Here is a 51,004-nt window from a genome sequence, read left to right on the forward strand (position 1 = left end):
TGACTACTGACTAATGACTACTGACTGATGACTAATAACTGATGACCATTGAAAACAGACTATTGACAGCTAACAAATGACAACAGACTCTAGACAACAAAGAATCGGTATATTTGACAGTGGCGTGGGCGGTTTGACTGTTTTGACGCAGTTATACAAACAATTGCCCAACGAATCAATACTTTATTTTGGAGATACGGCGAGACTGCCTTACGGCACTCGGGCGGCGTCGGAAATTGTGCATTTTGTCCGCGAAATTATGGCCTGGCTGGTGGAACAGGATGTGAAAATGGTCATTATGGCCTGCAACACCAGTTCTGCTTTGGCGATGGAGATGGTGCAGGCTGAGTTTGATATTCCGGTGCTGGGAGTAATTCTGCCGGGGGCCCAGGCTGCGGTGCAGCAAGGCAAGCGGATCGGGGTGATCGCAACTCCTGCTACGGCTGCTAGCAATGCCTATCGAAATGCGATTTTGGAAATGGATGATTCTTGTCGGGTATGGCAGGTTAGCTGTCCGGCTTTTGTGCCTCTGGTGGAGCAAAACCGGATTCACGATCCTTATACTTCTGAGGTGGCTCGGGAATATTTGGCTCCTTTGATTCAGCAGCGAATTGATACGCTGATTTACGGTTGCACTCATTATCCCCTGTTGGCTCCCGTGTTGCGATCGCTCTTGCCTGCTGGGGTGAATTTAATCGATCCTGCGGTGCGCGTGGTGGCTGCTGCTGCCCGAGAATTGGAGGTTTTAGGGCTGCGAAATTCGGGTGCTGCGCTGCCGACTCGTTTTTGCGTGAGTGGCGCCCCGCAGCAGTTTGCGGACTTGTCGGTGCAGTGGCTGGGCTGTACTCCTGCGGTGGAGAAAATATCTCTGCCGACGGTTGTCCGTAGCGAAGCGGGGCGTAAGCCATCGCCCGTATCCGTGGAATCTGTCGAGTAAGCGGAAAAATTTATCGATCGCGCGCTAGCAAAGCTTGCAGAAGACGATCGCACAAATCCCACACCAATTTCCCACAGGAATGCAACTGCAAGCAAACTCCAAACCCTTATGTGACAAGTCATTCCCGATTCTTTAATCAAAAATCGAAAATCGAAAATCGAAAATCGTATCACCCCCCACATCCCAAGCTTTTCGGGATTTGGGGGGTTTAATTATTGCGATCGGAGGTAGCAATCAATCATCAATCTGTAATAAGATTTAACAAAAGCTTTGATGAACAATGCAAATAACGTCCTCTATCTGCTGGAGCTCTTCAGCCTTGAACCATGTCACCCTATATATCGCAAGCAGTGTTACTTGTAGACGGCTATAACATGATTGGACTTTGGCCTCGACTCCGAGAGAAGCGCGATCGCGACGAACTCGAAACAGCCCGCCGCGAGTTGATTGAGGTTTTAGTTAACTACAGCGCCGTTCAAGATTTTGAGGCCAGACTGGTGTTTGACGCTCACTATCGAGATACTCCGAGCGTTAAAGAAATTATTACTAAAAATTTATCAGTGCACTACACTGACTTCGGTCAGACGGCAGATACTTATATTGAAAAGTCTTGTGCTAGTTTGCGCTACGAGTTGCGATCGGTCAAAGGCAAAGGGCGGATGATTGTCGCCACCTCAGACCGAGCGCAGCAATTGACCGTAGTCGGCTACGGTGCCGAATGGATGTCCGCCGAACAACTAGCCGCTGACGTAGAATCCACCGCCCGCCGCAGCGAGCGCCAGCACAAATCCCGCAAACACAACTCCAGTCGTTTTCTGTCGAATTCCCTCGATCCTGAATCGCAGCAGCGTCTCGCCAGAATGAGAATGGGGCTGCATTAGCTGCTGGAACCCGCTTTCTGTACGATCGAAAAAAAGTTTGTCAAAGGCCTTGCCAAATCCTCTAAGTTCAGCTACTATTAGTAAATGTGGGTGACAAAAACCACGCAATCCTCGGTAGCTCAGTGGCAGAGCGATCGGCTGTTAACCGATTGGTCGTAGGTTCAAATCCTACCCGGGGAGTTAGTAAAAGTCTGAAGTTGGAAGTTTCCAGCTTCAGATTTTTTTGTTTTTATTTTCCGATATATTTTTCTATAATGTAGATGCAAACACTTTACCTGTATCGTCAGGAACCCAACTCTAAAGAGATTGGGCTTGCAAGAGAAATCAAGTAAGCCATTCTGACCAGCCTAAGACCTCACGCAGGTCTACGTTATTTGGGTCACGACACCCTGTGGATGCGACGCTAGTCCCCTGCCCTGTCGCTAGTAGTTAAACTGTTTCAAGGTCACTGAAACAGTGCTGCTAGCCGGAAAAAGCCCTTATAACATTGACCGACAAGCGAACATTACCCGAAAGGGATTCGGAGACAACCATATCTCCACAGAGGGGCAACCATACCCCTCTAACCCCGAAAGGGGATTCAAGGCGGTTGAAACCTTTTTATGAGCTATCGCGATATCATCACCATAGAGCCAGATAAGCGTGGTGGCAAGCCCTGCATTCGTCGGATGCGAATTACGGTTTACGATGTTCTTGGCTGGCTGGCTTCTGGAATGTCTATTACTGAGATTATTGACGACTTCCCAGAACTGACAGAAACAGATATTAGAGCCTGTTTAGAGTTTGTCGCCGATCGCGATCGTCGTTTAGTTGCTTCGGTGAGTGTCGCTTGAAACTACTATTCGATCAAAATCTGAGCCGAAAATTAGTTACTCGCTTGGCTGATATTTTCCCTAACGCTAGCCATGTTGAATTTCACGGGCTAGCAGAGAAAACAGATACAGAAATCTGGGATTTCGCTAAGTTGAACGATTTCTGTATTGTGACAAGTATGATTGCAACGAAGTAAAAAGACTTTGTGCATCCGCTGCAATGATTTTTTACTGTCACCGCTACTCCTCAAATGAAATTAAAAGCTTCCGCAGCAGTTGAGCTAGAACTTTACGTTCGGCTTCGTCTAAAGCGCTAAGGAGTCGATGCTCATTGGCAACATGAGCCTCAACAGCTTTCTCGATCGCGTTGAAACCTTTATCGGTTAACTGAATTAGCGTCCCTCGGCGATCGCTCGGATCGTCCATGCGCTTCACAAGATCGGCCCGTTCTAAGCGATCTATACGATGCGTCATCGTACCCGATGAAACCATCAATGTATTGAATAGCTCGGTCGGCGTAAGCTGGTACGGTTGGCCAGAACGGCGCAATGTCGCCAACACATCAAATTCTCCAACGTTCAAGCCAAAGTTGGAAAATGTCTGTTGAAGCGATCGTTCTAAGTATTTGGTCAGTCGCCCCATCCTACCAATAATGCCCATTGGCGACACATCTAAGTCAGGGCGCTCTCTTTGCCATTGAGCCAAAATCGCATCGACTGGATCGGCATTCATTGAAATGCTACTCACCTAAAAATTTTGATGCCAACCATCTTAACATCAAGATAAATGCTAGAATCTTGGCATCAAGTATCTTGACGTTAAGATAAAATTGTGAAGACAGCTACTGTTCGCCTCTCTGATATTCTGCTGACTGCTCTGGCGCCGATGATCTGGGGAACAACTTATGTTGTAGCGACTGAACTCCTGCCCCCTAACCATCCGCTATTAGTGGCTGCTTTGCGATCGCTCCCCATCGGTATTCTGCTAGCAGCCTGGTTTAGACAACTGCCCAAAGGTATTTGGTGGTGGCGTATTCTGCTCTTGGGTAGCCTCAATATCGGAATTTTTCAAGCACTATTATTTGTCGCTGCTTATCGCCTTCCGGGTGGCGTTGCTGCAACGGCAGGCGCAATCCAACCTTTATTAGTCGTATTATTTTCTTCGTTAATATTGAATGAAAAACCGTCTAAGCTGTCTATTGTGGTGGCGATCGCAGGCTTTATTGGTGTCGGGTTGCTGGTTCTGGGCCCTAATGCGCGTCTTGATAGCATTGGCATTGTTGCTGCGATCGCTGGAGCTGCAACAATGGGTCTGGGAACGGTGCTAGTCAAACGTTGGAAACGCCCAGTTTCTCTACTTGTTTTTACAGCATGGCAGTTAACAGTTGGTGGAATCGTTCTGCTGCCGATCGCCCTAGCGATCGAAGGGCCAATAACTCATATCTCAACAACTAACCTATTGGGCTTCGTTTACCTGGGCTTAGTCGGCACTGGAGTTGCTTATGCACTTTGGTTTCGGGGGATTGATAAACTCAAAACATCGGCTGTGGCATCGCTAGGGTTGATGAGTCCTGTAGTAGCAACACTACTGGGATTCGTCTTACTACACCAAACACTTACGCCAATTCAACTGATTGGGATGGGAATTGTTTTGATGAGTGTTTTGATAGGGCAACAAACGGATCGGCTACGTCAACGCTTATCTAATACTTTCAAATCTCGGATCAAAAAATAACTTACAGTCGTCATCCTAAGGTGCGTCAGGAACAAGAGTTTCGAGTTGCATCAACTATTTGGCTGACGCACCCTACGGAATATTACCGAATACTAAACATCGCGTTCCGTGCGTACCCATTTGGTTTGCCGCTTCAGGATAAAACCCAGATATAAAGGGATTTTCCACAGGATGTAAAAAGGAACAGATAATAGAGTTGCGCCGGAAATGTCGGCACGCCCGAATTTTGCCCAAGCGCTGACAATTGAAACTAAAATTAGCAATCCTTGTACTCCTAATAATATGGCGGGAATCGCGGATGCTCCGATAATTGTTGCTAGTATGGATGCTGCAAAAGCGGCTAGCCAGATAGCAACTAAAAGCGATAGGGGAGGGACGGATAAGTCGAGGGCGATCGCCATTAAGTCAAAACGCTGTTGCTCGATCGAAGCTGTCGCCAGCCTGGGAGTTTGAGTTAGCAAGGTTTGTAAGTGTCCGTGTTCCCATCTGGTTCTTTGAGTTTTAGCTACTTGTTCCTGCTGCGGCAAACATCCGGTGACTCGGGCTTCGGGGCAGAATACCGTTGGATGTCCGGCGATCGCCAAATCCAAGCTCATTTGCATATCTTCGACGATATTGCTGCTGGCTAAAGGAACATCTCGAATGATTAACCAGGGAAAAGCCATGCCCGTACCTGTTAGCAATGAGGGAAATCCTAGCTGTTTTAATCCGCTCGGCCGGACTAGGTTTTTCACTAGAAATGCTAAGGCTGAAATGGAATCTTTTGGGGTAGGATTGGGTGGTTGTTCCATTAAATATGTTGCTTGGACTGGCCTTTGTTCTGCGATCGCCACCCGGGCTAATTTGTCGATCGCGTCTGGCTGACAAATGCAGTCGGCGTCAACCATGATGATTACTTCTGGGGGGTCTGAGGCGATCGACTGCAAGCCGAAATCTAGGGCGTATCCCTTCCCCTTGCGTTCTGTGTCGTGGCGCTCGATCGCGCTTGCACCGCTGTTACGGGCGATTTCTGCTGTGGCGTCGGTGCAGTTGTCAGCAATCACTAACAGCCGGTCTTGAGGTGTTAGCTGCGGCAATATAGTGGAGATGGTGGCGGCTATTCCTGCTGCTTCGTTGTAGGCGGGAATTAAAACTGCTACTTTGGGGCGGGCTTCTTGAGTTTCCGCTGTGTCGCCAAAGCTGGACAGGAAAGCTGCACAGCATTCTAGGAATAGAACTGCAACCGGAATTAGAACGATCAGGGCGATCGCCGAGAGTACAACATCAACAAATAGGAACCCTAGCTGATTTATTTGCACAATTCTAGTACCTTAATTTAATTTAATTTGCTGCGGTCATTGAGTTGATTTAATCAATTTGCACCCTGGTCTACTCAGCGAGCAAACCTATTATCTAAGCTATCATAATATCATGTCCTGAAAAATCACCATTATTAGGTGCGATCGTTCGAGAAGACGGGATATTATGCAGCGATTCATCTGCGTTCATCTGCGTTCATCTGCGGTTAAAATTCTAGAATTAATTCAAATGTCGATCGATCGTCACAATCGAAATTGGATTCAACGCATCAAAACGAGTCAAACTGCCCGCAGACACAGAACGCGATAACTGCACCTGCACGATGCGGTAACTCCAGTGGGGTTCCCGGCGCACCCGATCGCCAATCCAGCTTAAAACAGTAGCAATATCCTCAAAAACATCCAAAGCTAGGACGATCGACCCTCCAGCGAGCAGCCGCAGCGCGCAAACGCCCAAAATTTTAGTCAACCCTCCACCGCTACCACCGATAAAAATCCGGTGCGGCGGACGCAAGCGGTGCAAGATTTCCGGGGCGGTTCCGTGAATCGAAAACACATTTTGCAACTCAAAACGGCGACAATTGAGTTCGATCGCAGAAGTGCCAGAAACCGTTTGTTCGATCGCGTATACTTCGGACTGCGGGAATAAACGAGCAATCTCGATCGACACAGAACCGTTACCAGCACCCACATCCCAGACAACTTGTTCCGGTTGCAAAGCCAATTGAGCCAACACCAACACCCGCACTTCCCGTTCAACCGTCAAACCAGGCCTGTCGCCACAACCGATAAAAGCTGCATCGGGAATACCCAACAAAGGCAAATTTCCCAAATCCAAAGCTTCTGTCGGCGGGGACTGCCGCAGCATCACCACCACGCTCAGAAGTGCAAAATCCTCTCCCAGCAAAGCTTCCAGAGACTTGTAGCCCACGCGTTCTTCGGCGGAACCCAAATTTTCGCCAACCCAAAACTGGTAGCGTGTGGGCAAATCCAGAGCTTTCACCAAACTTGCGATCGCCGCCGGAGTGCGAGTTTCGTCTGCGAGTACCGCAATTTTCTCAACACCCAGCTTGAGTTTTGCCGTCAGTTCCTCAAAAAAACGTCCCTGGGAACCCACAAAATGAGCATCCTGCCAAGGGATGTGCAAGCGGTTAAAGGCCAACTGCACGCAGCTTGCATGGGGGTGAAAAGTCAATTTATCCGGTGGCAGTTGGGAAATGAGCAACTTTCCCCAGCCGTGGAACAGCGGGTCTCCGGCAACTAAAATTACAATCAGTTGATGCGAGGGGGTGGAGGGGGGCGAAAAAGTCCCTGCATCTGGCTCTAAATTCGCATCTGCGGCCAACCAACGCCTAATTTCCAGAATTGCTTCGGTTAAATCTTCCAACGCCCAGCGCTCGCAGGATTGCTGGGGAAAATAGCTCAAATGCCGATCGCTCCCGATGAGCAGAGCGGCCATTTCTACAACCTGCCGCGCCGATTCGCTCAGCCCAGCAGCTCCATCTAAACCAATACCAACAACGTGTACAGTCACTTTTGCATTAAAAATTAAAAAACCAGAATTACTGATTTTTCCTGGTTTCTCATGAATTTTTTGCTTGATTTTGTTGTCAAGTCAGAATAATTAAAGCATTTTATAAGCAGTATTTTGAAGGTTGGGACAGAGGAGAGGGGGAGAGGGGGAGAGGGGGGAGAGGAGGAGAGGGGGAGAGGGGGAAGAATTGGGAGAGGGGGAGAGGGGAAGAGGGGGAAGAATTGGGAAAATCTTCCTTGATTCCTCATAATTCTGGCTTGTATCGGTTAAATTCCGTACTTTGCTCGTTGCCGAACTTCGCTCGAACCTCTTTCTTCCTTCTTCCCTCTTCCTTCCTTCTTCCCTCTTCCTTCCTTCTTCCCTCTTCCCTCTTCCTTCTTCCTTCTTCCTTCGTGGTCAAAACTCAAAAACAGGCCAATCCGGTTGCCGCACGTAGCTAGTCATATCGTCAAACTTCCGCAGTTCGGCTTTGTGCACCCACAGATCCTGGGGCGTGTCGAGCCATTGGTCGTTTAACTCAGCCATCAGGGCAGAAAAATGAGCGCGGTCTAGGTTCGGCCCGGTATCCCCAAAATAAGCCAGAGTAATGTGTGCCGTAAAATGATATTGCTGTTCAATTCCCAAGGCAATTAAATCGGGATTTTGATAGATCGATCGACGAAACTCCAGAATTTGCTTGTAAGAGTTTTCGTCCGTCGGTGCCAAACAGACACCTACAGCCCTAGTCATCACCATCAACCCCAGCACCGTCCAGCGTATGGGAGAGCCGCCCGCCAAGGGTTTGCAGGCCGCAAAACCATCTTTCATGCGCCCGCGCAGTTGACCCTCAAATTCTGGATTTTTCTCAGAGGCATCTCGAAAAGCGCTGCTCCAAATCAGATCGGCGACGGTTAAATGGAAGCTATCAGGAGGCAGTGCTACGATCGCACCGTCCGCGATTTCCTGCAATAGCCGTTGTTGGACTGAGTGTAAATTAGTATAAAGTGCAGTATTGTCTGCATCTTCCCCCGCAGGTGGCGTAATCACCGAATAACCCGGAAAAGGTACAGGAGTTCTGTGACCGGCTTCATCAGGCTTAAATTTTGGAGATTCCTGAATGTGTTCCACCTGGGACTTGTAGGAGTCCAGCAGCGTCATTCGCGCCACCCGATTTACGTAAGCTTGATAAGTATCATCCAATCTTGATTTCCTCGCGGTGAAATACTGCCACACCAAATTTTATATTATGGTGCGGGCTTTCAACAGATACATTTAACCCGGCAAATCCAGGACTAAGCCTGATACTACCGTGTATGGCAATACAGAAAAAGCTGCAAGCTCTCCTGTCAAGGAGGTATCTCTCAAAGCTTTCAACAGGATATTGAAAGCGCCATTTGAATTTATGTCCACACTTTGAACAGGTTTTTGATGTGTATTCTTCCGTTATGCCTACTACAAAACTGCCATTTAACAGCAGCTTGATGCTTCAACATTTGCTGGAAATGATAATGACTCAAAGTGACCATGGTCTTAGCTGTTTTAGTCGCTAAAGCATTTTTTTCTCAATCTACACTACCAGCTTTTACCTAATTATTCAAGAAGTTTCTAGAAAATCATTTACTTTGTATCAAGAGTCTGATTCAGGATATGTTGGACTTCGGGATCGTGCAAATCTGATTTTTTGGGCTGCTGAACTTGAAATATGCCAATTTACCTGTTTTGGGGGGAAGACGACTTTGCGATCGCGCAAGCAGTCACAAGTTTGCGCTCCTCAGTCCTCGACCCCAACTGGGCTAGTTTTAACTATGACAAGATTATTGCCGATCGACCCGACGCTGTGGTTGAAGGACTCGATCGAGCTTTAACGCCACCCTTCGGCACCGGCAGCCGTTTTGTCTGGCTGGCAAATACGACTGTAACGCAGCAGTGCTCTGCGGAACTTTTAGCCCAATTGGAACGGACGCTGCCAGTAATTTCCCCTAGTACCGTATTGCTGCTGACATCTGTCAAAAAACCCGACAGCCGGCTCAAATCTACCAAGTTAATCGCCAAGTCCGCCGAATTCCGAGAATTTTCACCGATTCCGCCTTGGAATGAAAAAGAGTTAGCCCAGCGGGTGCGCCAAGTCGCCGGCGAAATGAATGTCAAATTGACCGCCACGGCGATCGAACTTTTAGCCGAATCCATCGGTAGCGATACGCGCGGGCTATACAGCGAACTCGAAAAATTGCTGCTGTTTGCCGGCAATCGCAGTCAACCTCTCAACCCCGAGGAAGTTGCTGCACTGGTGCACTGTAACGCCCAGAATACCTTCCAGCTAGCCGATGCGATTCGCGAGGGCAAGACTTCCGCTGCTTTAGAGTTATTGGCGGGCTTAACTGCTCAGAGCGAACCTGGTTTGAGGATTGTGGCGGGCTTGACTGGTAAGTTTCGGATTTGGCTGTGGGTGAAGGCAATGATCCAAGCGGGCGATCGCGATGATAAAATTGCTCAAGCTCTAGACCTCGGCAATCCGAAACGAATATACTATTTTCGCCAAGAAGTCAAGAACGCCAGCTTAGAAAAACTACAAAAAAGTTTGCCTTTGCTGCTAGAGTTAGAAGCTTCTTTAAAGCGGGGCCGGGAAGAAGTCTCAACCCTGCAAACCAAAGTAATAGAACTTTCTAGCTTGTTTCGGTGAGGAGAGACAGCCCAGCAGGAGCGGGCCGTGACTTTCAGTCAGTTGACAGTTGACAGTTGACAGTTGACAGTTTGAGGGCGACCTCTACCTGGAAGGAAAAGGATTGGAGTAATGAATAGGCTTCTTTTAATTTCTCCCGATCGGGCGGGCGGGCTTTAAACCAATTCTTTCTGGTAAATTTTTACAACAAATTGCGCGATCGGATATATGCTGGATATCCGATCGCGCGCAAAAATCTCAATAGCTACGAGAAATAATCTCAGAATGCCACAGTAGAAGTTAATGTGGTAAATAAATATTGTCCGCCGCCGAACGCCGATCGATTAATATTATTTGCCGGCTCTCCACCCCCCCCAAAAAAAAGAGCGCTACCCATGACACAACAGAACCTGCGGGAACTTCTGAAGCAGGGCGATCCAAAAGCGATCGCATCTAGCATCAACCGTACACTCAAACCCAAAGGCATCAACGCCGATGTGACGCGGGACAACGGCTGCCTCCACATAACTCTGGAGTCAGGCAAAGTACCGAGTCAAATGGCATTGGTGGATTTCATCCGCAGCGGGATGACGAATTTGGGAGTCGAATCAATTCACACTGTCAAAGTTTACGGGCGTCGCACAGGTGACGGCTCCCCTGCGTGGGAAGATGAAATAGATCTGATGCCAGCAGATCCAATGCTTTATGCCTCGGATACTGGAATGCCTGACGACTCTGTAGGTTTAGATGATGTCGAACCCGATGGCGAAGACTATTATCAAGAGGGACAATTCGATCCAGATGACGACGAGGAAGACGACGAGGAAGACGAAGACGAAGATGTAGCCCCCCCTCCGAAAAAACAATTCCCAAAATGGGCAATACCTGTGGGTATCTTAGTGCCTTTGGGGGCGATCGCAGCGCTTTACTTGACTGGAAATTTCCCCTTCGGTGGCGGCTCGAACCCTGAACCGAGCGCCCCCGAAGCAGCTTCGCCCTCCCCCAAAAAAGCCACATCTCCTGCGTCTAAAGCCACATCTCCATCTCCCAGCGCATCTGGCGAGGCCCCACAGGCAGCATCTCCTCCTGCACCAAAAGCCGCTCCCACTAATGCTGCTACGCCCGCGAGCCCTGTTCCCAAACCTCCTGCGCCCAAGGCAGCATCTCCTGCGCCAAAAGCAGCATCTCCTGCACCAAAAGCCGCCGCGCCTAAGCCTGACTCTTGGAGGGAAGGCGTTAACAACGCTCAGAAGGCGGCAGTTTTGGCACAGACGGCTCAATCTCAAGCAGAGTGGATTGCGGTAGCAAGCGAATGGCAGAAAGCGGTTCAGCTTATGAGAGCCGTGCCGTCAACTAGCCCCAACCATTCAAAGGCTCAGCAAAAAGCGGCAGAGTACCAGGCAAATCTGATTGTTGCCAACCGCAGGGCGGCGGCAGCACCTTAATAGTTTTGAGTTTTAAGTTGAATACTTGATGTGCTAAAAAGTCAAAAGTCAAAAGTCAAAAGTAAAAAATCTTGTTTTTACTGAAAGCTTTATTACTTTTGACTTTTTTGAATTTTACTCATATCGAGTCCGGTCGCACCGTCCTGGCTATAATGGCGGTGTGGTGAAGAGCGTGCGATCGTACAATTATGGTCAAGCGTCTGGTTGTTGAACCACATCTTTCAGTAGAAGAAGTTGAAGGCAACTACGGTTAGGAATCCGACCCGATCGATCTCACTTGGTACCATACTATCTGGCTGGAACGCTATAAGATTGGTAGCCAAAAAGGTACTATTTCATCGCTGTCAAGACTTAATTCCTGGTTTAACTTTCTTTAATTGGTGGCATTGTTCTATTGCTAATTGCGATCGAAGCCTACCATACAAGTTTGGTAGCAGCGGACTTGATATTAAACTTTAATCTATACTGGGAGCATTCTCGGTCAAACAAGTGATAAAGTCAGTAAAATTGTCAGAAAAAACTGATTGTATTTGAGACTTTTTCTTGCCAAAGCTGGTTCCAAAATGCTAGAATAAAAATGTCTCCGGTGTTGAAGTTATAGCGGTAAAAAAAAGAATGTAACTGTAGGCAAGCTCGAAAGCCTGATAGTGATAAGTCATTCTAAAATATTTAATTTAAAATATTTAATCTAAAATATTTAATGGTATTAGTGCCGGATTCGGGTCAGTGTCTATTCCGAATTCACAAATATTGGCAGAAGTCAAGCGCTTGTGGGTGAGGGGAAATTAGTATTGGGTAGGGAAAAGTCAACCGGGCGCACGGGAGGGGCTGTGCCGTTGGTTTTGGCTGTGGGAGGGTCTGGTTGGTAAACTTGGATGCGATCGCGCCCGAGATCTTTAGCTTGGTACAGCGCTGCGTCGGCTGCGTCAATCAATATCGAGGCTGGGGATTTAGATGCAGGAACCGTACTCGCTGCTGCGTCGGCTGCGTCGATCGCAATAGAGGCTTCGGATTCAGAGATAGGAACCATAGTCGCTATCCCCAGACTGACAGTGACGTAGTTGCTCACCTGAGAACCAGCGTGAGGAATCTGTAAAGCTGCGATTTTGAGCTGTATGTGTTCGGCTACCAGCTCGGCCCCTTCACTCGCCGTATTCGGCAAAATAACGGCAAATTCTTCGCCTCCGTAGCGAGCTACTAAATCGGCAGGGCGATTAATTGCTTTGCCGATCGCCTGGGCGACTTGCCGCAAACACTCGTCTCCCTTTGGATGTCCGTAGGTATCGTTATAAGTTTTAAAAGAATCAATATCGCACAAAATTAGGGACAGAGGTGTTTGTTCCCGCGCTTGTCGGCGCCACTCCCTGTCTAAATACTGATCGAACCGACGGCGGTTTGCTAGCTGCGTGAGTTCGTCTAAAGTTGCTAAACGCTCTAACTTGAGGTTGGCTGCTTGCAACTGCTGGTAGAGTTCTGCTTGTTTGATCGCGATCGCCAACTGAGTGGCCAGAGAAGACAATAACTCGACTTCCAACTGCATCCACTGTCGGGGACTGCACTGGTGAGCCATCAGCAGTCCCCACAATTCCTCCCCTTGCACTAGCGGTACTACCAAATAAGCTCTGACTTCAAATTGTGCGAGCAAGTCAATTTGAGCGTGCGGCAAATCGGCGGCGGAGACATCCGCGATCGGTCGGATCGCCCGATGTTGGTAGGCTTCAAGATAGAACTCGTCAAAACAGAAATTTTCCAGGGTTTCTCCCAGCATCGGCCGACAGTTGAGTGCTACAGATTCCACTGTCACCGCCCCCGTCGGGGGTGTGGCGCAGTGACTGCCCGTACAGGGGTTAAAGCGGACGATCATCACTCGATCGGCCTGAAGGAACTGGCGCACTTCTGTCACTGTCGTGCTGAGCACTTCGCCCAAATCTAGAGACTGGCGGATGTGCTGAGTAATCGTCGCCATCAGCAGTTCCCGTTCGTTTTGTTGTCGCAGCGCCTCTTCTGCCTGCTTGTACTCGGTAATATCTTGAGCAGTGCCGAAAATTTGTTTGGGCTTCCCCTCTGCTGTGCGGGCGAACACTTGATCGCGGCAGCGAAAGTGGCGCCATTCGCCCGATCGGTGTTGGAGCCGATAGTCCAACTCCAAAATATGCCCGTCTGCGACTGAGGGAAATTTTTGCAGGTGGGCGGATAGCCTCGGCAAATCTTCTGGGTACACCAAACTGGAATACAAAGCTGTTTGCATCTGTAAAATTTCTTGGGGAGTGTAGCCTAGCAGCTTAGAAGCTTGACCGTTGACATAGACGTTGCGCTGTTCGGTCAAGTCGTAAATGTAGAGTAAGTAAGGCGCCACATCGGCAATCTGCTGGATGAAATGCTGGCTCTCGCGCAATTCTGCTTCCACCCGCTGGCGCACTTCCACTTCTTCCAAAGCTTGATCTCGCATCGTGCGGTAAGCTTGGATGCGGTGGGTGAGGTCGGTTACGTCTTGTATTACCAACAGGGCGTAAAACGATTGGCAGTTTGGTGGGATAAAGCCGTAAGGCGAAATTGAATCCCGAAAGTTTGACGGCAATGCGACACCAACAGAATCTCCTTGTCGCACCATACTATCTGGTTCCAACTCCACAGTCGATCGAATCAAGTTGGGAATATTCAGTTCTGCAACGCCCGGTGAAAGTGCAGGGACAGCCGTCACAGTAGTTTGCTGGATGCGCTGCTGGCCCTCTTGCCAAGTTGCCGGAATCAGGTGCTTGTGAATTTGAGAAGAAAAAATTGTTGGCGGGCCTCCTGCAAAGATTTGCTGGAAGCGATTTGCGTACTTGAGCTGGCTCAGGTGAGGAAAATGAGTTGTGATCTTGGTTCCCAACATTTGCTCGCGCCCAATTTTCGTCCAGTCTTCCAGACAGGCATTCCAAAACAGCACCACAAAATCATCTCGCAGCAGGCAGGCGCCGACTGGTACACTGTCGAGAACTCCAAACTTTTCCTCAATAGTTTTGCTCTCCTCGATCATAGACCCCCGGCAAGTTGATTGATCGCAGCCAACAAGGCGTCAAAGGAACTGACATTGAAAATGAGGATGATATCTCCTTCAATGTGAAGCCTTTCAATAATGAAACGGGTTTGGGCTAATAAAACCACTGTATCAGCAGCCAAACCGCCAGATGTGAGCAAAGTCGCGATCGTCCCTTCCGTGTAATTGGGAATTGAGTAGTTCAGGCGCTGCTGAAGTACGTTGCTGATTGCACCCATGACCCCGTTGATTACAATATTTCCTACTTCACTCAGCGTACCAATTTTGACCGAATCCAGGTCGTGAGTTCCAGCTTCTTCCCCAGTCAGCATGGTCACGAGCGTGGCCGCACTGTTGGTGGGAAAGACTAGCTGGGCAATGCCTCCAAAGGAACCAGTAAATTTGAGCTGGACGGCGGAAATTTGTTCGCCGTTGAGGTGCTGCTCTAATTCTGTTTGCACGTCGGCTGGAGACAGGATTTGGAGGTAGGGAATTTGCAAGCGAATGGGAGATTCGATCATGTCGTTCAAAATCCCTGCTGCTTGACCGATCCCGATGTTGACGAGTTCCTGCAAAGCATCGAGCTGTCGAGCGCTTAATTTCATGGGGCGCTCTCCTCGCTGGCACTGAGAGCTTTTTTGATCCACCCGATTAGTTCGTCTGAGTTGGGCATTTTGTGAATTACTGCCAGGGCTCCGAGTTCCATGCATTCGGATTTGGTGGTTGCTTGAATATCTGCGGTAATGACGATGACTGGAATGTTATATCCTCGATCGCGCATGGCTTGCAGGACTTCGCGACCTTCCATTTCTGGCATCAGCAAATCTAAGAGCATACAGTTTGGGGTCTTAGCGGCCAGAAGTTCCAGAGCTTCCGGGCCGCTCGATGCTTCCCAAGTCTCGTATCCTTCTGCTCGCAGGATTTTGCAGATCACCCTGCGAGTCAACCACGAATCTTCGACAACGAGAATTGATGTCACTACGTTCTCCTCCTTCAATTGTTTAGGACTGACCGATGTTGCAGGCACTGCTTCGATCTTGACAGTAGTTTAAACTGTTGGGATCGCCTGCGATCGCTCGCATTAGGTGAATTCCTGTTCTTAAAAACTAACGCATTAAGGTGTTCGATAGTCTAGTCTCTTTGATTATGGGAAGAAAAAACCCGGTTTCTGAATGAAACCAGGTTTGCGGGATCTGTATTGCTCGTAACACCGGCCCTCAATTATAGATTACCAAACGCTTCCTGAGGGACTCTACTCGCTTTTTAGCAGTGGCATTTTCTGGATCGCAGGTGAGAGCTTGTTCGTACATTTCCAAGGCTTGAGCTGTTAATTTCTTGCGCTCATAGGCGTGACCGAGATTGTTGAGAGATGTAACGTAGTCGGGCTGCAACTTCAGGGCTTCTTTGTACTGACGGATCGCGATGTCGTACTGTTCTTGGCCGAAGTGGGCAAAACCTAGGGCGTTGTAAAGAAATGCTAGATCTTCTTCGCCTGCTAATTCTTGGCTTTTCAGAGCTTTTTGAAATAGTACGATCGCCTGGGAGTAAAGTTTCTTATCTACATAGATACTGCCTAACTCGTAGTATTCCTGTGCTGTTCCTTTTTCTATGGTCAGCTTATTTTCTAAGCGTTCCAAGGACATTTCCAGCTTCCGAGTTTTGAAAATCTGGCGCACAACAAACCAGGAAGTGCTACCGAGTATAGCCAGCAAAACTGACAGGTAAACAATCAGCAAATTACTATCCATGTTTTTTTATGTTAGTTGGTTTGTGGAAGGTTTTATTTATTTTAATCCGCTAGCAATCTGTGAGATTTGCCTTGGCAACTATATAAAAACACGAAAATGGCGATCGACTAGCCCGATCGCGATTTCTGAAAAATCAAGAATCCAGAAGTAAGAACAAAGAAGGAAAATGAGTCTCAACCTCCTAGATTTATCAGGAGTTTTCCTTCTCTGGCAGATAGCTAAATCTTTCCTACTTCTGCTTTCTTCTGTCTGAAAACTATTCAAGCTTTCACGATCCGGCTCGATTTGCCATTTCCACGACTTTACCGAATGTTGCGGGGTCAATGATTGCCATTTGTGCCAGCATTTTGCGGTTGATTTCGATATTGGCTTTCTTCATGTTGCCGATCAGTCTGCTGTAGCTCGTGCCGTGTTGGCGCGATGCAGCATTGATCCGAGCAATCCACAGGCGGCGGAAATCGCGTTTGCGTTTTTTGCGATCGCGATAACCATTTCGCAGGGCTTGCATCACCCGTTGGTTAGCTGTGCGGAACTGTTTGGACTGTGCCCCGCGGAAACCCTTGGCTAATTTGAGAATTTTTTTGCGGCGCGCTCTGGCGACATTACCGCGTTTTACCCGTGTCATCTTTGAATTTCCGTTAAACTTTACAAGTATGGAAGCATTAACCGCACGTTACCATCATTGGTCTCATCGATGACGACCAGCTTAGAGAGACGGCTTTTGCGAGCTGAACTTTTGTGTGAAAGCAAGTGGCTTTTGTAAGCTTTGCGGCGCACAATTTTTCCGCTGCCGGTCGCTCTAAAGCGCTTTGCGGCTGCTTTGCGAGTTTTGAGTTTTGGCATGGAGTGGTGTTATTTGGACACAAGCTTCAACTGTATCACGTTTCTGCTACTTTCTGCAAGCTGGATTTGCGACGATCGGGATGGGATGACTGAACTCGGCGCTGATCGCGATACAAGCGGAGGGCGTAAACTCCGGCGGCAGTTGACTGCAATTCTTTAATTACTGCTGCCATTTCGATCGGCAATTCTTCAATTTTCGCTACCGAAACCGGATGTTCCGACGGCAGCAAAACCGGAGCCGCCAGCGCTGCAAAAGTTATGTCGGCTGCGGATATTGTATCGCCTACTAAATAGGTTTTGCCACCTGCTAATCTTCGATCGACAATCTCAAAAATTTCTTTGATTCCTTGCAGCGAACTGGCGGCGGAATCTGCTGTTATGTTGTAGACTTGCCGCACTTTGGCGCTAATCAACGGAAAGGCTATTTCAAACCCTATTCGCTCAAGTACGGGGGTACTGTTGCACCAAGCTCTTCGCATTGTTTTGCGATCGCCCGATCGATAAAAATATCCCCAATTGCGAGTATATTCTCCCAGTCTAGCATCAAATAACTCTTCAAGTGCTTCGACTTCTTGGCGCATTTCTACATTTGTCGGATACAAATACTGACCTGATGAACTGATTGTATCGAGGTAATGCAAAATATCTGTTGAATCTGTAAAATTGCCAGATTTGGTAACTAAAACAGGAACGCTGCTACCTCCGTTTTTGCTGGTGGCCGATCGGTGAAAAGGTGGTACGTGTCTTTCTTCAATGTAGGGAATTTTTAGCAAGTCAAGGGCCCACCGCACTTTTTCGCAGTAGTGACTGATGGGGATGGTGATGAGGCGGATAACTTCGGTATTGGCAATTGTTGAATGATTCATAAAGTAATTGAGATTTGTAAATATTTGCAGTTTGGTATTGGTATTATTTCGGACGATCGGCGTAAAATTTAAGGACTAAACTCCTGACTACAAAAAGTATTTTGTGTGAAAATTTATCGATTTACTGTTGAGCCAAATATGCTTGAGAAAACTCAGATGGAATCGGCACTGGTTTGCGAGTTGATAGTTCAATAAAACAACCAGATTGTTGGGCGATAGCAGCGACTTTCCCAGCTACAATTATTTCAGCATCCATCATCCACTTCAGCGATTTCATTTTACTCATCCAAATTTTCCCAGTTGGTTTATCGAAAATATTAATCGGCTGCTTGTATTCAATTGCTGTTTTCACCAGCATTGGAGCCACACCGTTTTCCAGCATTTTCTGTACTGGAAAATAAGCATCAGCAAGTGCGATCCGCAAGTCTTCCAACCAGCGGATATAAACAATATTGCTAACGATTCCCGCAAAGTCGATATCGTAAGTTTGTACGGGAAAGCTTAATTCTATTTCCAAAGGTCTTTTCTGTTCGCTGGATGCTTGCATTTTGGGTACTCTCAGTCTATTTTTAATAATTGAAAAACTGCCTCGATTGGGGAGGAAAATTGGAGGCAGAGCCTAGTAACGAGGAGAAATTGCTCTCTTGAGACCGAAAGGTCTGTTTGATAACAAAAAAATTATTCGGTTCTAAAGTTGACTGTCGAGATATCCGTGCAAATGCTCAATTGCTCTTTTGACATGAATTGCATCCCCATAAAGTTTACTCATCATCACGGCTCCTTCCAGGGTTGAAATCACAATAGTTGCGACTACATCGGCTTCGACATTTTCTCGAACTTCGCCTTTAGCAATTCCTTTGTTAATAATTTTGCAAATCAAAGCCCGCCAACCATCCATTGCTATTTGCACCCGCTGACGCAAAGCTGGATGAGCATCATCGCTTTCAACTGCTGTATTTAACAGGGGACAGCCGCCTGGAATTGGAGGATTTTCGGCAAACGTCCTAAATAAAGATATAACAGCTTTTAGCCGATCGACCGCATGACGTTTTCCTTTCAAAGCCCCGAGATATTGTCGGCGCATACATTCAGCCGCAAAGTCAAAAGCTTGCAGGGCTAACTCATCTTTGCTCTTGAAATGGTTGTAAATTCCTCCTTTTTGCAAGCCTGTAACGCGCATGATGTCAGACATAGAAGAACCTGAGTAGCCGTACTGATTGAACAGTGCTGCGGCTTCCCTGAGAATTTTTTCTCTGGTTTCTTGAGCTTTTGACATTTTGAGCGGTGCTGACAGACCTATCGGTCTTTTTTAGAGAATAGCAGAGCGAGCTGTGAATGGCAAGGGGCGATCGCAATTAATTTAAAATTCAACTTAAAGCCGATCGCCCTAACCATCCCGCACCATCCAAACCAACATCCCCAGCAAAGGTTCCACAGGCGGCACAGCATAGTCATTGAGGTCAATTGTCAGAGTTTTTGCCTCCAACTTCAAAAATCTCCAAGCAGTGCCACTACTGACACTTCCGTAGATTGTGCCGATCGCAATATTGTTGATTTCATTAAACTTTTGAGCTGCTACCATCTCGGCCGCGCACTGTCCCAATCCCATTTTTAAATCGGCTTTTTTCGCTTCAACAATCACAATTGCTGGTGCTTCGATTAATATTTGTTCGGGAGAACGACTAATTAAAAAATCGCAGATACCACTCAATCCCAACTCCGGCTCTACAGTAAAATCTTCTCCCGAAAATAGACTCACTTGCCGCTGTAAAATCTTGCGGACTTCGACTAAAATAGGACTAATAATCAGTTCTGATCGCGCTTTTTCAGAACCCGTCGCTGTAGCAAGCGGCAATCCTTCAATGAGGGATTCAGTTAAATATACACTAGGCTCGATGGGTTCGGTTGGTGGCAAAAATCTGCCTGCTTCTACGGTAGTTAAGCCGAAATCGCGTTTAGCTTTTCTGAGTGTGAATTCACTGTAGGGCATTGAAAGCACCATTTTTATTGATGTTAATATAGCATCTGATTAAATTTGAAATCAAAATCATGGCATACAGCGATTTTACACTGCGAAAGGTTAAGCAAAGCTTCGGATTGACCGCAGTTGAAGGCGGGCGTTTTTTGCCGGAAGTTGAGCCGATCGCACCCAGTGCTATTTTAGCAGGTTTGTTGGCAGATACAGTGCCTTGGGCGATCGCAGTAGGAACCGAAAAAGCTAAATCAGAACTAATTATCGCCCCCGCACTTTTGGAAGTCAAACGGTTGCTGAACCGCCAAATCAGCGTATTTTCCGGCACCGATTTCACCGTGGATACCGCAGCGGGATTAAACGGAGTTTGCGATTTTTTAATCAGTCGCTCTCCTGAGCAATTTGAGATAGAAGCACCTGCTGTTATGCTAGTAGAAGCGAAGCGAGATAACATTAACAGCGGTTTAGGACAGTGCATTGCTGAAATGGTGGCGGCTCAAAGATTTAATGAAATTAACAATAACCCAATTCCGATTATTTACGGTTCAGTAACTAGCGGCACTGCTTGGAGATTTATGAAACTCGAAGGGCAAGTTGTGACTATTGATGTCAGTGATTATCCGTTTCCTCCTGTCGAGACAATTTTGTCGATGCTTGTCTGGATGGTACGGGAAGGTTGAGAAGAAGTCAGTAGTCAGTAGTCAGTAGTCAGTAGTCGGTAGTCAGTATTTATGTGTTATTTGCGATCGAAACTAATAATCATAGGACTTATGCAATTCCCAATTCCCAATTCCCAATTCCCAATTCCCAATTCCCAATTCCCAATTCCCAATTCCCAATTCCCAATTCCCAATTCCCAATAAAAAAAATAGGCCAGCCATATTAGCGCCTATCTCAATCAATATTTTAAGGGTTCACCGCAACGCCGTCTTACCTCAGCTTTTGACCTGGTATTTTACCAGGTGGGCACCGTTGGCTCGGACTTAAAGTTTCTGGGTACAAGCCCAGTTTACTGCTGTCCAAACATCTTGATTCCCGAGAGTTAAGAGTTATAGATCAAAAAAACATTATTGGCAGTCACCAACGTCGCAGTAGAACCTTTATGTGAACAAACCTGACTGTCAACTGAGTACAGTTAGACCGCAGGCTTCTTTTTCCTTTTTTTCAAAGGCTTTTTATAGTGAGGTAGTTCCACCCCCACTTGTTAATATAGTATCAGAGTATTTCCAGATCATCAAGGGGTATAAAAGAATAATTGTCGGTTTCGGTATCTACACCCGACGAGCCTTTCATCCCAAGGAGTAATTCCCAACGGGGTACTTCGCGCAGCAATTGAGATTAATCCCCTCTAAATATACCCTTAGACTTCCCGGCTGGTAGTTAACATACAGCAACTAACTCGATTTTGGCAACTCTTCGAGCAATTTAACTTCCATACCAGATAGATTCAATGGTTTGAGCGATCGCACTAGCCGACTTTCCTTCATTCTCCCCCAAGTCCCCGTCGAAGAGGACAGTAACGTGACCCAGTTTCCTGCCAGGGCGGGATACTTTCTTACCATACCAATGTACAAAAGCGCCGCTAATTTGTGCCAGTTGTTTTCGTTTCTCTAAATAATCTGACTCCGCAGACTCGTAGCCCAGCAAATTTACCATCACAGCACCTGCACATTTTAGATCGCAATTACCTAAAGGCAGTTGACAAACTGCGCGCAAATGCTGTTCAAATTGTGAAGTTTTGCAAGCATCGATTGTAAAGTGTCCCGAGTTGTGGGTGCGGGGAGCAATTTCATTGACTAACAGCTTATTGTCGGCGGTTAAAAATAATTCAATGCCGAATACGCCGACGGCTTCTAAGCTATTGAGGAGAGTACGGGCGATCGCACAAGCTTCGGTTTGCACCTCTAAACTAATATCGGCGGGGGCAATCACTACACGACAAACCTGATTTTGCTGTTGAGTTTCCACGATCGGGTAAATCGCTATTTCACCAGTTGCCGATCGAGCTGCGATCGCAGCCAACTCGCGATCGAACGGCACAAACTCTTCTACCAGCAAAGACTGACCTTTAAGTGTAGCGCTAATTGACTCAAAACTCTCGCGATCCTTAACAATAAAAGTACCTTGGCCGTCGTAACCGTGGCGGCGAACTTTGACGACAAAGGGAAAATCTCTAGGCCCAGATTCCGAGTTTTGTTCTATCTGTGTGCTGTCGGAAACAGAAATTGCTAAATTGTCGATCGCAACTTCCCCGCACATAGGTTCATGCCCCACAGCCCCTGCTCCAATCTGCCTTCCCTGGGGTTCCTGCAACAAATCTAAATCCAAATCCGCCATACTATCTGGCGCCCAAAACCTGGGAGTTGGCAAACCCAACCTTTGTAAATAACAGCGCTGCACGTACTTATCCAACAAAGGAGAAAGCGACGACAAACTCGGCTGAAATAACACACCTTGCTGTTCTAGCGTTCGCAAACCATCCAAATCCACAAACTCATTTTCAAAAGTAATAACATCGCAGCCATCCGCCAAATAAGCCGTAGCCAAAACATCATCAACAGCCCCCAAAACAGCACCCACAGCAGCAGAAACTGCCGGGTCATCACCATTAGGAGTTTGGACTACCAATTCAATACCCAGCGCGCTAGCAGCTTCTCCCATCATCCAAGCTAGCTGACCGCCGCCGACAACGCCCACCCGCTTCAATTTGGCAGGCGAACTCGCAGCGGTTTGATTAGATTTCATGTGAGTAAAATTCCTGGTATCAACTTGTTTATTTTATCGCTATTTGTAGCCGAATGTATGAGAAATATTGAATATTTAAAAGCAATTTTTTTGGGCTAATTGCACGATTTAATCGAGGCAGAACCTAGAAAAAATCGACGGCGAAAGTCTTGAATTATTGCACGATCCCAGGATGCCGGCAAATAGCGATCGCTCCCCACTCCTCCAGAAAAGTGCCACATCTAGCAATTCACGATTCGCCAAGCATGGCATAATTGACAGCACTGCAAAAAGCAGATAGACAGGTGCAAACACTGAAAATGCGACATTCAGGGAACAAAATTTATAGGTGAGGATACTGTGAAAGTTTTGGTTGTGGGGAACGGAGGTCGCGAACACGCGATCGCAAAAAAACTGCTAGAATCTACGCGGATTAAACAAGTATTCTGCGTTCCGGGCAACGGCGGCACAGCTACCACAAAAGGCTGTCAAAATCTGTCGCTCAACATCGACGACTTCCAAGGCATAGAACGCTTTGTGATGGTGAACAACATCGGACTCGTCATCGTCGGCCCGGAATTGCCCCTATCGCTAGGCATCGTTGACTACTTCCAACAGCGAAAACTGATGATTTTCGGCCCCAACAAAGCCGGCGCCCAAATTGAATCCAGCAAATCCTGGGCCAAAGAATTGATGCTGGAAGCACAAATCCCAACACCCAAAGCTGCCGTATTTACAGGCGCAGAAGCAGCCAAAGCATATGTTGTGGAACAAGGAGTACCCATAGTCATCAAAGCAGACGGACTCGCCTCAGGCAAAGGAGTCACCGTTGCTACCACCGTCAAAATGGCTCACAGCGCCATCAACACCATTTTTAGAGGCGAATTCGGCACCGACAACCTCCGAGTCGTCGTCGAAGAATATGTAACCGGTCAAGAAGTCTCTATTCTCGCCCTCACCGACGGTATCACAGTAGAACCGCTGCTGGCAGCTCAAGACCACAAAGCCATTGGCGAAGGCGACAAGGGAGCCAATACCGGCGGTATGGGAGCCTACGCCCCAGCGCCAATTGTCTCGCCCAAACTAATGGACAGGATTCAAGCAGAAATTCTTGAACCTACCCTCGCTGCGCTACAAAAGCGCAACATCGATTACCGGGGCGTCCTCTACGCAGGTTTAATGATTACACCGAAAAGAGAACTTCAAGTCTTAGAATTCAACTGTCGTTTTGGAGATCCCGAAACTCAAGCGGTTTTGTCCCTCTTGGAAACTCCCCTGGAAGATTTGGTGTTTGCTTGTTGTCAGCAGCGTCTGGGTGAATATTCCAACATTCGCTGGAAGTCTGGGGCTTCTGTTTGCGTGGTTTTAGCTTCTGGGGGCTATCCCGGAAATTATCAAAAAGGCAAAGTTATTACAGGTATCGAGGAAGCTGAAGCCAAAGGTGCAGAAGTGTTTCACGCCGGCACTCAGTTGAAGCAGCAGCAGTTAGTGACCGAGGGCGGCCGCGTTTTGGGCGTCACGGCGGTTGCAGAAACTTTGGAACAAGCTATCTCTAAAGCTTATGCAGCAGTTGATTGCATCCAATTTGAAGGGGTTTACTGCCGCCGGGATATCGGCCTTCGAGCGCTGGCCCCTCAAAATGTCGAGCCCAGTGTCGAGCCAAGTGTTGAGCCAAGTGTTGAGCCCAGTGTCGAGCCAAGTGTTGAGCCCAGTGTTGAGCCCAGTGTCGAGCCCAGTGTCGATCGAAATTAGGAATTGCGGCCTGCTGTGGCCGCTGCTATCCGAAAGCTCGACACGCTGGGGATACTAGAACTCCCCCAAGCAGAAGATAGAATTAAAACCCCGGAGGATAGAGGTTTTGGCCGCCCAAAAGCAGAGCAATTTCAAGGTAGAAGTGCCACAATAAAGTTTGGCACATCTGCGGTGGCAGTAGCGGACAAGTCGCGACAGAAAAATCGATCGACCACAAACTCAATTAATCTTCCTTTTAATATTCAACTGGTGAACTGCTCAAATGCTGGCCATACTAAACAAAATCGGAGAAATTATTGCCCGCTGGTGGTCGGATTTTACCCTCCAGACTCGCCTGATGGCCGGTGCTACCCTCGTAGTTTCGTTAATTATGAGCGGCCTGACTTTTTGGGCCGTGAATACTATCCAACTAGACGCCAGACTTAACGATACTCGCTACGGCCGCGACCTCGGTCTGCTCTTGGCGGCAAATGTGGCGCCGTTGATTGCAAAAAACGATCGCTCCGAAGTAGCCCGTTTTTCCCGCCAATTTTATAGCAGCACCTCCAGCGTCCGCTATATGCTGTACGGCGACGAAGCAGGAGATATTTTTCTGGGGATACCTTTCTCGGAATCTGAGGTGCAAACTTCCCTGACACTGCGCCGCCAAATTAAACTCCCAGATAATTTTATCGCCGACATTGAGGCGAGAAATTTAACTTCTTTGCCTTTGGTGCGGCAGCACTTGACGCCAGACGGAGAAGTTACTGACGTATTTGTGCCGCTAATTCACGAGGACAAGTATTTAGGCGTTTTGGCGATCGGCATTAACCCCAATCCCGCAGCAGTTATCTCTTCAAATCTAACCAGGGATGTTACTTTAGCAGTATTTGTCACGATTTGGGTGATGGTGATTTTGGGCGCTGTATTTAATGCGCTGACAATTACTCACCCGATCAAACAATTAGTATTTGGGGTCAAAAATATCGCGGGCGGGAATTTTAAGCAGCGAGTTGACCTGCCTTTGGGGGGAGAATTGGGCGAGTTGATCGGCAGTTTTAACGAGATGGCCGAGAAATTAGAGAGTTATGAAGAACAAAATATTGAAGAGTTGACAGCGGAAAAAGCGAAACTAGAAACTTTGGTTTCAACTATTGCTGATGGGGCGCTGTTGCTGGATGCAAATTTGCAGGTGATTTTAGTCAACCCGACGGGGAGGCGGATTTTTGGATGGGAAGGTAAAAATGCGATCGGCATTAACGTCGTCAATATTTTACCTGCGGAAGTGCAGCGCGAGTTAGCAAGACCCCTGCACGAAATCGCTGCGGGCGATCGCGAAGGCGGCGAATTTCGGATTACTCTGAGCGAACCAGTCAACCGCACAATTCGGATTCTGCTAACCACCGTAATTCTCCACAAAGCCCCTGGAACCGAACCGCTGTGCAAAAGCTGCGTGCGCGACGAGGAAAATACCTGTACCGAGTCAAAACGCCCGAACGCGATCGAGTGTACATTCTACGAGCAAACCTCGAAGCATCAAGGTTCCGGACAGTACCGAGACAGTCTCAAAGGCATTGCCATGACAGTGCAGGACATCACTCGCGAAGTCGAACTAAATGAGGCTAAAAGCAATTTTATCAGCAATGTTTCTCACGAATTGAGAACCCCTTTATTTAATATCAAATCTTTTATCGAAACTCTCCACGAGTACGGAGAAGACCTTCTAGAAAGCGAACGCCGGGAATTTCTAGAAATTGCCAATCGAGAAACCGATCGCCTCACTCGTTTAGTCAACGACGTGTTAGACTTATCGCGCCTAGAATCCTGCCGAATTTATCAATTGGACGCGGTTGACCTCCCGCAAGCCGTGGAACAAACCCTGCGGACTTATCAGTTAAATGCCAAGGACAAAGGCATCGAATTAGAGCAAGAAGTTGACCCGTATTTACCGCCAGCTTTAGGTCATTACGATTTGCTGCTGCAAGTATTTGCAAATTTAGTAGGAAATGCCTTAAAATTTACCGAGTCCGGTGGTAAGGTGGCAATTCGAGCCTATTTCCTAGAGTCGGATGCTCATCCACGCGAAGACGGCGCATCCGGAACCCACAAATTTCCACCAAATACCAGCCATTTTCCGGTGGTGCGGATCGAAATTTCTGATACCGGGATTGGCATAGATCCCGAAGATCAGCAGGCAATTTTCGATCGCTTTTTCCGGGTAGAAAACCGAGTCCACACTCTAGAAGGCACGGGATTAGGTCTTTCGATTGTCAGAAACATTATTGACAAACACCACACTAAAATTAATTTAGTTAGCGAAGTTAATGTGGGCACGACTTTCTGGTTTGACTTACCAGTTTATCAGGCGAAACAAGTGCTAGATATGGAAAATGCTTGGACGGTGCAAGCACAGGCTGAGACTGAAACAAGTTCGACTGCGGCTAAAACTGTTTAATGGAAGTTGTCGTTGAGCACTCTTAATAGGTACGTAGTTGCGCTTGAGCGCTCCGAAAGGTACGTAGAAAGGTACGTAGTTGCGCTTGAGCGCTCCGAAAGGTACGTAGTTGCGCTTGAGCGCTCCGAAAGGTACGTAGTTGCGCTTGAGCGCTCCGAAAGGTATGTAGTTGCGCTTGAGCGCTCTTGATTATAATATATAAAGAGCGCTAAAGCGCAACTACATACCTTGTCCGATCGCACATTGCTCTTGATAAATATATATAATCAAGAGCGCTGAAGCGCAACTACATACCTTGCTCTCGATCAACATATATATATATAAAGAGCGCTGAAGCGCAACTACATACCTTCGCCCAAGTTTTCATAATTTTCGCCTCCCTCGTTTACTCGTTTTCAGGGTTAGCGTGAAAACGAGTAAACGAGTACAATTGTCAAAACCTAAGAAAGAGTTTTTCTAGCACGTTCCGATCGCTCTTCTGCGGTATCCATGACATCCGCCATTTTATCCACCATTTCCCCTGGATAATTTTCGAGTACCCGAGTAGAAAGCGAAATTCGACCGCGACTTTGATCGAGGTCAACTACCACGGCTTTCAGGGGTTGGCCGGGGGTGAAAACTTGTCCGAGGTTCTCAATATATTTTTGGCTGACTTGCTTGATGTGCAGCAAACCGCTAACTCCTTCCAAATCCACAAACACGCCAAAAGGCTTGATGCTGCTGACTGTTCCTTCCACTAATTGACCGATTTGCAACTGATTTAAGGCAGAAGATTGAGTGGCCATCCGCTGGGAAAGTACGAGTTTTTCTCGTTCGCGATCGACTTCCAAGAAATTCACGGTCAAAGATTGACCAATTAGCGATTCTATGTTATCGCGTTGGGCTAAGTGCGATCGGGGAATAAAACCGCGCATTCCCTCAACATCCACCGTCACGCCGCCCTTATTCGCCCCAGAAACCCGCACCTGAAGCACTTTACCAGTTTCCTGCAATGCAACTAAATCTTCCCAAGCTTGCTGAATTTGTAACTGTTTCAGAGACAGAGTAACTTGGCCGTCTGCATCTTGTTCGCGGATAATTAAAAATTCCCGTTCCTCGTCTAGCGGAACGACTTCCGACAAATCCGTTACCGTTCTCAAAGCAGCCTCTTCGATCGGCAAAAAAGCCGAAGACTTGCCGCCGATATCAACATACGCGCCATTTGAGTCATACTCGAACACTTTGCCGCGCACTACTTGTCCCTTCTGGAACTCATAATTGTGCTGTTCGAGGGCTTTAGCAAAATCATCCATTGAAAAAGATGCTTTTGCGCTTTGAGAACCTGTAGATTTGGAATTCATGTCAGTTTAGTTGTCAGTTATCAGTAAATTAGTTGTCAGTTGACAGTTGTCAGTTGTCAGTTGACAGTTGTCAGTTGTTGAAGCAAGAAGCAAGATGTTCCCCCACTCTCCCACTCTCCCCCTCTCCCCTCTCTCTCATCTTCCACTCTCTAAGCTGGTTGAAGTTCGTGTTGAAATAGCTGCTTCACTTGCACCCACGATTCGGCTGCTGCGGTAGCGTTGAAACTGCCGCGATGGTCGCAGAAGAAGCCATGATCGGCATTGTAGCTGAAAATTCGGTAAGGAATTCTGTGTTTTTGCAATTCTGCGACAATTTGGTCAACTTGTTCTTTGGGAATGCTGGCGTCTTGAGTGCCGTAAAAGGCGTAGAGAGTACCTTTAATGTCCGCTGTGCGATCGATCGTGGGAGATCCGCCCCCGGGGGTGAGAGTGGCGATACCAGCGCCGTAGAACGACGCTGTAGCCTTGATTTCGGGCAAAGTCGCCGCGAGGTAGGCGACGTGTCCGCCAAAGCAGAAACCGATACAGCCAAAACCTTGCTGTTTGACGGATGGTAAGGTTTTGAGGTAATCGATGGCGGCTTGGATGTCGCTCAGCAGTTGGGATGCGGTAGTTTGTTCTTTGTATTGTCTGCCGATTTTGATATCTTCGGGCGTGTAGCCGGTTTCAAAGCCGGGGGCTTGGCGCTGGTAGATGGCTGGGGCGATCGCCACATATCCTTCCTTTGCTATTCTTTCTGTAACTTCGCGGATGTGTGCGTTGACGCCAAAGATTTCTTGAATCACGATCACAGCGGGAAATTGCCCTGCGGCGGCGGGTTGGGCTAGGTAAGCCGCGATTTGCAAATCTCTATTGGGAATTGTGACGTTAGCTGTGCGAATTTCTGGGTTAGGCATAGGGAGTTTTAGTCCAATTTTATTTGATTTGTGAATGAGATTTTTTTTAACCGCAGAGGGCGCAGAGAACGCAGAGGAAGAAAAGAGAAGTTTTGGATAGAGATTGTTAGTATTATACCAATATTTCTGGTTCAATCTGTTCCGATAAGTAAGTTTTTTTGCTCAAGTTACTCTTCTCATACTGCGTTTTTGCGCCGAAAGTGGAACGGGCATCTTGCCCGTTCTTAACCATGATGCAAAGTGTAATTTTCATTTTTTTAGTAACTAATCCTAAATTTTAAAACATCACATTTCCCGGAAATTGCTGTTTCAAAACAGGCATCACCGGACAAGGTTTTTGCTCTTGCAAATTCTCGGGTTTGTTCCAAGTAAAAGGCCCTTTCTTCGCCGCGGCCATCCACAGCAAACTTTTGGCCCGCGTCATTGCTACATATAGCAATCGAAACTCTTCTGCTGTTTTCAAATAACCTGCTTGTTCCCACGCTTCGCCCAGATTTGGTAAAGGATGTTTTTCGTGCAAACTTGCTCGAATTTGAGCTCTCGCTACTTCAGCTAAAGTGAAATCTCCTAAAAATCTAGTTTGTGGCAAAACTCGCAAACTTCCGGGGATTGTTTGGTCGTGCAAAAATGGTAAAAATACACAATCCCAATCTAATCCTTTAGCTTTGTGCATGGTAATAATTGTTAGTTGACCTTTGCTGGTGTAGCGTTCTTCTATTTTGTCATCTGCATCTACAGGCTCAAATCTTTCTGAACTAACAATTTCGCCCAGCACTCCCAAAATATTGCTCATTGAATTGTTACCGGCTGTTTGGATTGCTACCCGTTCTGCTAATTTGTCGGCGGTGGCTAATTCTGTTTGGTCGTATTGCAGGGCTAAGGCTAAGAATGAGATGATTTGGTAGGGCGGCAGTTCTAAACGTGCTTGCAGCAAACCGCAGCAAAAATAACGGCATTTGCGGACTGGATCTGACTGCTGGGGGTCTAGCGGGCCTGGGTAGAGGAATTGTTCGGGGCTGGTGGCAAAGGCATTGTAGTCTTGTTTGGGGATGAGTTGTCGATCGCTCAAAATCTTTAAGGCTGCTTTCAGGTAGTCTGGTGAGTGCGGGCGATCGAGAAATTGCAGCAATGTTAATATTTCCCAAGGTACTTGAGAATGTCTGTCTCGTTCCCCGACATCCTCAATTTTAATCCCGTATTTGCGTAAATCGCAGCTCAATCCGTGTTTTTCCGGATTTTCTAGGACTTCTTTGATAAACTTGCCTTGTTTGTTTTCCCGCACTAAAACAGCCATTGATTTTAGATTTTCTACTGGCAATTTAGGGCGATTTTCTTCATCCCTCGATTCACTGCCCGATTGAATATTTTGCTCGTGACTTTCCCAGACAAAATCCGCAGGTAAAAATTCCTCTACTAACTCAATTACCCGCTTTCCAATTAACTCAACTGTCTGGTAAATATCGCGGGGAGTATGCAATTCTAAGCCTCGACCTATGGGGGCAGGATTGGCATTTTGCTGCGGGTCATCGCTGGGAACTGGCTTGATAGTTTGGGATCGAAAAGGCTGTTCGGTTCCCGCTAATTCTGAGCGGTTTACCCATTGCAACATAAAGTTAGCTGCATCAATAATGATCTGGCTACTGCGGCCTGCACCGTCCATTGTCGCCAACTTGTTTTCAACTTCGCATTCGTCACAGAATTGGTTAAAATAAATCGGATCGGCGGGAGTAAAGGTAGAATTAATTGCTTGATTTGGGTCGCCAACTCTGATAAAATTAGGAGGTGAATTAGGACGATCGGGATCTTGAGCTAATATTTTCAAAAGCTCAGTCTGTAAAGGTGTCGAGTCTTGCGCTTCATCCTCAAACACGGCAAATACTTGCTTTTGTTCCATCGCCCTGGCGCCCGGATTGTCCAACACCCGCAAAGCTGCTAAAATCATCTCGTCATAATCGATGAATTCCCGGCTTCTCAACAAAGCCTGATATTTTTGATATAAACCGCCGGCTACCGCTAAAATTTCATAACCATCGCCAGAATTAATATCGCCCATTTTTAATAACTCTTCGGGAGATAAACCCGAAGATTTCGCCTCGTGAATCACAGTTTTAGCTAACTGCGGCAAAATCTCTGTCCGCAAAACCGATTGTCGCCGCAATCTCTCCGTTTCTTCTCCATCAAATTGTTGTCCTTCCAACAAAACTTGATATCTGCGCGGATTTTCCGCGATCCAAAGTTCTACACAAGTGCGAATTAAGCGGTGACTTTGAGTTGGAGTGACTAACGTCGAATTTTCGAGATTTAAACCCGACAAATCGGGATGGCGCATCGCAATATTTAAAGCTAAACCGTGCAAAGTGTGTACGGCAAAACCGCCTTGGTATAAAGACAATTGTGCCAATCTTTCCCGAATTTTAGCTTTAATATTAGCAGCAGCCGATCGCGTAAACGTCACCACAATTAACTGACGGCGGTTGTTAAGTCGGTTGCGGGCGATCGCAATTGCCGACGCAGCAGCCATTCCTGTAGACTTCCCGGCCCCTGGAACCGCCGAAACCGCAAGGGGGCCGCCCGCCCAATCCGCCATCTCGTGCTGGCCCGCACGCAAGCTGTCGCGAATTTTACCGCAAGCGGCAGCCAAAAGCGCGGCGGGATCTAACTCGGAGAAAGTGCTGTTCGGGCGATCGATCTCGGCAGTCGATCGACTAAAATCAGTATCAAATTCATCAGTCATAATTACATCCGCGTTTATCCGCGTTTATCTGCGGTTAAAAATCCCCAAAAATTCACCGAATAGCAAGGGTTTGAAGCCCCAGCATGAAGGCAGATTGTGATAAGAACGGAGTTTAAATCTCCGCTCTTATCACTTCGCTGTCAACTGTCAACTGTCAACTGTCAACTGTTTAACTCTACCGTTTCCATTTTGGTATCGGCTCAACAAACCCTATCTATGCGAGCTTAAATTAAAACCAGCATAAAATTCAATACCCAAGCCTTTTTATAGGAAAAATCCCCAATGAAAACTCACCTCAAAACCAATTTTCCACCACACCAGCCAAACCCAGCCAACAACAGCACAACTCGCTTTGCAGTTGTAGCATTCTTAACTTTATCCTCAGCCATTGCTTTACCAAGCTGTGCAACTTCCTCCCCCAGCGGCTCCACAAACGGCTTTGCTTCATCCCGCAGCGCCGAAAAGCAAATTGCCGCATCTGCTCCCCAATCCGAACCCGCACCTGTAAGCACACCCGGAGGCGCAGCGTCAAAAGTTGCTGCTGACACCGCAAAAAAACCAGCCGCAGAAACTCCAGCAACTGCTCCCCAACTGATTAAAAAAGCCGAACTCAGTGTAGTTGTCAAATCTATTGACAACAGCACTAAATCTGTCACCGAGATTGTGAAAAAACAGCAAGGCGATATCTTGGCTTTCCAAAACCAAAAGCCGCCGGATTCTAGCGTGCGCCAAACCGCAACTATGCAGATTCGGGTACCTCAAGAAAAGTTAGAAACTACTTTAAATGCTTTAACAAAACTCGGAAGTGTCGAAAACCGAGGGCTGACGGCTGAGGATGTTAGCGATCAATTAGTTGACAGCGAGGCTAGGCTCCGCAACCTGCGAAAATCCGAGGAAGTTGTGTTAAAAATTATGGAGCGATCCGGCTCTGTTGGCGACGTACTCAAAGCTTCTCAGCAGTTGAGTACGATTCGGGAGTCGATCGAGCGCATCGACGCTCAGTTAAAAAGTTTGCGGAATCAAGTAGCCTATTCGACTATTAGTTTAACTCTAGAAGCAGCAGTCTCGGCCCAGCAAGAACCGGAACCTTCTCTCGGCTTGCGGGTGCAGGAAACTTGGGGACAAGCGACTCATTCTGTGGGCGAATTAACTTTAGGTTTGTTTGCTTTGGGCATTTGGCTGTTGGCTTACAGTCCTTATTTCGTAGTAATTGGGGCGGCGACTTATGGTATAATTCGATTTAAGAAACAGCATTCAGTTCCGAAAGTTCAAGAACCGAAACCGCCTGCTGCAAATTAGTCATGGGGCATCGGGCATCGGGCATTGGGCATTGGGCATTGGGCATTGGTAGGGGCGGTGCCCCCGTGCCCGCCCTCTTACTCTTACTTGTCATTAGCTAGCGACGCACCAAGCACCGAAATATTGCGATCGCACTTGATATCATTCCCAGCACTTCTGAACGCAACAGTTACTCTTATGGCGGATTAATCTTTAGGTACGTAGTTGCGCTTCAGCGCTCTTTGCGTATATCTATGAAAGAGCGCTAAAGCGCAACTACGTACCTTTTTGATTTAATGTAACAGTTGTGCAACTCCTGCCCAAATTCAGAATCGCAGATAATATAAGGTGCGTCGCGGTGAGATTGTCAATCTTTGTTTAGGAATTTTCGCTCGCGACACACCCTACCAATGACTGTCAACTGTCAACTGTCAACTGTCAACTGTCAACTGTCAACTGCCAACTGCCAACTGTCAACTGCCAACTGACTAATCGTCAATTTGCCATCCATCTTTGGTATAATCTTCATCCACAATCTTCTTCGGCCGCATCACCAAAACAACTCGCCCCAAAATCGACAACTGCGGGGATGTTTCAAACCATTGCAATTCTAGATTCCCCCCGTTATCGGCGAGGAAATAACTCTCAGCATCCCACTGTCTTTGGGCGCGATCGGCAATAATCAAAACTTCTTCAACTTTACCTTGCAGCGGCACCGGCAGTCGATCGCTCATTTCCAAAACCGCCACCGGATCTTCCGCGTTCAAAATTACCTGCCATCCGGGAATCGCCACCCAAGCTCCAGCTCCGGAAAACTTTACCATGCGAAACGGCTCGATTTCCTCCGGCAAAGGCACTGCCAGCAAATCTGACGTAGAAAGCGGCAATTTGCCTACAACCGGGACAATCCGAGGCAGTTGTTCCTCGGTATCGAGCCTGTAAACTGGTAAACGAGGCGCTTCCCGTCTCGGAACTACAGTAAAATCCACCAACAATTGCTCGATTTGCGCCCTAGCAGTTTGGCTGCTAGCTAATTTTAAACCGCGAGCAATTAAGCGCGATCGCTCTTGCAAATCGCTTTTTTGTCTCGCCAACTGCCAACACTGGTAAGCTACAGCATCCCCAGGAGTGTCTGTGAACCCCTGCGGGAGACTCCCGAAGTGCGAAAACTCCTTCATCGCCTTAGCAACTTGGCGGGAATCATCAACATCCAAATTGTGGGCCAACATCAAAGCTGCCGCTCCGGCTCGCTCTGCTTGCGAGAGAATCCGAAACTCGTATAAAATATCACTACCTTTCCGCAGAAAGTGCGATCGAACTTCCTCCGAAGCACCAGCATTGACCATGCTGGTGTAAACTTGTGCTGCAACGCCGACCTGATTTTGTTGAATAGGCTCAAAACCAGTTTGTTCAAAAATCTGCTGAGAGTTGCAGCCCGCTTGCAACAGTGCCGTGCAGGCTTGTCCCCACTCTACCCAGGTGCCTTCCTTGCGGCGGAGCGATCGAATTAACTTTTCCACATCCACAGCATCAGTGGAGGGTGCAGGTTTAGAAGGGGAAGAATCTTGCGGTGTATCAGTCATAATTGAATCAAAAATCAGCGTTGAGTTATGTGTAATTGGATACTAGCAAGGCTCGTGTCGCGGGAGAGCGATAGATTTATGGTAAGGGAGTTATGAGACTATTGTTACAGAATAGTTGCTCGCCTAAATTTACAAAGGGGAGTTTATCGTATTGTTATGGATAATGCCATTCCAGAGCTCGATCAAATTAAACGCCAGCTCATGACACTACACCGACCAAAAAAACCCAAAATGCTGGTAGTAGACGATGAACCAGACAATCTGGATTTACTCTACCGCACTTTTCGACGAGATTTTAACGTGCTCAAAGCTGAGAGCGGGATTCGCGCCTTGGAAGTCCTCGCCATTGAGGGCGAGGTCGCCGTCATCATTTCCGACCAGCGGATGCCAGAAATGAAGGGAACGGAATTTCTCAGCAAAACCGTGCCGCAGTTTCCGAATACGGTCAGAATTATCTTGACTGGTTTTACGGATATTGAAGACTTGGTGGATGCGATTAACTCCGGACAGGTTTACAAGTATATCACCAAGCCTTGGGACCCGAACGAATTGAAAATGGTGGTGCAAAAGGCGGCCGAGACTTATGAAGTTCTCAAGCAGCGGACTGAGGAATTGCATCGCGCCCAAAATCAAATACAACTGTTAGCAACCATCATGCAAACCGCTGTGGATTATCCGAGTCTGGAAGCAACTTTAGACCCAATTGCTATTGCTGTGAGCGATAATTTTTTGGCTGATATTTGCATTTTGCAACTGGTCGAAGGCACTGCTTTAATGCCGGCTCAAGGCACTCACACCAGCGGTAAAACTGTGGAAAATTGGCTGGCAGATGACCCTCTGGTTCTAGAAGCGATTTCCTCTCAAGCTATTCAGGGTGCTGTGAATATTGCCAGCGACGCAGCCCTAGCGAGTCTGCCACACTACCAAAAATCGGGCATTCAAGCTCACTTGGCTGTTCCGGTGATTCACAAAGGTCGATCGATCGCCCTGATATCCCTTCAGTGGAAGCAACCTTGTTCCCTGCGCCCCGACGAACTCACAACAGTTCACCTCGCCGCTCAACAAGTTGCTTTGGTATTGACGAGTTTTCAGGGTGATTAATTAGTTGACAGTTGACAGTTGACAGTTGACAGTTGTTAGGAAAGCAGTGGTCAGTTGTTAGTAGTCAACAGTCAACAGTCATTCGTAACAAACAAATAACTAATAACTAATAACTAATCACAAATAACCAATAACTAATAACTAATCACAAATGACTAATAACGCAGAAGAAATTAAAACTATATTTAATCGAATTGCACCAGTTTACAACCAATTGAACGACTGGTTAAGCTTGGGGCAGCACCGGATTTGGAAGCAAATGACGGTGCAATGGAGCTGTGCGGGCCCCGGAAATACTTGTTTAGACTTGTGCTGCGGCAGCGGCGATATAGCTTTGCTGCTGGCAAAACAAGCAGGGCCTACCGGTTCGGTATTTGGAGTAGATTTTTCTGCTGAACAATTGGCCGTTGCAGGTAAGCGCGATCGACCTTTTCTCACTCCTGCAAGTCCCATTACCTGGGTAGAAGCTGACGCCCTAGACTTGCCTTTTGCCGACAATTACTTCGACTGCGCCACCATGGGTTACGGCTTGCGTAACGTGACGGATATCCCCCGCAGTCTTCAGGAATTGCACCGCGTCCTCAAACCGGGCGCAAAGGCTGCTATTCTCGACCTCCACCGCCCCAGCAATTCCCTGATGCGGAGCTTTCAGCAGTTTTATCTAGATACTCTCGTGGTTCCCATTGCTCAGCAATTTGGCATGACTCAAGAATATGCCTACATTAATCCTAGTTTAGAAAAATTCCCGATCGGCGAGCAGCAAGTCGCGATCGCCCGCCAAGCCGGATTTGCCACCGCCACCCACTATCCCATTGCCGGAGCTATGATGGGAGTATTGGTGTTAGTCAGTTGACAGTTGACAGTTGACAGTTGACAGTTGCTATTAGTTATTTGTTACTTGTTACTTGTTACTTGTTGTTCCATTTTCCAATAACCGATAACCAATAACTAATAACTAATAACTAATAACTAATAACCAATGCCCCATGCCCAATTCCCAATTTCCCAATAATTGATGAATCCCTCTGAACTTTGGCTGTTGTTAGCCCCGCCTGTAGTGGGAGGAATTATTGGCTATTTCACTAACGATATAGCTATCAAAATGCTGTTCCGCCCCTATCGAGCTATTTACATCAAAGGGCGGCAGTTGCCTTTCACTCCCGGCTTGATTCCCCGCAACCAAGAGCGCTTGGCTAAGCGAATTTCCGACACAATCATGGGTTCGCTGCTGACGCCGCAGGAACTGCAAAACTTGGCGCGCCGCCTCCTTCAAACTGAGCGGATGCAGTCAGTAATTCTCTGGCTGTTGCAGTTGGCCCTGGATCAAGTAAAGGCAGACACAGAGCAAAAAACTGCTAAAATTCTTGCTAACATTCTGCGAGACTTGCTCGGGGAATCTGTGCCGCGAATTCTCAAAGTTTTGGCGCGCCGGGAAGATTTTTTAGAAGCTCAGCTAAATCAAATTTTTGACCAAGTTTTGCTGGAAATTCAGCTAACTGACTCTCAAGCTGGTCAGTTGTCTGATTGGCTGTTGCAGGTAGTAATACCGCCAGAAGTGCTGCGGCAGGCTTTGATTGACTTTTTGACCGATCGCAATATTTCGATCATCGACGAAGGATTTCGAGAAAAAACCAGCGGCACTTATTGGGTAGTAGCCAATTTGTTTGGTTTGCGTAACACTTTAACTCGGCTGCGGACTTTTTGTCTGGATGACAGACAAGTCACAAATCAGCGGCTAGCAGAGTTAACGGTTTCCTTGGGAATTCGCGGGCGACTTCAGGAATGGCTGCAAAATTTGTCGATGCAAAACTTACCGGTTTCGACGGTGAGACAATTGCGAAAAACTATGCGCGACAGTGTTCGCAGCTACGTTCAGGAGCGGGGTACAGAGGTACTTGACGGGTTGAGCAAATCTATTGACTGGGAAAATATTTCGCGGTTGATTCTCAATCGATTGCAAACTTCAGCGGTGATGAGCGCTTCCCTAGAAATTGTGAGCAAAGAACTGGCTTTGGTGTTAGATCGCTATCTAGAGCGGGATTTAGAAAATATTGTAGCTCAGGCTATCCCGATTTTGAATATCGACCAGGTAATTATCGATCGAGTAAAAGGCACTTCTCCCGAAGAGTTGGAGCTAGCAATTCAGGGAATTGTCAAAAGCGAGTTGCAGGGAATTGTCAATTTAGGAGGGATTTTGGGCGTTTTTGTCGGCTGTTTGCAGACAGTTGTGATGTTGATTCAGCGATGATTTATTCCGGAACTTGTGAGATATTTGTTGTACCCTACCTAATATTCATTGGACTGACACACCAGTCACAAAAATTTGGTTTTTGGGCAGTATTTTGCAGCATATAATTATACCTGCAACCGAGTTTTTTGTCAAGTATCCTAATTCACCTATTCTCTAAATTTATGGCAGCCCCAAATTCTGACGATCGCCCTTACATCCCAAAAAACCCGCGCAACCTCAGCCGCCAACAATACGAGCGTTTAACCGCAGAAATGGCCACTCCCTACCGGCCTCTGCGACAGTTTGTGTACGTAGCTTGTGGCGCTTCGGGCTTTATCGGCGGTGTAGTTTTCCTCGCGAAAATTGCCTCGGGCCGGGAAATTGGCTCTGCTTTACCCAATTTTGCCCTCCAAGTCGGAGTCGTGGCTCTGATGGTGTTCCTGTTTCGCCTGGAGCAACGCGCCGCAGCACGATCGCCCAAGTCGAAGTAACAAAGGTTTACAAATCTACACAAAAAGATATCTGAGGCAAGGAAAAGTTATAATTATAAAGAAAGTATTACGAAACCCTGGTTTGCGATCGATCCCTGTCATTATAGGTAGGTGGGTTCAATTGGGGTCAGCAAATTTAAAGATCCTAATCATAAACCGCTTCTAACTCGTTCAATTGGGGTCAGCTTTCATAAAGACCCTAAATATATTAAATAAATTTAAGCCCAGCGCCAGCCTTCACTGATAGAAGAGTTGGCGTTGGGTATTTTGCTAGGAGCGGGTGATTGCCAAATGTGTCAAAGTCTAATTAGACAAAAAAGTTGGAATATTTTACTATGAGCAAGTCATTTTGCAAAGGGCGGTGGACGTTATTTTTAGCCGCAGGTGTGGGAATCGTACTTTACAGCAGTGTGGCGGCGGCGGCCGAAAAGGTAGTGCTAAAATACAGTGCGATCCGAATGACTTTACCAGTCAGCGAATTAGAAATTTTTGCAGAAACTGGGAAAATGTCACCCGGGTTAGAAATGCTGCTGGGAAAGGCAAAAAAAGACCCGGAAGTGGTTCGCCGCAGTCTGATGAGACCGGTGAAAGTTAGTCAAAGCTTGTTGGATCGGACGCTCAACAGTAAAGTTGGGGAAATAATTCTCGATGAAGTGGGTCAGGTAATTCGCACTCCTTCTGGGAAAGCAAATCGAGAAGCTTTGCGCGAGGCCTTGGTGCTGTCGGCAACTAATGATAACGAGATTACGCTGCTGGAAGCGATGAAGAATTATCCTGCTCCAGAGGTTAATGTTGAGGGCGATCGCTTAGTTGAAGCTTACGGCAAACTTGTAGCTTTGTCTGAACAATTTGGTGGCGCTTCAGAACGGCTGCAAGACATTTTAAACAAGATTCGCCTGCCTAGATTGTAGGGGATTTTGTGAGCAGCGGTTGATTTGTGCGATCGCACAATTTTTCTAAAGCTACATAAATTACAGCGCAGTCACACTAGATTTGTGCAAAACTTGCCTGATTTTTAACCCGACTGTAAAACAATGTAACTGCTGGCAAACTCCCAACATGACGAGAATCAGTCATTCCCAATTCTCAAATCTCAAATTTAAAACTGTAGAACTTGACTCTCAAAGAAGTCTCGGAATCGATGTTCGATAGTTTACTAAAAAAATGAATATACTCTCCGTATAACTGTTTATTCGTTAAGGAATATTTCGCAAAAAAATGCAGGCAAGACCTTTTACCAGAAAGAATTGGTTGAAAGCCCCAAGCCTTTGAGGGAGAAATGAAAATCAGACTATTCATTACTCCAATCCTCGGACTTAAGGGTAGAGGTCGCTCTCAAACTGTCAACTGTCAACTGTCAACTGTCAAGGACATAGCAGATTATGTGGCTTAGGATAGAGCAATCATATCAAAGTTAGGGACTTGCAGAAAAACAGCCTGTCATTTAATCTCGTGCTATGACAGGTGTTATTAGGCAACGAATTCCCTAAAATTCTTGACTAAACAAGTTAAAGATACACAGGGTTAAGAAACAGGATTAATTGACAGCATCTCAAATCAAATAAAATCACAATTTTTAGGGTCATCGAAAATTTCAGGGTAGTAGAGTTTCACTCCATCAGCTCTATTTACTTAATTGAATAAAACTACCAACATGAATAACAATCCTATTCGTTCAAAAGACCGTTTCTTGGTTTTTGGCGCTCCGGCGATCGAAGATGCGGAAATTCAAGAAGTGGTCTCAACCATGAAAACAGGTTGGTTGGGTACAGGCCCGAAAGTCATGACTTTTCAAAATGGCTTCAAAGCTTACAAGGATTCCGAACACGCGATCGCAGTCAACTCTTGTACGGTGGCACTGCACTTGAGCATCCTCGCTGCTTCGGTAAAACCCGGGGATTAAGTCATTACTACTCCGATGACTTTTTGCGCTACAGTTAATGCGATCGTCCACCCCGGAGCAACACCGATACTGGCAGATGTAGATCCGGTGACAATGAATATTAACCCGGCTGAAGTCGAAGCTAAAATAACTTCGAGAATTAAAGCAATTTTACCGGTTCACTTCGCCGGTTGTCCCTGCGATATGGATGCGCTGTGTGAGATTGCTAGCCGTCACAATTTGAAGTTGATTGAAGACTGCGCTCACGCGATCGAAACAGAGTACAAGGGAAAGAAAGCAGGCACATTTGGTGACTTTGGATGCTTCAGCTTTTATGTCACCAAAAACATCACCACGGGTGAAGGAGGCATGATTCTCGCCCGCCGTCAAGAAGACGCTAACAGGCTGAAAATTTTAGCGCTGCACGGTATGAGCAAAGATGCTTGGAATCGCTTCGGCGACTCGGGTTACAAGCACTATCAAGTGGTGGAAATCGGTTTTAAATACAATATGATGGATCTGCAAGCTGCGATCGGCATTCATCAACTCAAACAAGTCGCCCCCTAATTGCAGCGCCGGAAGCAAATTTGGCAGCGTTACAACGAAGCATTTGCCGATTTCCCTTTACTCTGGTTCGCTTGAGATAAATCTTATGTAGGAGAAATACTCTCCCCTGCAATTTGAACTCCGAAGTTGAGAGTTAACTCCCATAGCATATTGGAGGGGATAGGGCGGAATTTGACGTTGAATTTCACAAACTATGACAATCTCTGGTTTTGCTACGCTCAGTAAGCCAAAGTTTCTAAAGTTTCCCGCAGATAGGATCGAACCTGCTGATCGATGGTGAAATTTTGCTGTTGACTCTCAAAATTGAGTTCTAGCTGCCAGCGTTGAAACCCTGAACTTGCCCCGATCGCGGATTTGAGGCTGCCCCAGATTTCAGAATCTTCGCACAGCTCGATCGGCTCTGCGGCTTGAGGTTCTTGTGCGATCGGTAGATAATTCGCCATATTGTTATACCTCTGTTTGAATTCCCTGTAAGGATTGAAAGCTTACCTTGACTCTCTCTATTATAGATTCTTTTCTCCAAATAGCCAATATAAAATAGCCACAACCTGCGATTAAATATTAAATATTAAGAGTATTAATAATCTTTATCTGAGCCGGAGCATTACCTATTTTTTTTACTGCATACATCTGTCGCAAATAAAGTAGCTTAAACTACAATTATGTCGATATTAATTTTTTATTTCACTTTTCGATCGACTGTTGGGTTAGGGATGTAGGGCCGTTGGTGTCCGCAGGTTCTGAGTTGACTGTACTGCTGGATGACGCATTCTTGATGCCTTCTGCTGGTGGCATTGACTCTGCGGGTGCAGCCGGAGTGACAGTTGTCTCGCCCGCAAAAGCTGGCAAAAGTCGATCGACTTGCCAAGGTGCGATCGTAAAATCCTGCCTAATGTTTTCTAATACATGAGGCTTTGTCGCTGCAAATTCTGATTCCGGCGTCAGCAAAACAGCCATCACACTAGCAGACACCTGCAAAAACAAATTGCTAGCTAAAAAAGCAGCAACTGCCAACAACAACCCAGCCCACCGCCAGGAAGGAGGAAAGGGAGCCACCCCAGCAGCAAGGGGAGCAAATCGATATAGCTGCCACAAAATTACTGCCAGCAAAACAGCGATAAAAAGAGCAATTCCTTGATTTAATTTAGTTTTAAACCGAGTCAGCATCTGCTGCTGCACAGAAGTTAAATTCTGCGGTTTCACGGCCACGACTAAAATACTAAAAATGTAAAAAGGGCGGAACCACTGCATCCACAGCACAGGAACAATACCTGCTACAGCCACTAAAAACACTTCTAACCAGACAGAGAGCGTGGGAGAACCCACTGCGAGTCCCAGCAAGCACAGTCCCAGGAAAAGCGGCAATGCAGCCACCCCAGAAAGGTGAATCCACAAGAAAGGATCTGACCAAAAAGAACGCACTTTAATTAATTATTAGTTATGAATGATAGCCTTTCTAAAATAGATGAGGTATGTCTGGTAATTGGTAATTAGTAATTGGTAATTGGTAATTGGCACGGCACCAGCTTTTGAACCGCAAGCTTTTCGGTGATTACCGATTACTGATTACCGAAAACCCCAAGCGTACCTCATTTTTCGATCGAACTGCTATATGAGTTTTGACTTTTGAATTTTGAGATTCTTGGACGCACTCTTGACTCTAAAACCCGGTGCGAGGAGTAAATATTTAGCGATCAAACCGAGGACTTACGAGCAGAAATCGGGTTTCTTTCGGTAATTCTTATTTGAGCGAGCAAATTTTGAATTTTCAGCAAGGGTAAAGACGATTAGGAATTTCATTCTGCCAACTGCCAACGGCCAACTGCCAACTGCCAACTGCCAACTGTCAACTGTCAACTGTCAACTGTCCGATGAGTTTGGGAGTATTGAGTGAAGAGAATAGTTGGGAGCGATCGGCAATGCAAGTTGCCTTCACTCAAAAATTCTCTTCCAACTCAACACTCACAACTCAAAACTATTGAGATAGCGTGCGGCGCTTAGTAACCATCCGGTAGGCTTCAATAATATCGCCTTCCGCCCAGTCGCTAAACCCGCTCAAGGAAATACCGCATTCATAGCCAGTATTGACTTCCTTGGCATCTTCCTTCATCCGTTTGAGGGAGTCAAGGACACCTTCGTAAACGACATTGTTGCCCCGGCGCACCCGCACCTTACAGTTGCGGATGACCTTGCCTTCGAGTACGTAGCATCCAGCCACAGCCCCGCGACCGATCGCGAAGACAGCGCGCACTTCCACCTTACCCAGAGGTTCTTCCACCAGTTCGGGTTCCAGCAGTCCTTCCATCGCCCCTTGAATATCATCCAAGAGTTTGTAGATGATGCTGTATTCCCGCACGTCTACGCCCGCTTGGTCGGCTGCTTGGCGAGCGCCGGTGGCGAGAGTAGTATTGAACCCGATAATCACAGCATTACTAGCGGAGGCCAGGTCAATATCCGTTTCTGTGATTTCCCCAGGAGCAGATAGCAGCAATCGGAGTTGAACTTCTTTTTGAGGAAGTTGGGTCAGAGAACCGACAATGGCTTCCAGGGAGCCTTGGACATCTGCCTTCAAGATCAAGTTGAGTTCCTTAAGAACGCCTTCCTTAGCTTGTTGAGAGAAGCCACTGAGGCTGATCCGACCACCTTGAAGTAGACGCGAATCTCTTTGGGATGTAGCTCTTCCGCTGGCGATCGCCGCTGCTTCTTTTTCGTTAGCGAAGACATCAAACTCATCTCCAGCTTGCGGTACTTCCCGCAGCCCCAGCACTTCCACAGCGAAGGATGGACTTGCTTGGTCTACGCGATCGCCGCGATCGTCGATCATCGCCCGCACCTTGCCCAGAGCAGAGCCTGCGACCACAATATCGCCCACTCGCAGCGTGCCATTTTGCACCAGCAGAGTTGCCACTGGCCCCCTTGCCTTGTCGAGGTGAGCTTCAATTACAGTACCCTTAGCCGCTCGGTTCGGGTTAGCGTTGAGGTCTTCCATTTCCGCGACTGTCAGAATCATTTCCAACAGCGTATCGAGGTTTTCCCCTCGGATAGCGCTGACTGGAACCATCGTCACATCGCCGCCCCAGTCATCTGCGACCAAGCCGTACTCAGTAAGCTCTTGCTTCACCCGTTCCGGCTGAGCGCCCTCCTTGTCAACTTTATTGATAGCCACGACAATTGGCACTTTCGCCGCTTTCGCGTGGCTGATAGCTTCAATTGTCTGGGGTCGCACGCCGTCGTCCGCCGCCACCACCAAGATGGCAATGTCTGTCACCCGCGTACCGCGAGCCCGCATAGCTGTAAAGGCTTCGTGACCGGGCGTATCCAAAAATACCACCTGCTGGCTCTTGCCTTCGTGTACCACATCCACGTGGTAAGCACCGATGTGCTGGGTAATACCCCCAGCTTCTCCCTGAGCGACCTTGGTTTTGCGGATCGAGTCTAGCAAAGTAGTTTTGCCGTGATCCACGTGGCCCATAATCGTTACCACTGGCGGACGGCGCTGGAGGTATTCCAAATCTGCCTCATCGATCATCTCGATGATTTTGGTAGCTGGCTCTTCTATTTCTGGGGTTTCTACCTCTACGCCCATTTCTTCGGCTACCATTCTCACCGCTGGAATGTCCAGGGTTTCGGTAATGTTGACCGCAATACCTTTAGAGAACAGCCTCTTAATAATTTCGGTTTCGGGAACAGCCAAGGTAACTGCTAGTTCTTGAACGGTCATCGGTCTGCTCAGCAGCAGCTTTTCTGGACGTTCTACCTTAGCTTCGGCTGTTTTGCCCCGGTTGCCGCGTCCCCCGGAAGAACCAGAAGAGCTTTTATCGTGAGAAGGGCCCGGTCTCTTATTTTTGCCGCTGCTACCGGGTGCGCCCGGAGTTGGTGTTGACTTGGGTGCTGCTTGTGTCTTCGCCTTAGCTGGGCGGGCTAGAGACAGGCTGACGGTGACTGGTGCTGGCATATCCAAGCCATTTTCTAAGTCATCGTCATCCTCGTCTATGGGTTTGAGGCGACGATTTTTGGCCTTGGCTGCTTTGGCAGCTTTGGCAGCATCTGAGTTTTCGTCATCATCTTCTTCCCAAATGACCTGTGTCTTTTTGGCTGGCTTTGGCAGAGTCGGCTTGGGAAGGAGAAGAGTATCCAGCAACAACGACGTATCGTCTCCGTCATCGTCTGCGTCTTCTCCGGTGGCAGAAATGTCACCGCCCCGGCTACGCAACCCAGCGGCTGACGTTGCGGGGGCAAGGCTCCGGCGCGGGCCGCCCTGCTGCGGTCGATCGGCAAGTGCTGTTTTCACTGGCCCACCAGCACCTGGGCGAGGTCTTTGAGCGTCGCTACCGGATGGTGCAGGTCTGCTGGGGCGGCTCGGTTTCGCCGGCGCTTCCAGAGTTTCTCCCTGTTCTGATTGGTCTTGATCGGTTCTGGCCAGTTTCAGTACCGGCTTGTTTCCCAGAGTTTGTGGGTTGCGGCCAGCCTGCTCGGACGCCGCTCTGACTGGTGGCGACGTGAGTTTTGCCCCTGCTGGCGGCGCTGGAGGGGCGACCGGCGGGCGGGGGGTGCGTTCTGGAGCCTTTTCTGACGGCGGTTGAGGTGTCGCAGGTGCTTGAGCCTGGGAGCTTGTTTCCGGGGCGATCGCACCTACAGTTTCCGAGCTTGTTTCTGAAGCTGCCGCCGCTCCAGCGACATTTGGCTTCGAGAGTACAGGTCGATTGATATTTGGTTTAGCTGGAGGCTGGAGTTGTTGAGAGGCTGGCGATTTGGGAGGAGTGGCCACGGTGGCCCCTGGCTGGTTTTTTTGCTCCTCGTTGCCTGCGGGCTGGGACGAAGCACCAGCCGGCCGTACTTTTGGACTGCGTATTTCTAAAATTTGCTGCTTTTTTTGTTGGTCGTTAGGATGAGGGCCAGATTCTCTAGATGGCGCTGCTGCTCTTTCGGGGGGAGCTGGCTTGCCGGGGGTAGAGTGGCTGGCTACGTATTTTTCCGCCGTTTTGCGAATGCGCTCTGCTTCAGATTCTGTAATTGTGCTGCTGTGGCTCTTTACTGAAATATTGAGCCGCTCGCAAACTGCCAAGATGTCTTTATTATCCAAATTTAGTTCCCGTGATAATTCGTAAATTCTTACTTTGCCGTTGTTCATCCACTCTGCCCTCTTTTGTGCCAACCAGTTTTTACATTTTGATTTTTTGTTCTAATGACGACATCATTCGCTGTGATTGATTCAGTGTCAAGAATCGGGGTTTTGGTACTCGCTCAGCAATTTTATCTAAAAGATGCAATTCGCTGAAGTCTGCGGTTGGAGAATTCTCAAGTTTTTTTTGGGAAAGCGAGAACTGTCAAGTCTGAATTTTGGCAACTGCCACAAATCAATCTTTAAAGTTTGTCTTTCCACCTTGAGGATACCTCTGCTAGTACCCTACCCTTATCTAATCTGACACAAATCTTTCCAGACTGGTGGGCAGATCGGATCGGGGTTTTAGAGCTGGCGCTACCGGTAATTACTGGTAGGGCTGCCAAGAGGGTTTATACAGTCGAGGCCGAACTATTGTCGGTTTGGTGCCCGATCGATTCCGAGTCAGATGTACAGTCAGATGTGGCTAAACGCTGCCAAAGTGTTTGGTACAGTTCGTCAGACACAGGCGCTTTGAGCGATCGCCCAAGTCGATTTTTTTTCTGAGCTGCTTTGAGGCATTGGCTCGCCGGACAAAGGTAAGCGGAACGACCGAGGCCGCGATCTAATTGTACCTGATGAGAAGGATAGAGCCTGACTACTCGCCAAAAAGCTTCCTTAGGAGCTATTTTTCGACAACTTGTGCAACACCGGTAGTTCGGTTTCATTTCTAGTGATTCGGGGAGAGTTGAGAGAGTGGGAGAGGGGGGAATAGGGGAATTGTCCTCCTTGTCTCCCGTGCCAGAAACATAAAAGTGAATGTCACAGTGTTTAGACTGTGGCTGCGGTTTCGTCCGTGGCTGGCTCCTCTTGCTCAAATTCTGCCGTTTCCTCGTCGCCGTCGTAGCCGGATCCTTCCTCTTCGTCGTAGTCGTCGCCTGCTAGTTCTTCGAGCCTGCTTGCTTCTGCTGCCAGTTTGCTGTCTTCGGCGTCGCGATCGTACTTAGCAATATCTTTGATATCGATTTTCCAACCGGTCAGGCGGGCTGCGAGGCGGACGTTCTGACCTTCTTTACCAATGGCAAGACTCAGTTGGTCTTCCGCGACCAAAATGTGAGCGCGCCTCCCTTCTGGGGCAACCAAACGCACTTCATCTACTCTAGCTGGACTCAGAGCGTTAGCAATATAGGTTGCAGGATCTGGAGACCAGCGGATCACGTCTATTTTTTCGCCGCGCAATTCGTTGACTACTACCTGAATTCGCGATCCCCGCGCCCCGATGCAGGCTCCTACGGGGTCTACATCGCGATCGAGAGTATCTACTGCTATTTTAGTCCGAGGGCCGACGTGCCGGGAGGGCGGATTTGCCTCCCTAGCTACGGCGACAATCCTCACCACCCCATCTTCTATTTCTGGTACTTCGTTAGCAAACAGGTAAACCACCAAACCGGCGTCTGCTCTAGAAACAAGTAACTGCGGCCCTCTAGTAGAACCTTCGCCTACTTTTTTGAGATAAACCTTGAATGTAGCGTTCGCACGGTAATTGTCGTTAGGCAACTGTTCGCGTTTGGGGAGTTCGGCATCTACTTCCGGCTGACCGAAGCTGCTGGTAACTGCCAAAATTACCGACTGCCTCTCAAACCTGAGCACTCTTGCTTGAAGAACAGTTTCTTCTAAATCTTTAAACTCTTCTTGAATCATTTTGCGCTGTTGGTCGCGCAGTTTTTGAGCCAGGACTTGTTTGGTCTGGATGGCTGCCATGCGACCAAATTCTTTTTGATCGGGTGTTACATCTACGAGTACGATGCTCCCAGGCTGAGCTTCTGTGGCTACTTCTTGTACTTCAGAAAGTGCTATTTCGTGATCGGGATTGACGACTTCTTCGACAATAGTTTTGTTAGCTAAAACGCGAAAACCTTCTTGTTCTGCGTCTAATTCTACATCAAAATTGTCGAAGTATTCTTCGCTGAAGTGGTCGAGTTTTTGGGTGCGGCGGTAGCGTTCGTATCCTTTAAGCAGGGCTTCTCGCAATGCTGCTTGGACGGCGTGTTTGGGTAAATTTCGCTCTTTGCTAATACCTTCGATCATTTCTTTGAGTCCGCGCAGGGGAACCATTGACATATAAAACACTCCTTTTTTTGATGTGACAATACGTAACTTGCGATCGGAAATAGATGATTGGTAATTGACAGTCGGTAATTGTTGAAAAAAGTGATAACTGATGATTGATGAGTTACAAAGATAGCATTAGGGTATCTGGGTGCTGCAACAATTTATTGGTTGTTCTACTTCAACCCTGTGGCTAAAGATGTGATTCTTAAAAATTAACTCGCAGCGAAGCATTTTTAGCTTCCTGCGAGGCAATCTCAAAACTCAAATCGGGCAGACACGGGGGTACGGCCCCTACAACTCAAAATTCAAAATTCCCCTTTTTTACTCCTTACCTTCGTCTAGTTCAACTTTGACAATCTGAGGGCGGGGAATTTTAACCTGTCGCCCTTTTAGATTGAGATAAACCGTTGTTTCATCCCTGCCCACAAGTAGTCCTTTCCACTCTTTGATTCGCGAGTCGGGTTCGGTGGCTGTGAGTGTGACGGGGAAACCTTTAAAAGTAATGAATTCTCGATCGCTGCTGAGCAATCGGGATATTCCGGGACTGGAAATCTCTAGCACGTAGGCGTCGGGGATGATGTCGGATGCCTCTAACTCGACTTCCAGGGCTGTACTCATCCGCTCGCAGTCGGCTAAACCGGTGTCTTGCTGGAGGTTACGGATGTCTACCCGCAAGACGGGAGGATTTTGGTTGGTGTGAAACACTGCTCCCACTACTTCCAATCCCAGTGTTTCTGCAACGGGGGTAGCTAAGTCAATGATTTGTGGGATTAGGGGATGAGTCATATCGAATACTTAAACTAAAACTCCTGAACTCGGACACGGGTTCAACTTGAGGACTTAGGCAAGATATGGGGTAAGGGGGAACCACCGGAAGATTGCTCCTACTGGATCAGTCCTAAACTCGCAAGTCTGATGCCCTGAGTTCTTTTCCTGCGACTAATGCAACAAAAAAAGTGGGCTTGACCCACTTCTAGGTAAAACAATTTTTTCCAAGAAGTTTGAGAACAGATACATTTACGGGACACAATACGGGAATTTCCCGGATTGTGTAGCGATAGGAACACCGTCATTACTGACTGTGAAGGCGGTATCCCGCAAACCTCGCTCTCATGAAGCCCAAAGCACCATTTATCTCTCGTGGTAAACTTTTCATCGAAGTTTGCCTCAATTCTCAGTTTAGCTCGATCGCCCCCCCGTTGACACTCGATGAGGCTAAAGTGGCTAAGATTCTGTAGAGACTTCGTTTCTATACTCCAACGATCGGTTTAACCACTCGATCCCGAACTTCTCATAGTTAGTAAGTTTTCCCGCATCTAAATTGTTCTCAATTAAGCGGCAGACGGATTGTAAATGTACTGCCTTTGCCCAACTCGCTCTCAACTTGAATGCTGCCTTGATGAGCCACTACGATCGCACTCGCAATCGATAGCCCTAATCCTGCCCCTCCTGTGGCTCTAGATCGATCGCTCTGGACTCGATAGAAACGATCGAAAATTCGCGTTTGTTCGGCTGGAGCGATACCAACACCCGTATCTTGAACTTGAATTAGGGCTTCCTTGTCAGTGCGATCGAGGATGGCAAAGATTAGTCCTCCTGGGGGAGTGTAGTGAATGGCGTTGGTAATTAAGTTCGTTACCATACGGTAAAGTTGGACTTCATCCCCAAGAATCATAGTGGCTTGTGAGGCACGAATTTCTAACTTCAAATGTACATCAGCTATCATTGCCAAACCTGCAAGTTCCTCTACTAAATCGCCGATCAGATCGTTGAGAGAGCAAGGCTGCAATTGAGTCGAAATCTGTTGTTGTTCAATGCGACAAATGAACAGTAAATCTTTGACTAACCTGGAGAGACGGATGTTTTGTCGTTCGATAATATCCAGGTTTTGATTAACCTCTGGTAAGTCTTCAGCAAGACGAGTATCCTCAACTGTACTCTGGATCACAGCGAGAGGCGTTCGCAATTCATGAGCAGCATCGGAGGTGAATTGTTGCATCTGGCGATAGGACTGATAAATTGGTTGCATCGCTACTCCCGCTAACCACCAACTCGCTCCTCCCACTAACAGCATCGCAAAAGGTAAGCCTAAAAACAGGAACAGTCGCAAAGTGTTAAGATAAGCATCCCATTCTTTGAGCGATCGCCCAATTTGCAGATAACCCCAAGGCAAGCCGCCGTTTGTTCTCAGTAATAGAGAAATTTGATAAAAGCGATCGCCCTTAGAACAATTCAGAACCTGCCAAAACTCCTTTGGCGCAAAACGTTTTAATACATTTGGCTGCTCTCCACTCGTCGCCAAAACACGTCCAGATTCGTTTAAAAAGCGGAGATAATAGCCCTCCTGCTGAAACACTCTAGCAGTATGTCGCGCGCCGTCATTGCTTGAAAAATAACAGTTTTCATTCGATAAACACAAACCGGGCAAAATAGTTTTCAAGCTGGATGAAATCTGTCCCGGTTGTTGTAATTCAGGTTCGATACTGTCATGCAGCGTTCCGGCTAAGTCCTGTAGTTTTTGCTGGAGGATATATCGCTGGGTGTGAAACAAAACCTGATATGCTGCAACACCGCAGATACCTAACAACAGACCTATCACGATCGCATACCAACCTGCGAGTTGCCAGCGCGTGCGGTTAAATAGCTTGTTCGAGTGCATATTATAGCAGTTGACAGTTGACAGTTGACAGTTGACAGTTGACAGTTGACAGTTGACAGTTGACAGTTGACAGTTGATGGGAATCAAACCTTGTTAGAGTTGATGCCTCCATCATTCACAACTCAATATCTGGCTTTTTTCAATTCAGAAAAACTGAAAAATATCTTGGCTGAGATGGTATTTTCAGTGCAAAACCTCTGAGCGAAAGGTTGTTAGCAATCACCATTGTTATGGTGTTCTACTGATGTTTTTATGCTGATTGTTATATAATTCGGGTTTCCGAATAGCTGTTAAGTAGGGCTTGCTGAATAATTGATTGCCAACCAAGAGCAGGAGCGATCAATATATTCAAGCTTGGTTAAAGATAAGTTTTTTCTGTATCGAGTCGCCCCA

The 51,004-nt window shown here is 47.4% G+C and carries 45 protein-coding genes, 1 tRNA gene, 1 other RNA gene and 1 pseudogene; 19 read left to right on the forward strand and 29 right to left on the reverse strand.

The window, feature by feature from the left end; genetic code table 11:
- Positions 1-76: 76 nt before the first annotated feature.
- From murI to JGK36_RS15385, 5 genes are all read left to right on the forward strand, one after another.
- Positions 77-937 (forward strand): glutamate racemase, encoded by an 861-nt coding sequence (murI, locus tag JGK36_RS15365; RefSeq protein WP_293184665.1) that lies wholly within the window; start codon positions 77-79, stop codon positions 935-937.
- 326 nt (positions 938-1,263) lie between these two features.
- Positions 1,264-1,818, forward strand: coding sequence for an NYN domain-containing protein (locus tag JGK36_RS15370; RefSeq protein ID WP_293184667.1), 555 nt, complete (start codon positions 1,264-1,266; stop codon positions 1,816-1,818).
- A gap of 108 nt (positions 1,819-1,926) precedes the next feature.
- Positions 1,927-1,998: transfer RNA gene (locus JGK36_RS15375), tRNA-Asn, on the forward strand.
- 422 nt (positions 1,999-2,420) lie between these two features.
- Positions 2,421-2,651: a DUF433 domain-containing protein gene (locus JGK36_RS15380; RefSeq protein WP_293156139.1), complete on the forward strand. Its 231-nt coding sequence runs from the start codon at positions 2,421-2,423 to the stop codon at positions 2,649-2,651.
- Complete coding sequence (locus tag JGK36_RS15385) at positions 2,648-2,827, forward strand: DUF5615 family PIN-like protein (RefSeq protein ID WP_293184669.1); 180 nt, start codon at positions 2,648-2,650, stop codon at positions 2,825-2,827. Before JGK36_RS15380 ends, JGK36_RS15385 begins: the two co-directional genes overlap by 4 nt.
- Positions 2,828-2,870: 43 nt before the next feature.
- On the opposite strand, the gene JGK36_RS15390 is transcribed toward JGK36_RS15385, so the two are convergent.
- Entirely contained in the window at positions 2,871-3,377 is a 507-nt protein-coding gene (locus JGK36_RS15390; protein ID WP_293184672.1) for a MarR family winged helix-turn-helix transcriptional regulator, read from the reverse strand.
- Positions 3,378-3,461: 84 nt separating this feature from the next.
- Between JGK36_RS15390 and JGK36_RS15395 the strand changes: the two genes are divergently transcribed.
- A complete protein-coding gene (locus tag JGK36_RS15395; protein ID WP_293184674.1) occupies positions 3,462-4,364 on the forward strand; it encodes an EamA family transporter in 903 nt (300 codons plus the stop codon).
- 92 nt (positions 4,365-4,456) lie between these two features.
- On the opposite strand, the gene JGK36_RS15400 is transcribed toward JGK36_RS15395, so the two are convergent.
- From JGK36_RS15400 to JGK36_RS15415, 4 genes are all read right to left on the reverse strand, one after another.
- Positions 4,457-5,662: a glycosyltransferase family 2 protein gene (locus tag JGK36_RS15400; protein ID WP_293196900.1), complete on the reverse strand. Its 1,206-nt coding sequence runs from the start codon at positions 5,660-5,662 to the stop codon at positions 4,457-4,459.
- Positions 5,663-5,882: 220 nt separating this feature from the next.
- On the reverse strand, positions 5,883-7,196 hold the full coding sequence (cbiE, locus tag JGK36_RS15405; protein WP_293196901.1) for a precorrin-6y C5,15-methyltransferase (decarboxylating) subunit CbiE: 1,314 nt from the start codon (positions 7,194-7,196) through the stop codon (positions 5,883-5,885).
- 244 nt (positions 7,197-7,440) lie between these two features.
- Positions 7,441-7,596: a hypothetical protein gene (locus JGK36_RS15410; protein ID WP_293184683.1), complete on the reverse strand. Its 156-nt coding sequence runs from the start codon at positions 7,594-7,596 to the stop codon at positions 7,441-7,443.
- Positions 7,593-8,333, reverse strand: a complete 741-nt coding sequence (locus JGK36_RS15415; protein WP_293184776.1) for a DUF1868 domain-containing protein — start codon at positions 8,331-8,333, stop codon at positions 7,593-7,595. The genes JGK36_RS15410 and JGK36_RS15415 overlap by 4 nt, the downstream gene beginning before the upstream one ends.
- 544 nt (positions 8,334-8,877) lie before the next feature.
- Between JGK36_RS15415 and holA the strand changes: the two genes are divergently transcribed.
- Together holA and JGK36_RS15425 are read left to right on the forward strand one after the other, a co-directional pair.
- On the forward strand, positions 8,878-9,855 hold the full coding sequence (gene holA / locus JGK36_RS15420) for a DNA polymerase III subunit delta (RefSeq protein WP_293184686.1): 978 nt from the start codon (positions 8,878-8,880) through the stop codon (positions 9,853-9,855).
- 374 nt (positions 9,856-10,229) lie between these two features.
- Complete coding sequence (locus JGK36_RS15425; protein ID WP_293184689.1) at positions 10,230-11,279, forward strand: hypothetical protein; 1,050 nt, start codon at positions 10,230-10,232, stop codon at positions 11,277-11,279.
- 760 nt (positions 11,280-12,039) lie between these two features.
- Here JGK36_RS15425 and JGK36_RS15430 read toward each other — a convergent pair.
- From JGK36_RS15430 to JGK36_RS15475, 10 genes are all read right to left on the reverse strand, one after another.
- Positions 12,040-14,298 (reverse strand): diguanylate cyclase, encoded by a 2,259-nt coding sequence (locus JGK36_RS15430; protein ID WP_293190542.1) that lies wholly within the window; start codon positions 14,296-14,298, stop codon positions 12,040-12,042.
- Positions 14,295-14,903 carry a chemotaxis protein CheC gene (locus tag JGK36_RS15435; protein ID WP_293148579.1) on the reverse strand — a complete coding sequence of 203 codons (609 nt, stop codon included), beginning with the start codon at positions 14,901-14,903 and terminating at the stop codon, positions 14,295-14,297. Before JGK36_RS15435 ends, JGK36_RS15430 begins: the two co-directional genes overlap by 4 nt.
- Positions 14,900-15,277, reverse strand: coding sequence for a response regulator (locus JGK36_RS15440; RefSeq protein ID WP_293184695.1), 378 nt, complete (start codon positions 15,275-15,277; stop codon positions 14,900-14,902). Before JGK36_RS15440 ends, JGK36_RS15435 begins: the two co-directional genes overlap by 4 nt.
- A gap of 238 nt (positions 15,278-15,515) precedes the next feature.
- Positions 15,516-16,046, reverse strand: a complete 531-nt coding sequence (locus JGK36_RS15445; protein ID WP_293184697.1) for a tetratricopeptide repeat protein — start codon at positions 16,044-16,046, stop codon at positions 15,516-15,518.
- A gap of 268 nt (positions 16,047-16,314) precedes the next feature.
- Positions 16,315-16,671: a 50S ribosomal protein L20 gene (rplT, locus tag JGK36_RS15450; protein ID WP_293148587.1), complete on the reverse strand. Its 357-nt coding sequence runs from the start codon at positions 16,669-16,671 to the stop codon at positions 16,315-16,317.
- Between the two features lie 20 nt (positions 16,672-16,691).
- Complete coding sequence (rpmI, locus tag JGK36_RS15455) at positions 16,692-16,889, reverse strand: 50S ribosomal protein L35 (protein WP_293126590.1); 198 nt, start codon at positions 16,887-16,889, stop codon at positions 16,692-16,694.
- Between the two features lie 35 nt (positions 16,890-16,924).
- Positions 16,925-17,755, reverse strand: a complete 831-nt coding sequence (locus tag JGK36_RS15460; RefSeq protein ID WP_293184700.1) for a glutathione S-transferase family protein — start codon at positions 17,753-17,755, stop codon at positions 16,925-16,927.
- A gap of 121 nt (positions 17,756-17,876) precedes the next feature.
- A complete protein-coding gene (locus JGK36_RS15465; protein ID WP_293184703.1) occupies positions 17,877-18,302 on the reverse strand; it encodes a thioesterase family protein in 426 nt (141 codons plus the stop codon).
- Positions 18,303-18,443: 141 nt separating this feature from the next.
- Entirely contained in the window at positions 18,444-19,031 is a 588-nt protein-coding gene (locus JGK36_RS15470; protein ID WP_293196902.1) for a TetR/AcrR family transcriptional regulator, read from the reverse strand.
- Between the two features lie 111 nt (positions 19,032-19,142).
- Entirely contained in the window at positions 19,143-19,745 is a 603-nt protein-coding gene (locus JGK36_RS15475; protein ID WP_293190544.1) for a hypothetical protein, read from the reverse strand.
- Positions 19,746-19,804: 59 nt separating this feature from the next.
- On the opposite strand from JGK36_RS15475, the gene JGK36_RS15480 reads away from it, so the two are divergent.
- Positions 19,805-20,407, forward strand: coding sequence for a hypothetical protein (locus JGK36_RS15480; RefSeq protein WP_293190545.1), 603 nt, complete (start codon positions 19,805-19,807; stop codon positions 20,405-20,407).
- A gap of 72 nt (positions 20,408-20,479) precedes the next feature.
- Here JGK36_RS15480 and JGK36_RS15485 read toward each other — a convergent pair whose 3' ends face one another.
- From JGK36_RS15485 to JGK36_RS15495, 3 genes are all read right to left on the reverse strand, one after another.
- Entirely contained in the window at positions 20,480-20,608 is a 129-nt protein-coding gene (locus JGK36_RS15485; protein WP_293184713.1) for a hypothetical protein, read from the reverse strand.
- A 29-nt stretch (positions 20,609-20,637) separates the two neighbouring features.
- Positions 20,638-20,825, reverse strand: a non-coding RNA gene (gene ssrS / locus JGK36_RS15490) — 6S RNA.
- Positions 20,826-21,152: 327 nt separating this feature from the next.
- Positions 21,153-22,472 (reverse strand): 5-(carboxyamino)imidazole ribonucleotide synthase, encoded by a 1,320-nt coding sequence (locus tag JGK36_RS15495; RefSeq protein WP_293184715.1) that lies wholly within the window; start codon positions 22,470-22,472, stop codon positions 21,153-21,155.
- A gap of 339 nt (positions 22,473-22,811) precedes the next feature.
- Between JGK36_RS15495 and purD the strand changes: the two genes are divergently transcribed.
- Both purD and JGK36_RS15505 read left to right on the forward strand, forming a co-directional pair.
- On the forward strand, positions 22,812-24,203 hold the full coding sequence (purD, locus tag JGK36_RS15500; protein WP_293184718.1) for a phosphoribosylamine--glycine ligase: 1,392 nt from the start codon (positions 22,812-22,814) through the stop codon (positions 24,201-24,203).
- Between the two features lie 262 nt (positions 24,204-24,465).
- Complete coding sequence (locus JGK36_RS15505; protein WP_293196903.1) at positions 24,466-26,637, forward strand: HAMP domain-containing sensor histidine kinase; 2,172 nt, start codon at positions 24,466-24,468, stop codon at positions 26,635-26,637.
- A gap of 440 nt (positions 26,638-27,077) precedes the next feature.
- On the opposite strand, the gene JGK36_RS15510 is transcribed toward JGK36_RS15505, so the two are convergent.
- From JGK36_RS15510 to JGK36_RS15520, 3 genes are all read right to left on the reverse strand, one after another.
- Entirely contained in the window at positions 27,078-27,977 is a 900-nt protein-coding gene (locus JGK36_RS15510) for a S1 RNA-binding domain-containing protein (protein WP_293184723.1), read from the reverse strand.
- 149 nt (positions 27,978-28,126) lie between these two features.
- Positions 28,127-28,873, reverse strand: a complete 747-nt coding sequence (locus JGK36_RS15515; protein WP_293184726.1) for a dienelactone hydrolase family protein — start codon at positions 28,871-28,873, stop codon at positions 28,127-28,129.
- Positions 28,874-29,150: 277 nt separating this feature from the next.
- Complete coding sequence (locus tag JGK36_RS15520) at positions 29,151-31,607, reverse strand: ATP-dependent helicase (RefSeq protein WP_293196904.1); 2,457 nt, start codon at positions 31,605-31,607, stop codon at positions 29,151-29,153.
- A 282-nt stretch (positions 31,608-31,889) separates the two neighbouring features.
- Between JGK36_RS15520 and JGK36_RS15525 the strand changes: the two genes are divergently transcribed.
- Complete coding sequence (locus JGK36_RS15525; protein WP_293196905.1) at positions 31,890-32,906, forward strand: DUF4349 domain-containing protein; 1,017 nt, start codon at positions 31,890-31,892, stop codon at positions 32,904-32,906.
- A 467-nt stretch (positions 32,907-33,373) separates the two neighbouring features.
- Here the strand turns inward: JGK36_RS15525 and JGK36_RS15530 are convergent, their stop codons facing one another.
- Positions 33,374-34,468, reverse strand: coding sequence for a RuBisCO accumulation factor 1 (locus JGK36_RS15530; protein WP_293184732.1), 1,095 nt, complete (start codon positions 34,466-34,468; stop codon positions 33,374-33,376).
- A gap of 156 nt (positions 34,469-34,624) precedes the next feature.
- On the opposite strand from JGK36_RS15530, the gene JGK36_RS15535 reads away from it, so the two are divergent.
- The 6 genes and pseudogenes from JGK36_RS15535 (at position 34,625) to JGK36_RS15560 (ending at position 40,739) form a co-directional block, all read left to right on the forward strand.
- Positions 34,625-35,569: a response regulator gene (locus JGK36_RS15535; protein WP_293184734.1), complete on the forward strand. Its 945-nt coding sequence runs from the start codon at positions 34,625-34,627 to the stop codon at positions 35,567-35,569.
- Positions 35,570-35,720: 151 nt separating this feature from the next.
- On the forward strand, positions 35,721-36,422 hold the full coding sequence (ubiE, locus tag JGK36_RS15540; protein ID WP_293184736.1) for a bifunctional demethylmenaquinone methyltransferase/2-methoxy-6-polyprenyl-1,4-benzoquinol methylase UbiE: 702 nt from the start codon (positions 35,721-35,723) through the stop codon (positions 36,420-36,422).
- 162 nt (positions 36,423-36,584) lie between these two features.
- Complete coding sequence (locus JGK36_RS15545; RefSeq protein WP_293184738.1) at positions 36,585-37,817, forward strand: DUF445 family protein; 1,233 nt, start codon at positions 36,585-36,587, stop codon at positions 37,815-37,817.
- Positions 37,818-37,981: 164 nt separating this feature from the next.
- Positions 37,982-38,290, forward strand: coding sequence for a DUF3493 domain-containing protein (locus JGK36_RS15550; protein ID WP_293184740.1), 309 nt, complete (start codon positions 37,982-37,984; stop codon positions 38,288-38,290).
- A 335-nt stretch (positions 38,291-38,625) separates the two neighbouring features.
- Positions 38,626-39,201: an alpha/beta hydrolase gene (locus JGK36_RS15555; protein WP_293184742.1), complete on the forward strand. Its 576-nt coding sequence runs from the start codon at positions 38,626-38,628 to the stop codon at positions 39,199-39,201.
- A gap of 743 nt (positions 39,202-39,944) precedes the next feature.
- A pseudogene (locus JGK36_RS15560) lies at positions 39,945-40,739 on the forward strand (DegT/DnrJ/EryC1/StrS family aminotransferase).
- Between the two features lie 218 nt (positions 40,740-40,957).
- Here JGK36_RS15560 and JGK36_RS15565 read toward each other — a convergent pair.
- The 6 genes from JGK36_RS15565 to rimP form a co-directional block, all read right to left on the reverse strand.
- Positions 40,958-41,182, reverse strand: coding sequence for a hypothetical protein (locus tag JGK36_RS15565; RefSeq protein ID WP_293184744.1), 225 nt, complete (start codon positions 41,180-41,182; stop codon positions 40,958-40,960).
- Between the two features lie 241 nt (positions 41,183-41,423).
- Entirely contained in the window at positions 41,424-42,161 is a 738-nt protein-coding gene (locus JGK36_RS15570) for a low-complexity tail membrane protein (protein WP_293193669.1), read from the reverse strand.
- A gap of 553 nt (positions 42,162-42,714) precedes the next feature.
- Complete coding sequence (infB, locus tag JGK36_RS15575) at positions 42,715-45,870, reverse strand: translation initiation factor IF-2 (RefSeq protein WP_293184749.1); 3,156 nt, start codon at positions 45,868-45,870, stop codon at positions 42,715-42,717.
- A 383-nt stretch (positions 45,871-46,253) separates the two neighbouring features.
- Positions 46,254-46,568 (reverse strand): YlxR family protein, encoded by a 315-nt coding sequence (locus JGK36_RS15580; RefSeq protein ID WP_293148638.1) that lies wholly within the window; start codon positions 46,566-46,568, stop codon positions 46,254-46,256.
- A 103-nt stretch (positions 46,569-46,671) separates the two neighbouring features.
- Positions 46,672-47,961 carry a transcription termination factor NusA gene (gene nusA / locus JGK36_RS15585; RefSeq protein ID WP_293184751.1) on the reverse strand — a complete coding sequence of 430 codons (1,290 nt, stop codon included), beginning with the start codon at positions 47,959-47,961 and terminating at the stop codon, positions 46,672-46,674.
- Positions 47,962-48,273: 312 nt separating this feature from the next.
- Positions 48,274-48,738, reverse strand: a complete 465-nt coding sequence (gene rimP / locus JGK36_RS15590) for a ribosome maturation factor RimP (protein WP_293196906.1) — start codon at positions 48,736-48,738, stop codon at positions 48,274-48,276.
- A 326-nt stretch (positions 48,739-49,064) separates the two neighbouring features.
- Between rimP and JGK36_RS15595 the strand changes: the two genes are divergently transcribed.
- Positions 49,065-49,190 carry a hypothetical protein gene (locus tag JGK36_RS15595; RefSeq protein ID WP_293184756.1) on the forward strand — a complete coding sequence of 42 codons (126 nt, stop codon included), beginning with the start codon at positions 49,065-49,067 and terminating at the stop codon, positions 49,188-49,190.
- Positions 49,191-49,279: 89 nt separating this feature from the next.
- Here the strand turns inward: JGK36_RS15595 and rppB are convergent, their stop codons facing one another.
- Positions 49,280-50,611: a two-component system sensor histidine kinase RppB gene (rppB, locus tag JGK36_RS15600; RefSeq protein ID WP_293196907.1), complete on the reverse strand. Its 1,332-nt coding sequence runs from the start codon at positions 50,609-50,611 to the stop codon at positions 49,280-49,282.
- Positions 50,612-51,004: the final 393 nt, after the last annotated feature.

It is taken from the genome of Microcoleus sp. PH2017_35_SFW_U_B (assembly GCF_020737865.1).
Taxonomy (GTDB): Bacteria; Cyanobacteriota; Cyanobacteriia; order Cyanobacteriales; family Microcoleaceae; genus Microcoleus.

What these genes read in the sequence shown, in the direction of transcription:
- murI (WP_293184665.1), top strand. Translation starts at nt 77, where the DNA reads ATGACAACAGACTCTAGACAACAAAGAATCGGTATATTTGACAGTGGC.
- JGK36_RS15370 (WP_293184667.1), top strand. Translation starts at nt 1,264, where the DNA reads ATGTCACCCTATATATCGCAAGCAGTGTTACTTGTAGACGGCTATAAC.
- JGK36_RS15380 (WP_293156139.1), top strand. Translation starts at nt 2,421, where the DNA reads ATGAGCTATCGCGATATCATCACCATAGAGCCAGATAAGCGTGGTGGC.
- JGK36_RS15415 (WP_293184776.1), bottom strand. Translation starts at nt 8,333, where the DNA reads ATGACGCTGCTGGACTCCTACAAGTCCCAGGTGGAACACATTCAGGAA.
- holA (WP_293184686.1), top strand. Translation starts at nt 8,878, where the DNA reads ATGCCAATTTACCTGTTTTGGGGGGAAGACGACTTTGCGATCGCGCAA.
- JGK36_RS15425 (WP_293184689.1), top strand. Translation starts at nt 10,230, where the DNA reads ATGACACAACAGAACCTGCGGGAACTTCTGAAGCAGGGCGATCCAAAA.
- JGK36_RS15430 (WP_293190542.1), bottom strand. Translation starts at nt 14,298, where the DNA reads ATGATCGAGGAGAGCAAAACTATTGAGGAAAAGTTTGGAGTTCTCGAC.
- JGK36_RS15435 (WP_293148579.1), bottom strand. Translation starts at nt 14,903, where the DNA reads ATGAAATTAAGCGCTCGACAGCTCGATGCTTTGCAGGAACTCGTCAAC.
- JGK36_RS15445 (WP_293184697.1), bottom strand. Translation starts at nt 16,046, where the DNA reads ATGGATAGTAATTTGCTGATTGTTTACCTGTCAGTTTTGCTGGCTATA.
- rplT (WP_293148587.1), bottom strand. Translation starts at nt 16,671, where the DNA reads ATGACACGGGTAAAACGCGGTAATGTCGCCAGAGCGCGCCGCAAAAAA.
- rpmI (WP_293126590.1), bottom strand. Translation starts at nt 16,889, where the DNA reads ATGCCAAAACTCAAAACTCGCAAAGCAGCCGCAAAGCGCTTTAGAGCG.
- JGK36_RS15460 (WP_293184700.1), bottom strand. Translation starts at nt 17,755, where the DNA reads ATGAATCATTCAACAATTGCCAATACCGAAGTTATCCGCCTCATCACC.
- JGK36_RS15465 (WP_293184703.1), bottom strand. Translation starts at nt 18,302, where the DNA reads ATGCAAGCATCCAGCGAACAGAAAAGACCTTTGGAAATAGAATTAAGC.
- JGK36_RS15470 (WP_293196902.1), bottom strand. Translation starts at nt 19,031, where the DNA reads ATGTCAAAAGCTCAAGAAACCAGAGAAAAAATTCTCAGGGAAGCCGCA.
- JGK36_RS15475 (WP_293190544.1), bottom strand. Translation starts at nt 19,745, where the DNA reads ATGCCCTACAGTGAATTCACACTCAGAAAAGCTAAACGCGATTTCGGC.
- JGK36_RS15480 (WP_293190545.1), top strand. Translation starts at nt 19,805, where the DNA reads ATGGCATACAGCGATTTTACACTGCGAAAGGTTAAGCAAAGCTTCGGA.
- JGK36_RS15485 (WP_293184713.1), bottom strand. Translation starts at nt 20,608, where the DNA reads ATGGCTGGCCTATTTTTTTTATTGGGAATTGGGAATTGGGAATTGGGA.
- JGK36_RS15495 (WP_293184715.1), bottom strand. Translation starts at nt 22,472, where the DNA reads ATGAAATCTAATCAAACCGCTGCGAGTTCGCCTGCCAAATTGAAGCGG.
- JGK36_RS15505 (WP_293196903.1), top strand. Translation starts at nt 24,466, where the DNA reads ATGCTGGCCATACTAAACAAAATCGGAGAAATTATTGCCCGCTGGTGG.
- JGK36_RS15510 (WP_293184723.1), bottom strand. Translation starts at nt 27,977, where the DNA reads ATGAATTCCAAATCTACAGGTTCTCAAAGCGCAAAAGCATCTTTTTCA.
- JGK36_RS15515 (WP_293184726.1), bottom strand. Translation starts at nt 28,873, where the DNA reads ATGCCTAACCCAGAAATTCGCACAGCTAACGTCACAATTCCCAATAGA.
- JGK36_RS15520 (WP_293196904.1), bottom strand. Translation starts at nt 31,607, where the DNA reads ATGACTGATGAATTTGATACTGATTTTAGTCGATCGACTGCCGAGATC.
- JGK36_RS15525 (WP_293196905.1), top strand. Translation starts at nt 31,890, where the DNA reads ATGAAAACTCACCTCAAAACCAATTTTCCACCACACCAGCCAAACCCA.
- JGK36_RS15530 (WP_293184732.1), bottom strand. Translation starts at nt 34,468, where the DNA reads ATGACTGATACACCGCAAGATTCTTCCCCTTCTAAACCTGCACCCTCC.
- JGK36_RS15535 (WP_293184734.1), top strand. Translation starts at nt 34,625, where the DNA reads ATGGATAATGCCATTCCAGAGCTCGATCAAATTAAACGCCAGCTCATG.
- ubiE (WP_293184736.1), top strand. Translation starts at nt 35,721, where the DNA reads ATGACTAATAACGCAGAAGAAATTAAAACTATATTTAATCGAATTGCA.
- JGK36_RS15545 (WP_293184738.1), top strand. Translation starts at nt 36,585, where the DNA reads ATGAATCCCTCTGAACTTTGGCTGTTGTTAGCCCCGCCTGTAGTGGGA.
- JGK36_RS15550 (WP_293184740.1), top strand. Translation starts at nt 37,982, where the DNA reads ATGGCAGCCCCAAATTCTGACGATCGCCCTTACATCCCAAAAAACCCG.
- JGK36_RS15555 (WP_293184742.1), top strand. Translation starts at nt 38,626, where the DNA reads ATGAGCAAGTCATTTTGCAAAGGGCGGTGGACGTTATTTTTAGCCGCA.
- JGK36_RS15565 (WP_293184744.1), bottom strand. Translation starts at nt 41,182, where the DNA reads ATGGCGAATTATCTACCGATCGCACAAGAACCTCAAGCCGCAGAGCCG.
- infB (WP_293184749.1), bottom strand. Translation starts at nt 45,870, where the DNA reads ATGAACAACGGCAAAGTAAGAATTTACGAATTATCACGGGAACTAAAT.
- JGK36_RS15580 (WP_293148638.1), bottom strand. Translation starts at nt 46,568, where the DNA reads ATGAAACCGAACTACCGGTGTTGCACAAGTTGTCGAAAAATAGCTCCT.
- nusA (WP_293184751.1), bottom strand. Translation starts at nt 47,961, where the DNA reads ATGTCAATGGTTCCCCTGCGCGGACTCAAAGAAATGATCGAAGGTATT.
- rimP (WP_293196906.1), bottom strand. Translation starts at nt 48,738, where the DNA reads ATGACTCATCCCCTAATCCCACAAATCATTGACTTAGCTACCCCCGTT.
- JGK36_RS15595 (WP_293184756.1), top strand. Translation starts at nt 49,065, where the DNA reads ATGAAGCCCAAAGCACCATTTATCTCTCGTGGTAAACTTTTCATCGAA.
- rppB (WP_293196907.1), bottom strand. Translation starts at nt 50,611, where the DNA reads ATGCACTCGAACAAGCTATTTAACCGCACGCGCTGGCAACTCGCAGGT.